The sequence below is a fragment of the Planctomycetaceae bacterium genome (assembly GCA_041398785.1).
Taxonomy (GTDB): Bacteria; Planctomycetota; Planctomycetia; order Planctomycetales; family Planctomycetaceae; genus JAWKUA01.
In genome coordinates this window covers 1-57,671 of record JAWKUA010000024.1, presented here as the reverse complement: position 1 = coordinate 57,671, position 57,671 = coordinate 1, and the positions used below count along the sequence as shown (strand labels likewise).

Sequence of the window (57,671 nt, the reverse complement as noted above, 5' to 3'; positions counted from 1 at the left end):
CGCCACAAGATCGAAGTGCCCGGCGTTCAAATCGAACGAATCCAGGCTGCCGTGATGAACGTTCAAACCGGCCGCGCGAGCAACGTCGACCGGTCCCGCTCCCGGTTCGACTCCCTGCACATCCCAGCCGGCGTCGCGCAGTTTCAGCAGATACGATCCTGTGGCACAGCCGACTTCCAGAGCCCTCGGTGCTGCGCCGACGGGTCGGCCGGACGGCACTGCGGCCACCGGCTGGCTGAGATCGTTCAGCAGCCATTCATAGAACGCCTTCAGCCCTGGAACATATTTCAGCGGCAGATACTTCAGGTACCACGGCCGAGCGGTGACGATTCCTGGAGGGTGCCGCAGTTCGCCGGATGCACGTGATTGTTCCGCATGTTGATGCCGGCGCCTGATGAGGTGCATAGTTGGTCGGATAGCACTTCGCCAGGTCGCTCAGCGCGCGGGCCGGGGATTCATGAATCGATGTTCGCAGCGACGGCAGCGTTCGACATGAAACTCACCGGCGATGCCCCAGCGAGGATCCCGCACGGATCACGGCGTCCATGTCGGTTCCGCCACACAACGGACAGGCAATCCGTTCGAGCACCAGCGGACACAAAGATTCAGACTCCGACACATTCATTCCAATGCAGTAATACCAAAACCACTCCCATGCCTCTCATCTCCGGCCTCTCATCTCCGGCCTCTCGTCTCTCAACTCTCAACTCTCAACTCTCAACTCTCAACTCTCGTCACCCACCCGTTCCCGCATTCTCCATCGTTCCCACCCCGTGCCAGTCGCGGCGAGTCACATGCCAGATGCTGAGCCACAGCGGAACCTGCACAATGCTGACGCCAGCCAGATAGCCGAGAACGACTCCCGACATGCCATAGTTGGTTCCCAGCCAGAAAACCAGCGACGCGATTGCGATGTTGGAAACAATCGACGCCGCAAGAAACGGATCTCGCTTGTGGGCTCGAACATAGATGTTTGTGCATTGAGCCAGGTGCATCACCACCATCGCGAGCGAAAGGATCGCGGCAACTTTTACATCGGGCAATCGTGCGGCGATGCGGTCGAAGAACCAGTTCGACCAGTTTCCAACGACCCAGACTCCCGTCGAAAACGCGGCTCCACCGGCAGCCATCAGCAGAATGGAAATTCGACTTAATCGAAAGAAGCTGTCGTCGAGTTCGGCGAATCTGCGTTCGGCGATCAACGTTCCGAACAGCGGGCGCCGAGTTTCCACCCACGACAGCGAAGCCGCCTGCATGGCCGCGAGTATCGTCCACATCATGCCGTACTGAGCCGCTTCGGTTTCGCTGCGCCGAAACAGCACCAGTCCTGCCAGATGCGCCGCCAGCCACAGTAAGGCTCCCTGAATCGCGATCCGCCACTGCAACGGAAGCACTTCGCTCTTCCAGCTCAGCAACCCGGCTTCCGGAGCCCGGCGAAAGACTTCGAAGAAGCCGCGGTAACGCACAGCCACCAGATACAGTTCCCCCAGCAATCGCACTGCCGCCGAACCCGCCAAAGCCCACAGGCCGCAACCCGCAACAATCAGAATCCACACGACACACGATCCGGCAATTCCCTGCCAGAACCGGAGGCGATTCACTGTCGGCAACTGTCCGCATCCTTCCAGAATGGCCGTCAGAGGCAACAGCGCCAATTGCAGGCCCGTAAACACGACCAGCCCCAGCCACGGAGCGATCCAGTGAACGGCAGGCGCCGAGTCACCAGCCAATGTCGCGATCGGTGTTGCGGTTTCGCTGACTGGCTGAGCCTGAGTCTGTTCCAGATCCTGCACGCCGGTTCGCTGCGTCGCGGTGTCTTCGAAGAACCACACGCCGGCGACCGACACCGCGACGACGAAGACCAGCGCCGCGACCGAATACCACACCACCGCCGTTCGTCCCAGCGATACCAGCCGCGAGCGTTTTTCGACGTCACCGGCGATCTGTCCGGCTTCGAGTCGCAGGCCGGACCATTCGTGGCTGGCGACATTGATCAGCACCACGTGCAGGCCGAGTTCCACGAAAACCTGCATCGCCAGCAGATTCAGGAACGCGTAGTAGTAGCCCTGCTGGTTCACGCTGAAGCAGAACACGATCAGCAACTGAGTCACCGGACCGGTCAGCAGTTGCCACATCCGCGCCAGCACCGCGAACGCGACCGCTCGATCGACTCCCAGCCGCCGAGCCCATCGGATGACGCTGCTGTCCGTCGAACGGGCATTTGGCGAGTCGTTTGGAGTCATGCAGGAAGCGGCGGTCAATGTCGTGGTGAATCGCGGAACGCTGGAACATGCTACGCCGGAATCTCCGCCATTGACGGCATCGCTGCCCGTTTTTCTGCGATCCAACGACCAGAAAACGGGAAGTCCGGTGAATGGCAGAACACCATCCCCGTCATTCCCGCGCAGCCTGCACCCGCGCAGGCGGGAGGCGGGAACCCAGCCGCATCGCGCGCATCGCTGTTCCCGCGCACGACAACGTCATTTACACCTGCAGCTCCACCGGAAACGCGGGCGTCGCTCCTCGCTGAGTGCAGACAAACGCGGCGACTTTAACGGCGTGCTGCAGAATGTCATCGGCCGACCTTCCGGCCAGCAGCCCGAGCGTCGTTGCCGCGGTAAACGCGTCGCCGGCACCGACGGTGTCTACTACCGACACGGTGACTCCCGGCAGTTCGCGCAGTTCGCCATCGACCAGCAGCATGGCTCCTGCGGCTCCGGCAGTCACTGCGACGGCCCTCAGTCCGAACGTTTCCGAAAGCGTTCTGACGATCTGTGCGTCCGTCCCCGACACGCCGCACAACCGCGCGACAACGGGCAGTTCTTCGTCGTTCAGCTTCAGCACATTCGCCAGAGCCAGCGATTCAAGAATGACATCGCCGGTAAAAAACGGAGGCCGAAGGTTGATGTCCAGAATCCGCAGCGACGCGTTCGGCACCGACTTCACGAACTGCTGAATCGTCAGACGAGAAGCGTCGCTGCGCTGACCGAGCGTTCCAAAGCACACGGCGTCGGTGGCCGCGGCCAGGTCATTCAACACGGCTGACCACGTCAGACAGTCCCAGGCCGTGTTATCGGCGAATCGGTAGTCGGCGTGGCCGGCGTCATCCAGTTCCACGTGAACGGTTCCGGTAGGACGATCACTTTCGGCCAGATACGTCGTTTCAACGCTGCGGTCCTGAAGTTCGCGGCGAGCCTGACGGCCCAGTTCGTCGCGACCGACGCCGCTGACCATGGACACCTTCGCGGCAGGTGACAACCCGGCGCTCGCGCAGGCGAAGTTTGCGGGAGCACCGCCGAATCGCGGACCGGTGGGGAACACGTCCCACAGCACTTCTCCCAGGCCGACAATCACCGGCGGGTGGGTGGGTGATTTCGCAGTGCTCACAATTTCGCTCCGCGCCGCATCGCAGTTCTCACAATTCCAATCCGCGCCGCTTCACGGTGTCCAGCAGAACGGCTGTCAGCAGTACGGCTCCCAGCACGATCTTCTGGTTGAACGGATCAACATTGGTCAGGTTCATTCCGTTCTTGATGACGGCGATAATGAAGGCTCCGATCAATGTGCCGAAGATTTTCCCTTCGCCGCCCATCAGCGACGTGCCGCCGACGACAACGGCCGCGATGACTTCCAGTTCGTACATTTCGCCGAACTTCGGGTCCCCGGCACCCAATTGCGACGACAGCACAATTCCGCCCAGCCCCGCCAGCAGCGCGCTAAGCGTGTACACGGTCAGCAGCACTCGCTTCACGGGAACTCCGGACAGTCGAGCGGCCTCTTCGTTGCCGCCGATCGCGTACACGTAACGACCGAAAACCGTGTGAGACATCACGACATGAGCGATCAGATACAGCGCCAGCATCAGCAGAATCGGGTTCGGCACGCCACACGTCTGTCCGCCTCCCAGCCACAGAAATGACGGCGGCACTTCCGGGATCGACTTGCCGTCGGAGATGCGTTTCGCGAGTCCGTTCGCCGCCATCATCATGCTGAGCGTTACGATGAAGGCCGGTACGCGGAAGACGGTGATGATGCCTCCGACGAACGCCCCAAGGATGCCGCAGACCTGCAGGGCAAACAGATAACCCAGCACGACAAACTCCGGCCCCGCGGATTTTCCGCCGCCGAGGTTGCGGACCACGATGGCTGCCGCGACCGATGACAACGCGACCAGCGATCCGACGCTCAGGTCGATCCCCGCCGTGATGATGACCATCGTCATGCCGATTGCGATGATCGCGATGATCGCGGTCTGATGCGCGACTCCCAGCAGATTGGTCAGCTTCAGAAAGTCGGGCCATCGATAGGCGTCCGGAATGACGCACTTTTCTCTGCCGACCTGTTCGAACTGGTCGTAGACGGTCCACTTGGCCGCCGCGTCGTTGGCCGCGATCGCATCGATGTTGCCTCCGTCGGCCAGAGCGTTTTGAATGGCGGCCCTGACGTCTCCCGGACTGCCGTTCACATTCGCCAGCACCGTCGCGCCTTCAGCGGTGAGTGTCTGTTCCACCGCCGCCGCGAAACCGCGGTCCTCGGACGTGTCGCGGGTCGCAATGATCACGCGGGCGGAACTGCCGTACCGGGCCAGAATCGTGCGGGCCAATTCCGTTCCCGCTTCCGTCCCGCCGGGATTCTGGTCATTCAGCGTCAATCCCGTGAACAGCGCGCACAGCAACAGCAGGACAAACACCATGCCGTAGTCGCGGACAAACCGCTGAAACCAGTCACCGGGAGAATCACTGACGCTCATCCCCGAAGCTTATTGAACGTCCGGCGCCACCGCGAGCCATGCACGAGGCCCGCGGCAGACGAGAATACACCCTCCCGTCAAAACGAGAGGGTGAAGCAATTGCCGTTCTGCAATGGTCCATTCGCATCTGCCGATGGTCTGAACTCGTCCCTGCCGCCTGAACGCGGCTTCGTTCTGACGGGCGGCGTTCACGCGTCGTCGTCGCTTCTTTCCCCGCGCGGCGTGAACACCGGTCGGGAGAAGATCATTCGGCCGGCACTGCTTTGAAGCACGCTGGTGACGATGCAGTTCGTTTCCTTGCCGATCAGATTGGCAGCGCCTTCGCAGACGACCATCGTCCCGTCGTCCAGATAGCCGACGCCCTGGCCCTGAGATTCGCCTTCCTTGATGATCTTGATGCGGACTCGTTCACCGGGAATAAACCTGGGGCGAAGTGCATTCGCGACGTCGTTCAGATTGATCACAGGGATGCCCTGAACGCTGGCCACTTTGTTCAGGTTGAAGTCGTTGGTGATCACGCCGCCGCGTATCTGCTTGGCGAGTTCCACCAGCTTCTGATCAACCGTCATGGAACGGAATTCGTTGCGGTGAGTCTCGTGGACTCGCACTTCCGTATGCGGACTTTGCTGCATCTTTGCCAGCACTTCCAGACCGCGGCGGCCCCGCTGCCGGCGATTCTTGTCGTTGCTGTCGGCGATATCCTGAACTTCCGCCAGGACGAAATCCGGCACGATGAGCTGAGATTCCATGATCTGCGTCTCGACAACATCGGCGATGCGACCGTCAATCAGAGAACTGCTGTCGACGACCAGCGGCCGACCACCCTTCAAATCTCGCGCGAATTCCACGTATGGAATGATGAACCGGAAATCGTCCTTCGTCTGCAGCAGCAGCGATACGCAGATGTACGGAAACACCAGCAGCGTCATCAGCAGCGCCAGATCGTCAAACGGCGGAGCGACAACGGGCGTCAGAGCCTGGCTCATCAGATATGCCAGCAACACACCGATCAGAACACCGAAGTAGATCGCGGAAATCACTTCGATGCGCTTTCGCCGAATCAGCATGTCCCCCATCGTCACGGTCTGGCTGACGCCCAGCAGGACGAAGAATGCGATGAACTTGTGATTGCTGATGATCGCGGGCAGGTAGGCGGGCGAATCCAGCGCTTCATCGGGATTGATGTACGCCAGAATCGCACCGATGCAGATCACCAGGTAGACGACCCGCAATATGATCAAAGACATCAGGGAAGGTCCGGGAGTGGGAAATGACGTTATGTCTGAGGATCTGCGACTTTCCCTGGCATTCTTGCAAAAACGACCGCTGACACAACCGGTTTCGGCCGTGAGAATCCGGATTCCTTCGGGGCGACTTCGTGTCCGGATTACGGGAATGCCACGAAATCGCAGCGCTGTCCTGCACGGCGGTCGGGACTCGGTTCTCAGGAAGATTCGCCGAAAGACAACGGTTCCTGGAATCGTTTCGGTTGTCGACGCCGTGCGGGCGAAGATGCCTTGCCAACCGTTGCTCGGCGTCGAAATACCGCCCGGCCGGGATCGGTGCCGCAGCGTTGCAGGCCGCAAAGTAATGGCGTGGAACCTGGGACGCGTGCAGGAATCTGACGGCCGCGTTTTCCGGCCGCGCATGAAAGAAGCGGTGACGATTGGCTGATTTCTCAGCGTCGTCACCGCTTCTGACGTTTTCCACCAACAGATCCACCCATGCTGATCACCGGTGGAACCGCGGTGCGGGAGTCAATCCCGTTGGCGTGTTCCCCCGTGAGGATATCTCACGTTCCTCTTCCAGCGATTGGGCGGAAGGATGGGTTTTTAACCGTGAAGGTCAGACCTGTGCGGCCGCTCCTTCAGAACTTTTCAGTCCGCACTAGAAACACTCTGCGAGCCGGAACGGGCGGACTCACGACTTTCCACCCGACTCACCGACAGGCCCGAACTTCACGAAGGCTAATCACCTAACCTTACGCCGCTTCCCGCTTAGTTGCAGCCGCCACAGACGGGAGCACAGCAGGATGGCTCACAGGCCGGTGCACAGCAGGTCGGTTCGCAGGCAGCCGGAGCACAGCAGCTGGCGGCAACGCCGCATCCGCCGCAGGAGCTTCCGCAACCACCACAGCTACCGCAGCCACCGTGGAACAGCTTCGGCATTTTGCACTTCTTGAACTTGGGCAGGCGAATCTTGGGGCAACGCAGCTTGGGCATACGGAACTTGTGTCCGCATCCGGAGCTGCATCCACAGCCTGAACCGCAACCGTCATTGCAACCACCGCAGGCAGCCGGAGCACAGCAGCTTGGAGCCGGTGCACAGCAGGTTGGCTCGCAGCATGGTGCAGGAGCCGGAGCACAGCAGGCCGGAGCTGCAGGAGCGCAGCAGGTCGGCTCGCAGCAGGCAGCCGGTGCACAGCAGCTTGGATCGTACGACGGTGCACAGCAAGACGGTTCCGGAGCACAGCCACAACCACTGTTGCAGCCGCCACCAAACATGCCGAACAAGCCGGCGTTTGCGCTGCCTGCGATCGAAAAGACCACGAGAGCAGCCGAGAGGGTAATCCCTTTCATTGTTTCACTTCTCCTGAATTTCTGAACTGAGGGAACGGAAGGAACTCTGAGCGACACACGTTGCCGAACACATTCCAATATCCGAAGTTGGGTAACACCGCCTGTTTTTTCGGACTGGAAAAGTTCAGCAATGTAAGCAAAAGGCAGAGACTGCCGGTTTAGAGTTAAACACGTTGCGAAGGTAACGATCGTTCCGAATCTATCGGGCGCCCTTGACGATCGCCGGACCTCGCCTCACCAATGACCCGCGACGATCGCTGGTCTTTCCGAGTTACCGGCAATCACTGCCGGTCTCCCGCTGGCTCCCTTTACATCGGCAGGGTATGCTGGTCTTCGGAACACCAGGTTCGTAAATTTCAGGTCCGCAAGAACCACTCAATTTACAAACAACCCAAGTTAGCCAGTTTCACATTGCCTGGAGTTCGTTCCGCACGGAGGCGGTCGTGACTCACCGTCCTGAGATTGCCGATTCGCGAGGTCGCTTCCGATCAGGCGAGCTGTGCGGTCCGAAACCACGGCTTCGGGGTTTCACACCGGTTATCAGGACCACCACTGATCGTCGCGCCGTGTTGTCGCTCTTCAATCCCCGAAGTGCGTAACGTGTCGCTCGCCCGAATCACCGCAACCGATCCACCTCCGGCCGAATCGCATGAACGACAGGACTTCCGCTCAAGACGGTCGCGACGAATGCAGCGAAGATGTGCCCTTTGAAGTGCGGTTCACTCACCGACTGCGATTCACGCACGACGTCTTCGGGGCCGAACAGCAGGTGCTGCTCGATCTGCTGGAATCGTCAGAGAACCGCGTTCCTCGAGTTCAGTTCTGGATCGATGAACAGGTGGCCATCGCAAACCCGGAACTCCGGCACCTGATCGGAACCTTTTGTCGACGCCACTCGGATCGTCTGACCGTCACGGGAAACGTCCAGGTCGTGGCCGGCGGCGAAGACGTCAAAAACGATGTCCACATCGTCGAACGGATGCTGAAGTGCTTTCACCATGCCGACCTGGACCGTCGCAGCTACGTCGTGGTCATCGGCGGTGGAGCCGTGCTGGACGCCGTCGGATTCGCCGCTGCAATTGCTCACCGCGGAATCCGGCTGATTCGCATTCCCACCACAACCCTGGCTCAGGCCGATTCCGGAATCGGCGTTAAGAACAGCATCAACCTTTTCGGCAGGAAAAACTGGATCGGGACGTTCGCCGTTCCGTGGGGCGTCATCAACGACCGGCAGTTGATCGAAACGCTCAGCGACCGCGACTTCCTGTGCGGGTTTTCCGAAGCCGTCAAGGTTTCACTTCTGAAGGATGCGGCATTCTTTGACCGCATCTGCCGCGACGCCGAAGCGATTCGTCATCGGCAGGACGAATGCTGGCCGGTGATTGCCGAATCCGCTCGCTGGCACCTGCGCCACATCACCGAAAACGGCGATCCCTTCGAAATGCTGGAAGCACGGCCGCTGGATTACGGCCACTGGTCGGCTCACAAACTGGAGACCATGACCAACTTCAGTCTGCGTCACGGGGAAGCCGTCGCGATCGGAGTCGCCGTGGACACGATCTACAGCAGCCTGGTCCACGGCCTGCCCGCCGTCGACGCCGATCGCGTCGTCGATTGTCTGGAGCACCTTGGCCTGCTGGTCGACCACCCCGCTCTGGAAGACACCGAAGAACTGTTCCACGGCCTGGAAGAATTCCGTCAGCATCTGGGAGGCCGCCTGACCATCACCATGCTCGCCGGCATCGGCAACCCCATCAACGTTCACGAAATCGACCGCGACCGGATGCGGCAGGCGATTGACATGGTCATTGAACGTGTGCACACAAGTGAAGCTGCTGACTGAGTCGCGATGCGCTGGGTTCGCGTTAAAATTCACGACATGTCGCAATTGACGTATCCCGATGTCTGGATCTGCAGTCGCCGGCAGATACGCTGACACCCATTGTGCGGTCCGTCGGTGGGCCTTTCATTGGGCGCGATGACGGACAATGGCCTCTATGTGCTCGGTCTATCGATGGACTACGCACTGCCCGCTGGAACAAGCGATACGCCATCATTCCGGCCGGAATCCACAGCTCTGGCCGTGGCTGTCGCCCGAGAAACCACCAGCAGTTGATCAATCCCGTCGCCATGTGGCTTCTGCTGGCATCGATCCCGGTTGCCGTGGGATGCCTGTCTGATTGCCACATTCATCCAATGGTTCCATCAGAATTCCTGCATCTCAAACTTTCCAGCAGTTACCCGATGCGTGGTGGTTTCGACGTCGCTGTACGATCTTTCGCCATTCTTGAGTTTCTGAATCCGCTCTACGTCGAAGCTCTGATATCAGCAAACGACCCGCGAAACGTGTCTTGCAATGAACGCTCGTTTGAAGGCAAAGAAATCGTTTTCAAAACGTCACCATGCTCGCCCGAACATGATTAGTGAGAGTCGCGTCAACTTGTGGCGAATTTGCCAGCCGCTCGCGGCCGAAATCCGAGAATGCACTTCCTGGAAGTCCTGTTCAAAACTCTACCGCACCGTGAGATGGCGGATCGCAGAAGCGTTGCAGCATGAACGCGATCTTGGAATTGCAGCAGCCGAGAGCACTCAGGCTACTAATACCCGTCAACCACATACCCGGGGGCAGCGGCAATCGGTTCCAGACCCAGCCGTTGCCGGGCCGCGTCCAGCATTCTTTCGTCGCGCTGGGCGCACCGACGCGTGACACGCCCAGTTCGCGGACGGCCAGCAGAGCGTCCAGATCGCGAACTCCGCCAGCCGCCTTGACCTGAACGTGATCCGGCGAATGCATCCGCATCAACTTCAGATCCTCGTGAGTTGCTCCGCCCGTGCCGTAACCGGTCGACGTCTTGACCCAGTCAGCCTTCAGTTCACCACAAATTTCGCACAGGCGAATCTTGTGGTTGTCTTCCAGATAGCAGTTCTCAAAGATCACCTTCACCCTGCGCCCTGCCGCGTGAGCGACATCGATGACCGCGGCGATATCCGTTCGCACATAATCCCAGTTGCCGCTCAGTACCTGCGAAATGTTCACGACCATGTCCAATTCCTGACAACCATCCGCGACGGCTCGCTCCGCTTCGGCCGCTTTGACGGCTGTCGTGTGGCCACCGTGAGGAAACCCGATCGTGGTACTCGGCTGAACGGTGCTTCCCGCCAGAATCTCCGCACACCGCTTCAGGTAGTACGGCATGATGCACACGCTCGCCACGTCATAGGCCACGGCCAACTGACATCCCGCCTCAAGCTCATTCACCGTCATCGTCGGCTTCAGCAGCGAGTGATCGATCATCTTCGAAAGGTCGGTGTAACGAAAATCCATTCGTTCAGATCCTGTCTTTGTTGCTGTGAGTACGGCGAACGTTTGTCAGGCGATTCACGGGACGTCCGTCCGCCATGCGAAACCGCAGGCTTGTAGGTGCCGACGGCCCGGCGGAACCACGACGGCCGACCAGCGGCGAAAGTGGACTCACGTCGCGCTGCTCGCCGAATAATGTTGGCCGATCAACGTGACCCTGGCCGGAATTGTCCTACTTCTTCGGCACGTAATTCCTCAGGAACGTGTGGCTCTGTTTCAGCGCCAGTTTGCGGGATTCCAGTGAACCTTCGTAGGCTCGGTCTTCGACTTCCACGCACACTGGTCCGTCGTAGCCGACGTCGCCCAGCACCGAGAAGAACCGGCCCCAGTCGACTTCTCCCATGCCGGGCAGTTTGGGTGTGTGGTATTCCAGCGGGTGAGCCAGGATGCCGACGTCGTTCAGGCGATGCCGGTCGACTCGCACGTCTTTGGCGTGAACGTGGAACAGCTTTTCGCTGAAGTCACGCAGCGGCTGAATGCAGTCCATCTGCATCCATGCCGGATGCGACGGGTCGTAGTTCAGCCCGAAATGGTCGCTGGGAATATCGTCGAACATCCGTCGCCAGATTTTCGGGCTGATCGCCAGATTCTTGCCTCCCGGCCATTCATCCGAACTGAACAGCATGGGGCAGTTTTCGATGCCGATCCGCACTCCCTTCTGTTCCGCGAATTCAATGATTGGCTTCCAGGTGTTGAAGAATCGCAGCCAGTTGTCCTCGACCGACTTTGTCCAGTCGCGGCCGATGAAGGTGTTCATCTGATTCAGGCCGAGAACCGGACAGGCGGCGATGACTTTCCTGATGTGCTCCACCGCGGCGCCGGCTTCGGCCTCATCCGGAGACAGCGGGTTGGGATAGTAGCCCAGGCCGCTGATCGACACGCCGTATTTCTCGGTCAGTTCTTTGATGCGAAACGCATTGGCTTCGGAAAATGTGTCCACGTTGATGTGAGTAATTCCGGCGTAGCGTCGTTCGGCTTTTCCCTCAGGCCAGCACATGACTTCAACGCAGTCGTAACCGATCTCCGCGGCGGTGGCGAGCACTTCTTCCAGCGATAGTTCCGGCAGAATGGCAGTGACGAATCCAAGTTGCATCAGGAAGCTCCAAATTTCAAATTCAAAATCTCAAATCGCAAAGTCAAAACTTGTTCCGGGGCTCCTTCGCTGTTCCTCCGGCGAGCGGCTGGATGTGAGTCCGCCATCGTGCCGGGGACCGCGCCGCCAACTTGCAAGCAGCCGTGAAAGCGGACTGACGTCGCGCTGCTCGCCAACACGGGTGACTCGCCAACACGGCGGCTTGCCAAAACCCGGGAGCGCCACTTCAAGCTTCCACCCACTTTCGTTCTCGGTGACTTTGCAGAATCGCTTCGCACAGCACAATTTCGCGGTGACCGTCGCGAAAGGTGGCGAATGGCGGGTCAGCTGAAAAGTCCGCCGCTTCGATGTAGTTGTAAAAACTTCGGAAACACTGCTTGAACGAGTCGTCGTAGCCTTCGTTGTGGCCGCCGGGGTAGCTCGCACAGGCTTTGGCGGCATCGGTCAGCAGCGACGGATCGCGAGGCAGCACTTCGTTTGCTCGATCGCGGTGGCCGATCCACAGTTCGTTCAGCTGTTCGCTGTTCCATGCCAGAGCCTGCTGTTGAGCGGAGATCTCAAACCGCAGGCAGTTCTTTCGACCGGCTGTCACCTGCGACACATGCAGAACGCCGTGAGCACCGCCCGCGAATCGCAGCATGACGCAGCCGTAATCGTCGGTTGAGATGCCAACCGGCTCCGTTTCGCCCGCGGAACCGGATGAAAACGTCTGCACTTCACCTTTTGGCCGGCGACGCACCGGATGCACCGTCTGCAGATCCGCGCACACGGACTCAATTTTCAGACCCGTGATAAACTGCACCAGGTCCAGCCAGTGAGTACCAATGTCCGCGACGGCTCGCAGTTCGCCGCCTGCTTCGGCAAGGACTCGCCAGTTGTAATCTGTGTCGTGCAGCAGCCAGTCCTGAACATAGCTGCCGGTGACGTTGAACAACCTCCCGGAATCTCCGCGCCGAATGCGTTCGCGAGCTTCCATGCACATGGGATAAAACCGGATGTTGTAGTTGACCGCTGCGGCCTGTCTCGGATGGCGATCGGCGATCTGTACCAGCGCCGCGGATTCGGCGGACGTCATCGCCAGCGGCTTTTCGCACAGCACATGCCTGCCGGCTTCCAGCGCGGCTTTTGCCATTTCGAAGTGAGTGCGGTTGGGCGTGTTGATATGAACGGTGGTGACATTGTCGTCGGCGAGAACTTCGTCGAATGACGCATACGCCCGAGGCACACCCAGGCACGCGGCGAAGTCCTCGGACTTCTGTTGTCCCGACCCCAGCACCCCGACAACAGGCACACCGATTCGCCGCAGAGCTTCCAGATGCACCCAGCCCATAAAGCCGGTGCCGATAATTGCCGTGCCGGATGAAGTCATGGGGGCGAGTTGAGAGCTAAGCGTTGAGAGTTGAGAGCGGTGCGGTCATGTGCAGCGAACGATACCTGACAATCGAAGTCCCCGCGAGCGGCGCGACGTCAGTCCGCCATCGCGCGGGCGCCGTGGTGCCGTCTCGCGTCAACCGCGAAAGCGGACTCACGTCTCGCTGTTTGCCGGCGATGCATGGAACGCACGTTGTCGCGCTGTGGGATAATCTCGTATGCTGAACACGACATTGCGGTCCTGACTGTTCTCGTCTGGAGCACTTCATGCGTTGTCCTTTTCCCGGCATGGACCCGTATCTGGAACAACCGGAAATCTGGCCGGATTTCCACGACAGCCTGATAGCCTGCATTCGAGGCCAGCTTCAGCCGATGCTGCGTCCTCGCTATGCGGCGCTGACACAGGATCGGTTGTACGTGGTTGAAGCGGAACGGCCGATTCGCCCCGACGTCGCCGTCATTGAAACTCGCCAATCGCGGATTCACGGCGAAAGCGGCGGAACTGCGACTGCGGTGGAACAAGCCGAAGCGGATGCTCCTTCTGCCGTATTTGACCTGCGACGCGACGAAGTGCGGGAGCCGGTCATTCACATCATCGAACCGGCGCAGGGCAATCGCATTGTCACGGCCATCGAAGTGCTCAGTCCCCACAACAAGCGACCCGGTATTGGTCGTCAGTCGTATTTGAAGAAGCGGGACGAATACTGGGATGGCGGAGTCAATCTGGTGGAGATCGAGCCACCGTGCGAGTCTCCGCAGAGAAGCTGGCATCGGTCGCCCCGTATCATTATCTGACGGCCGTGACACGTTATGTTGCCGGCCAGGAACTGGTGTATGCGATTCAACTTCGGCAGCGACTGCCTCGAATCGCGATTCCGCTGGACGAAACCGACGTCACTCTGGACCTGCAGGCCGCCTTTGAACGCTGCTGGGACGAAGGCCCATATCCCGAGCTTCTGCACTATGACGGGAACCCGCCCGGTGAATTGTCCCACGACGACACCACGTGGGCTCGCGAAACAGCGGCGAAATACAACCCGGCCGAGCCTGCCAACTGACATCGAACGGCCCGAACAAAGCCCGGCGAGCAGACGGCCTGTCAATTTCCAAACCGTCGTCGGTTGCCAATTGCAGCGATAGGGAATATCGAGCACGCGAATTCATCGCATGCAAGCGACAAGTTGGCGTGAAACCAGTTACCGCCCGACAGGATTACTTCGGAATGAGTCGATCCAGGATAACCGGTCTTGTGGCAACTGGCCTCACGCTTCTACTACTTGCACCTACCGTGAGTCGACATTTGGCCGATCGCGGCACGAACCACTTGAAGAACCGAGCGGAGGTCTGCGTCGCAAGAGCCGTCCTGAATTGCGGAATTCGTTCCGAGTGGGCGACGATGGTTATCATGATCGATGCCGTTCGCGGGCGAATCAGGCCCGCCAGTAGTGGAGCGATCTGTGTTGTTCAACGCGACGTCAGTCCGCCATCACGCGCGACAAACTCGGATGAGGGCGAACTGACGTCGCGCTGCTCGTCAGCGCGTGGCTCGGCCCGGGAATGCGTGTGCGGGGGCGAGTCAGGCGATGACGCGGCGCTGGTTCATCAGCCGGGGCCAGGCCGCGGGAGGCATGTACTTCAACAGCAGGATCATTGTGACCACCGCCGAAACGTTCAGGCTGCCGACTGCGGAGAATTGGCGGACAAAAACACTGTCGATCACGAATAAGCCGATCGAGACAACAACGGCATAGTAGACCGCGTAGCCTCGCCAGAGCAGGATCCCCGCCATCGATGCTGCAAGTGCCAGGTGGCCGATTCCGAGAACGATTCCGCCCGCAAGAACCCTGAACCATGTCGTCGTCAGCTTCTCGCGAGTCGTTCCCAGTTCGGCAATTTCCTCGTCGGACAGATCATCAATCGACTGGCTCATCACCGAATGAATGCTCATCGAAAACGGGGCGTAGATCAGAAAATCAAGTGCCTTCCATCCGTTCAGAAACAGCAGCCCCGCAATCAGGATGACCAGCAGAGGATGCATTTCCGCTTGTCGGGAGTCGGAATACTTCCGGCCGTCGGGATTGGCCTTCGACAGCTTCGGCTTGACGGGACCTTCCTGCCTTCGAGTGACTTTCCGCGGAGGCAGGCCCGCTTCGACAGGCTGTCCGGTGGCGTATGGCACTGTGAGCTGAGCCAGGCAACTGGAACAGCGAGCCTTCCTGCCGGCTCGTTCGCGAGCCACGTTGAATTGTGTTCCACAAACGCAATCGAATTGAATGGTCACTCGGCAGACTCAACGGAAGTGACGGAGTCGGCACCGGACCGAAAGAATTCGACTCGTCCGGCGCGTCCCAGGTCACAACGCGGATCCTGATCGCACGGATCAAAGCAAAATCACAAAAACTCCGCCGCAGATGCATTCAGATGACTTGTGTTCGCAGCGCCGCGTGCGCGGACGGAAACAATCAGCGTCATCTGAGAAATCTGAGGACAACTCTCCGAGCCACGTCGCGGAGTGCATGTCGCGGAGTCCACGGCCTGACCAACGCCGCCGCTAGATTTTTCGCAGATGCTGCATGCTCTGGCCGATACTGGCGATCGGGTCGGGGGACTGGTCCTGTTCGACATGGCACAGCGCGGCGCCGGTTTCGGCGGCGACTTTGATGACTTCCGCCATGTCGATTGTGCCGGCGCCGAGTTCCCGGAAGGCGTCATGAGGCACCTGGCCTTCGTCGTGCAGAACTTCCGTGCCGGCTTTCAGATCCTTCAGATGGACCTGAGCCACACGTCCGTTGAGCCGTTTCATTGTGGCGATCGGATCCCAGCCGCCGATCTTCACCCAAAACACATCGACTTCGAATTTCACCAGTTCCCGATCGAATTCGTCCATCAATACATCGAAGCCGGTTTTGCTGTCCTGCAGCTCGGTGAATTCAAACGAGTGGTTGTGATAGCAGAGCTGAATTCCGGCGTCGCGGCACTTTTGTCCGGCGGCGTTGGCTCGTTCTGCATGACCTTTGAAGTGGTCCACGGTTTCGCGATGACCCTTGCCGATGTAGCCGAAGACCAGGTACTTCAGGTTCTTCGCTTTGGCCTTCTCCAGAATCGTGTCGAATGACGGAGCGTCCGCGGCGTTCGGGTTGCCGACCGACTGCCAGTCGACGAAAGCGGATTCCACATCCAGTCCGGCGTCGTGAGCTGCCCTGATGATGTCGTCCGATTGCAGCACATTCATGAGTTCCGCCTGCCGGTATCCGGCCGTCGCGACGGCCTTCAGAGTCCCCGGCACATCCTTTTCAAGCTGATTGCGAACGGTCCACAACTGCAGGCCGATGGTTTTCATGTACCGGCTGTCGGGCGGCAGAGCAAACAACGGTCTTGCCAATCGAGCGGAAAGAACAGCGGCGGCGGATGCGGACAGAAAAGTTCTTCGGCGCATGATCGGCTCCTGACTGCAGGTTGGAAGATTCGGGAACGCACGAATCGGCTGCCCGCAGCATGTATCGTGGCGCCCGGCGGGAACTTTGGGAAGCGGCTGCCGCGAAATTTGCCCGCTCCCCCGGTTCCTCGGGCAAGCCGCGCAATAGCGAGAATCTGGCAAAACATCGTTGGTTCCTTCCAGCCGCGCAGATAGTTCCGAACGGTTGAGAATGCGACGCCGCGAGTGCGCGCGGATAGATTTTTTCACCTGCCGAATGCCGGCCGAAGTCGGTACCCAAACAATCCGCGCAACTTCCGATCGAGCGATGTTTGATTCCGCTGCGTCTGAATGCAAAGTGCTCCGGTGAGTCCGGCAAAGGTAATGCTGGCCATGGTGAAAAAAGAACAGCGCGGCCGCCTGAGGCCGAAACCGCGTGCGAAGGCTGTGTCGTAATTGTTCGTCCGGATTGTTCGTCGAGGGGCGGGAGATTCGCACGACAGCGACGTCTGTATGAAATAGGCGGACGATGCGAAATCGGTCCGGATTGGTGCTTCCTTATGGATCGCCGCTGATCCTGGTGGTAAAGTCCGGTGCGGAGCGATCGCCCCTGGCGAGCCACCTGTGGGGTGTCACTGCTCCCGCGGCCACTGCGTGCAAATGACTTTCGAAGACGACTATTCGGGGGCCGGAAATGTCAATAATCATCGTTGACTGTGGATCCTGCGGAAAACGATTTGGCGTGGCCGACGAACACGCGGGCAAACTGATTCGCTGTCCGGATTGCGGCGAACCGGTGCGTGTCGCCGGTGCCCGCGGAGAACGCCCGCCTTCCGGGTCATCCACTGCACGAAGCCGGTCCGGCCAGCAGCAGACCACCGCTCAGCCGGATTCACGATCCGTCGCGTCCGGACGCCGGTCAACTCGCGAATCGCCGCGACAAGCCGGACGGCCGGAACGATCGGGTGAACGCGACCTTTCGGCTCGCCGCGCTGCCCGCCGCGTGCGGCAGCGTGCCGATGCATGTCCGTCATCCGGCAACAAAGCTCTGATCTACGTCGGAGCGGCCGCCGCCGCCCTGGTACTGCTGGGAGTGACGGCGTTTCTGGCGGCGGAGTTCTTGCAGGTCGGTGGGAATTCCGGGTCGTCGATTGTCGCAATCGACCAGCGACCGGAGGATTCGGGCGCGTCAAATTCCAGCCCGACGAACTCACCCGGCGACTGGATCGTTGGTGACAATCCAACAAACGCCGCGAACGTAACTCCCGCGGACGTAACTCCCGCGGGCAACAAGTCCTCTGAGTCGACCAGTCCGGCGATCGCCGCGACCGCGCCTGCCCCGACTTCATCGATGGCAGATGCTTCCAGCAACGCAACTCCGGCCCCAACTCCGGCGCCAGCGCAGGGAACGGGAACGCGCGCAGCGGTGATGAGTCGAGCGGATGCACCGACGGGCGACAGTTCGGGCAGCGGCCGTTCGTCGCTCATTTCTCCTGCGGTGAACCCGAACGCTGTCAGCGGGGATCGAGTCGCATGGCTACAGGCGTCCGGCAACGGCTATGCCAGACGCGACAAAAACTGGTTCTTCGGCGGCCAGGCTTCGGATGCGCCTTACCATGCTGCCCCAGCAGGCGGACATGTGCAGTTTCCGCTGATTGAAACCATGCGGACGAACGACATGATCGAGTTGTTCGATCCGTCCAGCAGCACGCGAATCCGACTGATGTCCGACAAGGCCGTCGCGCATCCGCCGCAGGCGTCAGGCGAATTCATTCTGACAGACGGTACCTGGAAAGATTCGACTCACACCGCCGGCTGGCTGGCCGGTACTCCGACCGCCGACATGTCCCGGTTCGACCGCTTGCAACTCTCGGACAGCGGCCGTCTGGTCGATCTGATCGCAGCCGTGGAACCGAACGTCGTTCGCGTCGACGTCAAAACTGAAGAAGGTGAAGGCAACGGCAGTGGATTTCTGCTGGACGGCAGTGGTCGAGTCGTCACGAACTATCATGTGATCGAAGGTGCTCAGGAAGCGTCCGTTGTCTTTAAGGGTGACAACGGAACAGATTCCGTGCGCATGCCGGTGTCCGGTTTTCTGCATCTGGATTCAAAACGCGACATCGCCATTCTGCAGATTGACCTGCCAGCCGGCTTTCAACGTCCGGGTCTGAAACTGGCCGACGAGCTGCCGCCGAAGGGCACCAGCGTCACAGCGTTCGGTGCTCCGCTGGGACTGGACTTCACGGCGTCCGAAGGCATCGTCAGCGGATTTCGATCGGCCAAAGAACTGGAAGAAACGCTGAACCTGCAGGATCACGCCGGCCAGTGGGTGCAGACCACCGCACCGATTTCTCCGGGAAACAGCGGAGGCCCGCTCGTTGACAAGCTGGGTAACGTCGTCGCCATAAACACGATGACGCTTCGCATCGGCCAGTCACTGAATTTTGGTATTTCCTGCGACGACATTCGCAACGCGTTAAACACAGGCCAGATGTATGCCACCGCATTGAATCCCGGGACCGCTCCGGTGCGGATCGCCTCGCACGGTGACGAATCCGGTGGTCCGGGACGCGGCGAACCCATCAAAGTGGAAATCCTGCCCGGCGGTTTGCAGATCTTCGCCATCGAAGACACGACGATGGCAAAACCGATGCTGAAGGATCTCGACGAAGTCAAGGTTGTCGTCATCGGAGCAGAACGTGAAGGCAGCGGCGAAGTCCTGGAAGACGTCATCAACGACTACGTGAAGAAAGCACTGCTGCCCAACGGAGTGCAAATTGTTCGCGACGAAGGTCCGCTGCTGCTGGTGGTCGCCATCGTCAGCGGCGAGGACCTGGAACTGGTCGGGCACCTGATGGTTCAGGACAAACATTCGCGGGTGCCGCGTCTGATGCGTGTCTGGCGAAAAGCGGGCATCATGGGGACGCTTACTGACACCATGTCTCGCCGAAAGCGTTTTCTGGGCAGCGTACACCGCAACGTTCAGGAATTCTTCGACGATCTCCGCGACTCGATCGCCGCCGCGAAAGCTGATCCGGACTCCGATTCCGACGACAAAGAAGACGACAACAAACCGGACGACGCGAACACACAATAGCAAGTGCTCGTCACCGCCGAAGGGCAACAGACGCCGGTTCGCAGCCGCACGCCGCGGCGATCGCCGTGCAGGAGCCATCCCGGCAGGCGCGCCGGCAAACGCCGGAATTCGAATCCCCGGCTCGCACCCTGTCGGCGGGATTGGCAGTCACTTGTCGACGGGACGTCCATTGCATAAACGTGCTGTTGCCGTCACTGAAGATTCGCAAGTTGTGGGCGATTCTGAAACCGACACGATGGGCCAAACCAGCCGAACCGCTTTTGTCTCCCATCTGCGGATCTCATAGGTTTTGTCAGGGGTTCTGCGATCGCGGTCGATTTGTGGCCCTGATTGCCGACACGGAGGTCTCCGGAGCAATGATCAAGACCTGCTTCTTTGATATGGGCAATGTTCTGATGTATTTCTGCCATCAGACGATGTGCCGAAACGTGGCTGCCGTCTGCGGAATTTCCGTTCATCAGGCCACGGACCTGCTGCTGCAGCGCGGGCTGCAGTGGCAACTGGAACGCGGAGAAATCTCGGAAGAAGAATTTCACGAGGGCTTTCAGCGCGAAACCGGTAACACGTTTTCCATTGACGACCTGCGTCATGCCGTCGCGGATATCTTTCATCTGAACGAACCGATGGTGCCGCTGGTTGACGAACTGAAATCCGCGGGAATCCGGCTGGTGCTGCTGTCCAACACCTGCGTCACTCATCTGAATTACATCGAACGCAACTACGACCTGTTGCAGAGATTCGATGCGCTGACGACGTCGTTTCAGGCGAAAGCTCTGAAACCTCACGCCGCCATCTACGAAGCCGCGCTCAGCATGGCCGATGCCGAGCCTGAAGAATGCTTCTATACCGACGACATCGAAGCGTATGTCGTGCAGGCGCGCACGTATGGCATCAACGCCGAAGTCTACACCGATACCGGAAAGACTCGCGCGGCGCTGAGGAGCCTTGGTGTCGCGGTCAGCGAATGACGCGGTGCTGCTTTTCGCGGGAATGACCGGGAAGCACCTGTGTGCATCTGTGAAATCGGTGGATTCAATCTCGCGGGTCCAGAAGCGCGGTGGCTGCTGGGGACGGGTTCCGTCGGGCCGCCGGAACCTACATCCCCGTCATTCCCGCGAAGGCGGGAATCCGGTGCGCACGACTGGGTTACCGCCACCCGCCTGCGCGCGGGCAGGCTTCGCGGGAATGACCGCGCAGCATCTGTGTGCATCTGTGAAATCGGTGGATCCAATCTCGCGGGACCAGAAGCGCGGCGGCTGCTGCGGACGGGCGCCCGAAACTCCTTGTGCTCTGTCCGATTCGCCGGGCGACTGCGGAACGGCGATCGTCGTTCTTGCGCGAACTCGCACAAAACGCCTGAGACCGTGTGCCACGTGTGCACACGATCGACAGACAAATCCGGAGCCCGTGATTCCTGAGACCGACAGCGGCGTGAGCTGTGCCGCTCTGTTTGATTGGCACGGTTTGTGCTTTTTGACCGTGAGCCGATGTCGATCTGGCGGTCAGCCGGTGTCGGTTGACACGATCGATGTGGAATTCACTTCAACAGGAGGAAAGACCATGACAACGTCACTCACCCCGCGCCGACCATCTGCGTTGACACCGTGGTTTAGTCGAGGTCCGCTGGCTTCGCTGCATGAAGAACTGGATGACGCGTTCCGGCGAGTTTGGTCGGACTGGGAAGGCGAGACGAACGGCGGCTTGTCACGAATCGCGGCTCCGTCGATGGACATCTCGGAAACCGATCAGAACATTGAAATCAAGGTCGACGTTCCGGGAATGAAGGCGAACGAACTGGATATCGAAGTTCGCGGCGACATTGTTCGCATCAGCGGCGAACACAAGGAAGAGAAGGAGGAAAAGGGCCGCACGTTTCATCGTGTTGAGCGGCGTTCGGGCACGTTTGAACGAACCGTGCAGATGCCCTGCGCAGTGAACCAGGATGACGTGAAGGCGGAGTATCAGGACGGCGTCCTGACCGTCACGCTGGCCAAGACGGAACCCGCGAAGGCTCGCAAGATTCGCGTCAAAGGATGAGCAACGCACCGATACGGGCTGCGGAAACAAACGAACCGCGGCAAATGCGTCTCGATCGATAAGGCCTGCGGCAGATGAGGATTTACCAATGCAGAGCAACAACTGCTTCACCCTCCCGGTTCAGCGGGAGGGTCGCCAGACGCATGCCGTTCAGGCGTTCGACCGCAGGTGGGCGACGCACGGGAAACTCCCGTTGCGCGGACGCCCTCCCCTCGTGTGATCGCCTGCACGGCGATCAAACTTCGACCCTCCCGTTGAAACGGGAGGGTATGTTCTCATCTGCCGATCGATAACGACGGCGCTGTCCGATTCCCGGTGGCGCAGAGTTCGACAGTTCGATGCCGGCCACGCATCGATACATCGAGCACCTGCGCCGGACCGGGATTTTTCATGCGCCGTGTGGCAGAACTGCCGCGCACCGTGAGCCCCCGATCACCGCTTGTGCCGACAGCCCGCGAGCGGCGAAAGTCGACGTTCGCTGCGGCAGGTACGGAATGGCAGATTCCGGAGCCGCCACGATGGCGACCGGCCGTGGCGGTGCAATTGCCGGTTCGTCCCGTTTGAATTCGTTGCCGTCTGAAAATAGAAACTGTCGACCGGATGTTTCCTTTCGCCGAACAGCCATATGCCGTTGCACAATCCGACAGCTCTGATGTGGATCGCTCTCGGCGTGCCGATCGTGATCTTTTATCTGCTGAAAGTGAAGCGGCGGAAGGTTGCCGTATCGACGGTGATGTTCTGGGAAGAAGTGTTCTCGGAAAAGCAGCCGCGAGCGATCTGGCGGCAGCTTCGACACTGGCTCTCGCTGCTGCTGCAACTGACGTTTCTCGGGCTGCTGGCGGTTGCTCTGGCCGATCCGTACTTCAGCAGCGATGTCCTGAACGAACGCCGAATCGTGGTGGTCCTTGATTGCTCCGCCAGCATGCAGGCGGCGGATGGCACGGTCAGTCGCTTTGAAGCATCCCGCGGGCGGCTTGAGCAGTTGATTCGTTCTCTGCGGCAGAATGATCAGATGGCGATCATCGCAGCCGGCAGTTCCGTTCAGGTCGCCTGCGGTCTCACGGAAAATCACCGGACCCTTCGAAACGCAGCGCTGTCGCTGAACGTGACGGACGCCCCGGCCAGTCTGGATTCCGCCATCGCTGCGGGAGACCGGCTCTTGTCCGGTCAGGAAGGCGGCGAACTGGTCGTGCTGACGGACTTGCCACCGGACGACAATCAGAAACTCCAATCCGGCAACGTGCTGAAATGGGAGCAAACGGGACGTCCGGCCAATAACGTCGGCATCACTCAGTTTCAGGTGCGGCGAAGCCTGGTCGATCCGGTCGGATTTCAGACTCTGGTCGAAGTCAGCAACTTCAGCGATCAGCCGATCAGCCTGCGACTTCAATTGAAGCTGAATGATGATCTGCTGAACGTCATTCCGCTGTCCCTGCACCCGGGGGAAATTCGTGAAAGCGCGATTGACGACACGCTTGCGTCGGGCGGGATTCTGACAGCGTCGATTGATTCCGAAGATGCGTTCGCCGTCGATAACACGGCGTTCGCGGTTCTGCCGGAGCGGACTCGCCGACCCGTCACACTGGTTACGGACGGCAACTGGTTTCTGCATCAGGTTCTGGAATCCAGTGAACTGGTCGATCTGACTGTCACAGCCTCAGCGCCGGCCGCGGCTCCGGATGGCGGAGTTCTGGTGCTGCATCGGCCGCTGGCAGGCAACATTCCGCCGGGACATGTGATCGTTGTGACTCCCGTGGAATCGTCGGACCTGTGGCAAATCGCCGGTACCATCCCGCAGCCGCTGGTCGCGACGCAGAAGGACGATTCCGCTTTGATGAGACACGTGACGCTGCAGAATGTGCTGCTGCCGTCGGCCGAACACATCGAACCCGTCGGCGACTTTGAAGCACTGGTGGAGACCGCCGAGGGATTTCCTCTGTATGCCCGCATCCCGCGAGAATCGGGCGACGTTTTGGTGTTGTGCATCGATCTGGATCAGACGGACCTGCCGCTGCGAACGGCGTTTCCGATTCTGATGACGAATGCTGTGTCATGGTTCTCCGATGATCGTGGTGAACTGATCGAATCTCTGGCGACCGGCCAGGTCGCTCGACGACTGCTGTCCGCTTCCATGCGAGCCGCCGCGGAAGCGAACGGCGGACGGCTGCCGCTTATCGATCCCGGCGGCCACCAGGTTCCGGGCGGCGCGGGCGTGACCGGGCAAACGGCAGTGATCGGTCCGCTATCACGGACGGGGATCTGGACTCTAAGATCCGAGTTCGCCGGCGGGCCGGAATCCGGTTCGGTGGCGTCGAACGAAATGAAGATCGCCTGTAACCTGTCGAACCGCACGGAAAGCGATCTGCGCATTGCCGGTGACTCGGCAGTCGTTCCAGCTTCGTCGCAGCGCAGTTCCGGCGGGCACCCGATCTGGTTTTCACTGGTGCTGGTCGCCGGATGCCTGCTGGTATCCGAGTGGTTCCTGTTTCAACGACGACGAATTGCGTAGAACTGTCCGCTGCGTAACCGGGCCGGCGTGTGTGAAGTTCTGATTGACGTCCCGTGACGATCGACGTCCCGGGCACTGCCGCGTGTTTGTCGCTTCGGCGCTGATCCTTCCCTGTCCATCAAAGTCAGGCATTCCATGAAAGCCGCGTATATCAACTCCACCGGTCCGGCGTCCGTCATTGAATACGGCGAGCTGCAGTCCCCGACGCCGCAGCCGGGACAGGTGCTGGTGCGAATGGAAGCCGTTGCTGTGAATCCGATTGACACGTACATCCGCGCGGGGCTGGTGAAGATGCAGTTGCCGATGCCGTACGTGATCGGCTGCGACATCGCCGGAACAGTCGAACAGCTCGGCGACGGAGTCACAGCGATGGCCGTCGGCGACCGCGTGTGGGGCAGCAATCAGGGCCTGTTCGGAAGGCAGGGAACGTTCTGTGAACTGGCGGCCGTTGATGCTCAGTGGCTGTATGGCGCGCCGGATAATGTGACAGCCAAAGCCGCCGCCGCGGGAGCACTCACCGGAATCACCGCGCATCTGGGACTGCACCTGCACGGCGGACTGAAGAAGGCGGAAAACGTTTTCGTCAACGGAGGAACGGGAGGCGTCGGTTCGGCGGTTGTGCAACTGGCAAAGGCCGCCGGAGCCACCGTGCTGACAACTGTCGGCAGCGACGAAAAAGCATCCATCGCCGGCGATCTTGGAGCGGACGTCGTCATCAACTACAGGCAGGATGACGTCGTTTCGAAACTGGCGGCCTTCGTTGAACAGAATGGCCGCATCGATCTGTGGTTTGAAACACTTCGCAACCCGGATCTGGACCGCACGGTGCCGCTGATGGCTCGCCGCGGGCGGATCGTGTTGATGGCGGGTCGCGACGCACGGCCCGAGTTTCCCGTCGGTCCGTTTTATGTCAACGATCTGCGCGCCATCGGTTTCGCCATGTTCAACGCATCGGCCGAAGAACAACAGGCCGCGGCGCGGGAACTCAACACCTTGATGGAAACCGGACGGTTCCAGCCGCTGATTGGTCAGGAGTTTTCACTCGCCGACGCCGCGGAAGCTCACCGGATGCAGGAAGCGAACACGCTGGAAGGCGCCGGTTCGCTGACCGGAAAAATCATCCTGACGCCTTAGCCAAAGCCGCGCAATAAGGCGCGCGGCAGATGAGAATCTACCTGCCAGCCGCAGGGCGCTAGCGCCTAGTCCATCGTGTTTTGATGTGTGGCACTGGCTGTGCCGGTGTGTTCAATGTTGCAGAGCACTGGCACGGCCAGTGGCACACGATCCATCGACTCATGCCTGACAAAACACTAGCCCCGGTTCTCTGGGAACACAACCGCGTCTAGCGGGCAGGTAAAAGCTCATCTGCCGCTCGCCATCTGAAAACAGACGATCGGGCCGCTGCGGTCTCTGCAGTACAGCCGTCCGGCCGCGAGCACCACGTGCGGCCAGGCGTCGGCTCGGCCGACTCCCTTCCGAGAGGCAAGTTCGGTGAACTGATCGGGTGAACGAACGGCCGTTTCCGTAAGTGTCAGGTCGCCGTTTCCGGTCCACATAATCAAACGGTCATCGGACGTCACCACGCACGAACCGGCGTCTCCGCAGCGACCGCCCTGCCATTTGATGTCGCCGGTTTCATAGTCCAGACACATCAGATTCTGCCACGCCCAGTAAACATGGCCCTTGTGAATCACGGGAGTGCAGATCTTTGACGCGGCCTGCTGCTGCCAGACTTCGACCGCTCCGTTCAGAGTAATTCGCAGCCTGGAAATTCTGTTCTGGTTGTAAGCGGATGTCAGCAAAACACAGTCATCATGCACGGCGACCGACGCGATATTGTTGGCGAAGGATGTGATCCACGGATATGTGGCGACGGTTTCCCCTTCGTGGCCGCTGTCCATTCGAACGACCTGCAGACCATCGAAGTTGTGGACCGCGACGCAGGGTACGTTTTCGACGGTGATGGGCACCGGACCGCCGTTGTGTCCGGGCGGCGACGTCGCCTGCGAAGCCCAGACCTTTCGTCCGGTTTGTCTGTCGAACGCCATCAGGTTTCCCTGCTTCGCTCCGACTTCGACAATCACCCACTGGCCGTGAATCAGCGGCGACGACGTGTAGCCGTAGTCTCGCAGACCGCTGCGTTCCACCTGCGGACGCTGTGGAATGTCGAATTCGTCGTGCAGATTCAGGCCCCAGATTCGCCGACCCTGTTCCCTGGTGTTCCAGCACAGCAGGTCGCCGTCAGTGCTGAGTGTGTAGAGCCAGCCGGTTTGCGCGTCGTATTCCGGTGTCGACGACGGCCCGGAATACAGTCCTTCGTCACCTGTCGCCAGCCGGCCATATTTCGGACACGGATAGCTCTGCCGCCACAGTTCGGTTCCGGTTGCGGCGTCCAGGCATACGACGTGGTCATTGCCGTCATGCCAGCCCATCGTGAACAGCCGGTCGCCGACGATCAGCGGCGATGATGCTCCTTCGCCGATGCCGGCCTTCCAGAGTTCACGAATCGGCCAGTCGCCGCCGTTCCAGCCGGATGATTCGTCGACGATGTCATTCCGGTTCGAACCGCGCCAGTGCGGCCAGTCGTCCGCGTGCGAACGAAAACCCGGCACGCAGCAAAACGCAGCTGTGCAGATGAAAAATGTCCTGCGAAAGATGATCCCGAACATGTGCTCCCCGTTGGTCCGTCGGCGTCAATAATGTGGCATGTCGGCAGCAGGCGTTGCGGCTTCGTGAACGCACACGGCGCAGTGTGGTCACTCAGAGCGGCAACGGCAATCGCTCGCGCGTACCGAACGGCGGACACGCTCCAGCCTGCGTTATTTTGACGCGGCGGCAGCCACCGGTTCGACGACGGATTCGTGATGCGGAGTCCGGAACGACTGGATCATCAGCATGATGGCTCCCGTCACCAGGCACATGTCGGCGACGTTGAAGATGGCCCAGTCGAGCAACGGATCGTTCACCGTACCGCCGAACTGAAAGTGCAGGAAATCTCGCACAGCCGCAGACGAGTTCCGCTTCCCCCGGAATCATGACCCCCAGCCGGTCGTACAGGTTGCCCAGACTTCCGCCGGCCACAAACGCCAGAGAGACGGTCAGCCACAGACTGTGCGCGGCGCCGCGAATGAACAGCCAGTAAATGATGCCGACGAAAGCGGCCACGCTTAGCAGGGCGAAAACGGAAGACAGCCCCTGACCCATTCCCCACAGTGCGCCGAAGTTCAGGCTTGTGTGGAGACGGAAGCGAACCCAGCCGTCCAGAATCCAGTCGGTTCCCGCGTTAAGGCCGAACCGGGAAAACACGGCGTCTTTTGACCAGAGATCGGTGACCACGCACAGGGCGGTCAGCGTACCGAAGGTAACCATCCGATTCCGGGGCACTCCATGCATCAGTGCTCTTCTTCCCTTTTTCGCTCGCAGTTGACGCAGTTACGAGCGTAGGGTATCGCGCGCAGGCGGGCTTTGGGAATGCCGGCTTTTGATTCCACGGCTCCCTTTTCCAGACACATTTCGCACAGGCCGAAGGTGCCCTGATCGATCTTCTTCAGCGCGGCCGCGATTTCCGACAGGACTTCCTGGTCGTTTTCGACGATTCGCAGGGAAAAATCCAGGTCCCACGCATCGGTGCCCATTTCCGCCATGTGATTGGACGACCCGTGCGATCCGTTGGCTGCGGCCGAAAACGCTTCTTCTTCGATCTGTTCAACGTCGCCCTGCAGGCGAGCCTGCATCAGCCGGAGCATTTTTCGAAACTCTTTCAAATCTTCTGATTTCATGGTTTCTGCTCCAACTGCTGACAGATCAAGGAATTACGTCAAATTGCACAATCATCAGGCTGCGGGATTATGGGGGTGTTCCTGACCGGAATCAAGGAACTTGTTACTGCCGCTGAGAACTGGTGCGAGGTTTGCCACATCGCTTCCGGAAAACCGCGCAAGGCGTCAGGGAACATCGCGGTCAGCGTTCGAACGCCTTTTCAAGCTGGCGGAATCTCGGATCCGCTCGCAGGCCGGAAAACGCCGGGTGAACCAGCAAATTTGCCGTCAGCGCCGGAGATTGTTGCACCAACGCGTCGTTCAGGATCGTGAACGCGGCGTCCAGGTGTTCCGGTCCGCCCAAATGAGCGTGAATTCCCGCCAGGAATACGGTTGAAACCGGGTGCAGCCGTCCGAGTTCCTCCGCGTGATCCAGCCGAGCCTGCCAGTATCCGGCAGCCCCGCGAATCCGGAGCGATTCCTTCAAAATGTCCGTAATGCGGTCGCCGCGGGCGAGAATCTGCCATTGCTGCAGAGCCCCGTCGAAGTCGCCGGTCTCCTCGAACGCTTCGATCAGGTAGCCACGGGCTCGATCAAAGTCCGGGTACCGAGAAATGGTTGACCGCAACTGTTCGATGGACTCGCCGAACCGCCCGGCCTTGAACAGATTCCGTCCCAGAACCGCCGATGCGATGGCGGATTGCGGAGCCAGTCGGCACGCCAGCCGTGCCTGTTCAATCGCCGGCTCGTGCTGACCGGTGGCCGACAGCAGTTCCGAATACCACTGGTGTCCGGTGACATGGTTCGGCATCAGTGCCTGCGCAGAAAGAAAGCCCTGTTCGGCAGCTGCAAAGTCCCGACGAAACTCAAACGCGATCATGGCTCGCGTGATGATCGCATCGACGCAGGCCGGATCGACGGCAAGCGCTTCGGAAATCGCCGACTCCGCCTTTTCCAGCGCTTCCTGCCTGGGAGCAAGATCGCGCTCCGCCTGGACGATGCAGCACTGAGCGATTCCGGCCCACGCAGCGGCGAAGTGCGGATCGCGTTCGACAGCGCGGCGGAAGTGATCGTCGGCCGCGGCGACGGCAGCCGGAGTCCGCTGATTCCACTCCACCTGTCCCAGAATGTATTCCCGGTAGGCATCCAGACTGGTCGTCGGTGCCTGGCCGGCAGACGAAATCAGCGCTGACCGCGGGCCTGCCGACAACTGCCAGGCAAGCTGATCGGCAAGCTGCGACTGAATCGTCAGCAGTTTGCTTCGCGATGTCTGAATCTGGTGACTCCACAACGCGCTGTTCTTTTCCGCGTCGATCAGTTCGATGACGATGACAATATTCTCGCCGACAAATTCCAGCGTGCCGGTCACCAGCTTCGCAACCTGCAACTGCCGGGCAGCGTCCTGATGATTCAACCGGGATCCATCGGAAGATTCCGCCAACACGGCGGACGAGCCATACGGCCTGACTTCCAGTTCGGGAAACTGCGACAGGTCATTTGTCAGGGTAATCGTGATGCCCTGCGCGAAGAGTTCGCTGCTGTCATCGCCGGTTGTCGTGAACGGCAGCACCGCCAGTGAGTGCGGCGAAATGACCCCGGCGGCCGACGACACGGTCGCCGTTTCCGTTTCCGCCGCGTGCGCCGTCGCTGTCGAACCTGGTGCCGCGGCAACGGCCGGCGAAGTTTGTCCCGGCTCTTCTCGGCGGCTGACCCCGTAGCCGGCGGCGACCAGCACAGACACCGCGGCGATCATCGTGCCCGCTTTCTTCCATTGCGAACTGCTTCGGGATTGAGCCGCCAGCGCCGCTCGCGCTGTTCGTCCGGTGTCCCATTCGTCCGGTAATTCCTTCAGCCGCCTGCCAAATTCCGTTGCCGAAGCAAGCCGGCGAGCGGGATCCTTCCGAAAACCGTGCTCCAGCAGTTCCAGCAGCGGATCAGGAAGGCGGTCCAGAACAGCGGCGACATGAGGTCGCGGGTTCTGAACTGCCAGCGGATCGTCACGCAGCGTTGCCGACGCGATGTCCGTCTGCGTGCGACCGACAAACGCGGCAACACCCGTCAGCAGTTCAAACAGGACGCACGTGAGAGCAAAGATGTCGCTGGCGGCCGTGGCTGGTGTGCCCACGATTTGTTCCGGAGCCATGTAACCGTACGTGCCGAGAATGCGTCCCTGCTGTGTCGAAAGCTGCGCCGGGGCTGTGGCGTCGACGGTATCCGGTTCGGCCGTGACATCGGAAACCGTCTTCGCCAGTCCGAAGTCCAGCACCTTGACGAGCGTGCCGCTCACCAGAAACACGTTTTCCGGTTTGATGTCCCGGTGAATGATTCCTCGCTGATGGGCGGCGGCCAGAGCATCCGCGATCTGCAGGCTGAAGCTGATCGCGTCGCGCACGGCCACGGGTTTGGACAAACGTGAACGCAGACTTTCGCCTTCCAGCAGTTCCATAACCGCAAACGGAAACACGCCGACTCCGGCAATTTCCTGGCAGCCGATGTCGTGCAGCACAACAATGTTGGGATGCGACAGACGAGCCACCGAACTGGCTTCGTGCTGAAACCGGTTGATCAGGTCCCGATTGTCCAGACACCGTCGGGACATAATCTTGATGGCGACATCGCGTCCCAGCCGAGTATCCCGGCCTCGATAGATGACGCCCATGCCGCCGCGGCCGATGCAGGGTCCGCGTTCGTAGACGCCGATCATTTTCGGCAGCAGGTGCTCCGTCCCGCTGGCGGCCGCGGCCATGGATGGAAATCCGCTTCGGCGATGAGCCGCGTGTTCGACGTCGAATTCCCGAAACGCGGCATCGACGTGTTCGGCCAGTTCCGGAAACCGTCCGATGTACGACTGGCGGCCAACGGTTAGTCCGCGCCGCTGCCGCTGTTCCAGATCGGCCAGCAGCAGTTCCCGAAACAGTCTCAGCCGGATTTGTTCCTGACGGTCCGGAGCTGCGCCGGCGGCGGTTTCGTTCGTGGCGAGAAACCGGGACAGGTCCGGCGGCGAATCCTGATCCCAGGCAGATTCGAATCGAGCGCACACCGCATCGATTCTCTTCAGCTCCGCCGTCGGAAGGTCAGCCTGATCGGACACCGTGCGGGACATGACAAATCATCCGTCAGTTGGGAACACCGGCCGACTCGCGCCACGTCTGACGAATCAGCGCCAGCCGCCGCTGAACGGCTCGCTGAGTCATACCGGCTTCCGCGGCGATTTCCGCGACGGAAAAGCCGTCCAGTTTCAGTAGCGCGATTGTGCGCAGGTCGTCGTCTTTCAGTGCCGCCAGCAGGTTGTCCACTTCGTCGACGAACTCGACAACCGTTGCCGGAGAATGATCGCCGCCGTCCACCTGTTCGATTCCGCGGACCGAACGTTCCTCCGTCGGCGCGAACGCGGATTCCCCTCGCAGCGCACTTCCACCGCGTTTCTTTCGACCGTGAAACCTGACGTACGACTGAGCCTTGCGTCCGGCGATCACAGCCAGCAGGTTCCATAGATTGTCCGGTTCCGTCAGATCCGGAAACCGGTCGGCGGCAAGGCCGTCAAAGAAGCTCATGAACGCACTGGCGGCGACATCGTCCTCGTCGAACGCGCGCCGGTGATGAGCCGGCAGCCGCTTCCGCAGCAACCGCAGAACCGCCGGGTGATACAGGTTCCACAACGACTGCGCCGCCGTGGCGTCACCGGCCTTCACGCGGTCCATCAACTGGTTGAACGGTTCGGCCGCGTCCATTTCAGCATCGGTTCCGAAGGAAAAAACGGGCACAAAGAAGAATTTCGAAATTCCGGGGGCGCGACGTCACGCGACTTGAACATCTCACCACAGGCGGCCGGCGGCGATGCTTCTCGCCGAATCCGAAATCGCCTGCATCTGGCCAATTGTACACGCTCAGCTCACATCAGCGAATCCACACGCAAACCCACGGAGATACCAGCCATGACGAAGTTTCTTGTTCGCACATTCGACGACGTTTCGGTCACGCTTGGAAAGCGTACACAGCCGACGGTGGTCAGGGACGTTGTCATCCGGGAAATCAACTGCCCCAACGGCAAGCTGCCGCGAATGACGAAGGGCTACAAAAGCATCGGCGAATACCAGAACGGCAACAGCTTCGTTCCGTGGGCGATCACCAGCGCCGGCCGAGTCGTTTATGCTCAGACGGGCGGCCACTCCGGAACGAACGACCGCAACTTCGGGCAGAACTCCCGGTACAAGCTTCGCAAATACGACTCGATACTCAGCCATGAACGCCGCCGGCTGTGCGAATCGGAACTCGGCATGATCGCCTTGAACAACATGTCGCTGACCCGGGATGCCGTGCAGAAAGTCAGCAGGGCCATGATCGAATGGCTTGAGGGAATCGCGAGCCGTCAGCGTTTCCAGGCTGCGAAAAGTGTCTTTCAACAGAGCACAGCAGCGCCTTCAAAATCGATCCAGCAGGTGCTGTTCGATGAATTCGGCCATTACATGCACACTTACGACGACAATCGGAAACAGGCCCTAATGGGCTTCGGCCGGTTCTCCGAAAAATCGAAGAACGACGTCGGACCGGAACGCTTCTGGCGCGAAGTGATCCAGGCTCTCCGTACCGGAAGGCTGGACCAGATCATGTCGATCCATGACGCCATCGGCCGCAAAGTCCTGCCGAAGTTTGGCGGACCTCAGCAGGTCCCGTATGACAACATCGGCGGAATCGTTCGCAAGCCGTGGTTTGATGATCCCCAACAGCGAGGCCGCACCAACGCTTCGACAAAGGCGACACCGACAACCGTCGGCGGTACTGTTCCGACAACTCAGGGAGCACAGGTTCCGGCCACGGCAGTGAACCGCAACCGCGGTGTTGACATGTTCGCGCGAGATCTCAACCGGACTCGCCACGACGAGGCCGATGATACTACGACGATGTCGATGCGCGTCACCTGCTGTTCGGCGCGGGCATTTCCGGAACCACCGGGACTCTGCTGCAGGCGGCGATCGCGTTCAGTTCGAACCTGAACCTGGAAGAAAAGAAGCAGTACGTGCTGGCGATCATCGGTTATCTCGTTGGCGGCGGCATGCACAGCTACCACGAATCGATGGCGGTTGCTCAGAAAATCGGTGTGCCGTATTCACCCGGAAAATTCATCCCGTCGCTGCCGCAGAAATTCCTGAACTCCCCATTCTTCAAGACGTGGCACGAGAAGTACTACGACATCGTGGAACTGGGAGCCATCCACTGGATGTACAACGTCACGTCGCTGCCTTCGCACATGAACAAGCAACTGACGTGTGCCACCTGCCACCAACAGCAGGCCAAATGCAACTGTCGTCGCTGAATTGACGCGGCACGGTTGCGCTGAACACCGAATCGCTGTCCGCCGGGCTGGCCGTCCGACGCTCCGCCGTTTGCCATCACCTGAGCGGATTCCGCGGACCTTCGTTCAATCGTTCCCGGCATGCCCGCGGCGTTCAAAGTCGAGCCCTTCGGGAGCCCTCACAGCCTTTGAAAACAGAAAGGATCATTCCATGACCGCTGTCACCTATATCGAAGCACGAGACGAATTGCGGACCAACTTCAATTCCTGGAAGGATCAGGGAGAACCGGCCCAGTTGGGGAATTCCGCCAGCGGCTGCACGGAGATTACCCACTCGACGTATCGATCCCTGCTGCAGTACTTCTTTCCCGGTGTCAACATCGGCAACAAAACGACGTTCGTGCAGGAGTACAAGCGCAACAAGTCCGACTACCACGTCCGGTATGCCAACAACACGTCGCTGTCCGGCGGCAAGGGAGTCGTCCATTTCAACGCCCGCTGGGGACTCAGCAACTACGCCAAGAACTTTGTCTGGCACTTCCGGGTCGTGCAGGAAACCTCCTGAGATTCGATCTGCCGTGACCTGCCTTGACTTTCCTTGTCGAACAGACGCAGGTCGACGAAAGTTGGCACCGCAACCTATTCTGTTCATCCAGGAAATGGCGGTGCCCTTCAGTGTTGAGCACGGGCACTTCAGCGAGAAGTGATGTCGCAATTTCCTGCTGCTCATGATCTCCGGTCCCGCCGGAACGAAAGAGCATGGCTTCAGGTCGCGGCTTCGACTGCTGACAGCCGGATTGCGGCGGCGTTTGTTCCGACCGGCGCCGACGGCTTCTGCATGACGACGCCGATCGCCAGAACGCCCAGAATTCCCGCCAGCAGCAGGAATGACACCAGGGAACCGATTGCCGCCAGCACTCGGGGCCGGTCCGGCAGGAACAGTCCGACGGCACACAATGTCAGGCCGATGATGTTGACGACTCCGGCGGCACTGGCCAGGACTACCAGACGAACCTGCACGGCGGTCGTCACGCTGGCGCCGAATTCTTCCGGGTCGCCCGGAAGCGAGCCCACGGCGGCGAATAACAGGACGTACAGTCCGGCGGCGACCACTGTCAGGACGAGTCCCGTCACCGCGACCGTGTTGGAGATCCGAGCCTCACCGACAGCCGCCGCTGATCGCGATGCGGAGGCGGGCTGCGAATGGTCGGATTCCGCGTTGCTCATCAATCGAACCTTAGCCCTGCGCGCCGCTGAGTGCGCCGATCAGCAGAACAAATGTCACGGTGGCTCCCACGAAAAACGACAGGCACAGTCCAATAATCGCCGGAGTCTTCGGGACGCCGCGAATTGCACCGTACAGCGACAAAAACAGCGCCACCGCCGTCGTCAGCATACCGGCCAGCAACAGCACGACAACGGTCCACGACTCCGCGGAATGCTCATTCAGTTCCTCCGCGCGGCCGGAACTGACCAGATGCGACATCAGTCCGAACATGCCCGCGTAGATGGCAAGCTGCAGAATGCTGAGCAGAAAGCCAACGCTTCCTGCGCGGTTCTGCCACATCAACTTCACACATGCGCGAAGGCCGCGTTCGGCAGTGCTGTAACGGACATCGCTTATGCCGCCGGGCCGGCCAGCAGCCGTTCGCGTTCGATGTTTCTTCGCTATTCCGCAGGACTCTATCCGGACACCGTCGGGATACAAAAAGCAGGTGCCCGCAGGAACCGCCACGGTTATCGGACCGACACCGTCGTTCGGGCATGCGAGCGAACCGGCATGCGACGTCAGATTCCCAGCATCTCGTCGACGCGCAGTTCCAGATCAGGAAACGCCAGTGGACGCACCAGATCGCCGGAAGCCAGCGACTGTTCGGACGCGTACGATCCATCGGGCTGCGGATCACGATGCACTTCCAGCACGGAACTGACCAGGTTGACGATCCAGAAATCCGCGATATGCGCCTGAGCGTACAGCGGTCGCTTGACGTCGCGATCGTATTCCAGAGACGCGTCGGCAACTTCGATCAGTAACGCGACATCTTCGGCTCGCGGCTTCCCGGAAGCATAGAAGTCATCCCGCCACGCCAGCACCGAAATATCCGGTTCCGGCTCACTGTCTTCGAAGACCACGGGATTCTGAGTGCTGACCTGTGCCCGTGAATCGAGCCGGTTGACGAGCAGTTGTGTCAGGCGATTAACGGTTGCGAGATGTCGCTTTCCGATGGGCATTTTCCGGACGATCTCCCCGTTAATCAGTTCCACTGGTTCGTCTTCGGCAATGATGCCCGCGTCGATCATCCGGTCGTATTGCACGACGGAGAAACGCTGATGAATGACCGACGCCATGAGATGCCTCACGTAATTTACCTGGAAAGACCGCACCGCATTCTACATCGGCCGGGGACTGAGTTGAACGGCGGACTGGTCATTCCGTCCCGCTGACTTCCTTCATTTCCAGCTGTTTCATCTTGCGATACAGGTTGGACCGGTGCAGGCCCAGCAGCTTCGCGGCGTCGGTCATGTTTTCGTTGACCTGACGAATGCAGCGGCGAATGAAGTCCCGCTGAAAAACGCGCGTGGCGGTTTCCAGTCCCATGTCCAGCGACGGCTGATCGCCGCTCTTCTGTCCGGGGCTCAGAATGAAGGCCAGATCGTCGACGTCCACGCGATCGTGCGGACACAGAAACGCGACTCGTTCCATCAGATTTCGCAGTTCGCGAATGTTGCCCGGCCACGTGTGAGCCTGCAGCCGGCGGCGCGCTTCCGACGTGAACTGCAGCGCCGGGCGCCGCGCCTGAGTCGCAAAGTGCTTCAGGAAATGCTCCGCCAGCGGAAGGATGTCTTCCGGCCGGTCGCGCAGAGCGGGCAGGTCCAGAGTCACAACGCTCAGCCGATAGTACAGGTCTTCGCGGAATTTCTTTTCCCGCACCGATTCCGCAAGGTTGGCGTTGGTGGCGGCGACGATCCGCACATCGATCGGAATCGCCTGAGACCCGCCGACTCGCGTGATGACTTTCTGTTCCAGCACACGCAGCAGTTTTGCCTGGCCGCCGGGACTCATGTCGCCGATTTCGTCAAGGAACAGCGTCCCGCCGTCCGCCAGTTCGAATTTGCCCTGCCGCGCTTCGCGAGCGTCCGTGAAGGCACCCTGTTCGTGGCCGAATAGTTCGCTTTCCAGCAGCGTTTCCGTCAGCGCCGCACAGTTGACGGCGACGAACGGCGAGTTCGCTCGCTGACCGTTGTAGTGCAGCGACTGAGCGGCCACTTCCTTGCCTGTGCCGCTTTCGCCAAGGACCAGCACCGGAAGGTCGGTCATCGACAGCCGGCGAATCGTGTCTCGCAGCGCCGCGATGGCCGAACTTTCGCCGATGATCTGCACTTTGCTCGTGACCTGAGCCGCCAACTGGTCGCGACTGCGGTGCAGCAGGCTGCGTTCCTTCAGATTGCGAACGGCCACCGCCGCCTGAGTTCCCAGTTGCTGCAGGCACTCGACGTCTTCATCCGTGAACGGAAGATCGTTGTGCCGGTTCATGCATTCAAAAGCGCCGACGATGGTGCCGTCCGAATCCTTCAGCGGGACGCAGACCAGATTGCGCGTTCGATAACCGCTTTTGCGATCGACGTCCTGGTTGAACCGCGGGTCGTCGTAGGCGTCGGCGACGATGACCGCCTGCCCGGTTCGCAGCGTATCGCCGACAATCCCTTCGTTCGCGGGCAGCCGCAGCGAACCGCCGGGGACTCCCAGCGCCGGCCGGGCTTCGACTTCGCCGCGATCCCGATCCCACAGAAATATGCTGGCTCGGTCGCAGTCCAGCAGGCGAGTCGCTTCGCTGGCGATGAGTTCCAGCAGAGGAGCCTTTTCCTCCGCCAATGACAACTTGGACGCAATGTCCAGCGTCGATTTCAGCCGGTCCAGACGTCGCAGGTTCTGAACATTCTGATCCGCCAGCCGGGCCGACAGACTTAACGCCTGAGCCGCCAGAAAACCGGCCGACGCAAGCTGGCCGTCAGGACTTCGAGTCGCTCCCACCAACAGGTCCGCGACCGCATTGTCGCGGTCCAGCGGAAACGCAAAAACGCTCCAGCCGCCGCTGACGTCCTGAATTGTGGCGGATTCCCGTTCGAGCGATTCGTCCCAGATTCGAACCGGCTTTTCGGACAGCGAGTGACGCCCGTGTTCGGCCAGAGTCTGCCAGGCCGGCCCGGGTATTCGCTTCAGCACCGCGACCCACTGTGCCGCCAATTCCGACGCCAGCTCCGCCAACTGACGGTGCAGGAACTCCCCCAAATCGTCCGCTTCGACGGCGTCCGCCAACTGGCGTCCGCACAATTGAATCAGAGACCCGAACGCGTCGTTTCCCTGATTCTGCAGCATTTCGTTCCGTTCAATCCACTTTGCAGCAGCCAAGAGCGACTCCTTCCGTGACATCAAAACTACTCACCACCGCGCCATCCAGATGATGGCAGAGCAGATTACGAAGCTGTTCCGGAAAGTCAAATGGCGGGGGAGGAGGAGTCCAGAGTTGAGAGTCCGGAGTTGAGAGTTGGGCGGCGTGTCAGGACACGAGATCCGGCCCTGTTTGTGGTCCGGCGAAGATGATCCGGCCGCCGGACTTTCCTGCGCCGGGGCCAAGTTCGATGATGTAGTCCGCGTGAGCAATCAGTGACTGATCGTGTTCGATCACAAGGATGGAATGCCCGATCTCAACAAGGTGGTTCAAACACTGCATCAACTGATCGATGTCGTGCAAATGCAGTCCGGTAGACGGTTCGTCCAGAATGAACAGTGTCCCCAGCGCCGCGGATTCGGCGGACGACGCTTTTCCGGCCGTTCGGGGGGACTCGGCGGACGCGTCCGTTCCCGCAAGCAGCGACGCGATTCGCAGACGCTGGCATTCTCCTCCTGACAGAGTCGAAATCGGCTGGCCGAGTCGCACGTAGCCCAGCCCCGCCTGCCGCAGCGAATTCAGCCGCTGCTGGATGCGTCGATGCCCGTTGAAGAACGTGAATGCGTCATCGGAGGTCATGTCCAGAATGTCGCACACAGACCGATCGCGATAACGCACTTCCAGCACGTCCGCTCGAAACCGTTTTCCGCCGCAGACGTCGCAGGTGGTTTCGATGTCGGCCAGAAACTGCATTTCGATCGTCACACTACCCAGCCCGCTGCAGTTTTCGCACCGGCCTCCCTTTGCCGAATTGAAGCTGAACATGCCGGCTTTGTAATTTCGCTTTCGTGCTTCGTGAGTATCCGCCAGCACCCCGCGGATATCGTCGAAAGCTCCCACATACGTCGCGGGAACGCTGCGGCTGGACGTCTTCAGCGACGACTGGTCCAGCATCTCGATACCGCCGATCTGCGACACGCCGTCAATCGATGCGACCGACGCGTCCGACGGAGGATCGCAGACCTGTCCCAGCATTCGAGCCACATGCGGATACAGAGCGTCGGCAATCAGCGAACTCTTCCCGCTGCCGCTCACGCCCGTCACCGCGCAGATCGTCCCGAGCGGGATGTCGACGTCCAGCCCGCGTATGTTGTGGCAGTTCACGTTGCGAAGTTTCAGCCAGCGAGTTTCCGAACGCTCCTTCTTCTGCGGAACCTTCGCTGTCGGCGGTTCAGTGTCAACGGGCCGCGAAGGAGTCCCGTTCGCGCGCCGCTGCATCTCGCGAGCCGCGGCCAGCGAACGTCCGGTGACGGTGTTTGATCGAAGCAGTTCGGCGGGCGTTCCCTGAAAGACAACGGTACCGCCGTCCTGACCGGCGGCCGGGCCGATTTCGATGACTTCGTCCGCCGCTTCGATGAAGTCCGGATCGTGTTCAACCACGACAACCGTATTGCCCGGTTCCTGCAGACGTCTGGCCGCCGCAATGATCTTCTGCGTATCGGAGTGATGCAGACCGGACGTCGGTTCGTCCAGAACATACAGCGTGTGAATCAGGCCGGAACCAAACGCCGCCGTCAGCGCGACTCGCTGAGCTTCACCGCCGGACAGCGTTGGCAGCGTCCGGTCCGGCGACAGATATCCGACTCCGCTGTCCCGCAGAAACGTCAGCCACGGCGTTCAAGCCGACGAACGACGTCCAGCGGATCGGCATCGCGAGTATCGTTGGAGTCACTGCTTTCGAAGGCGCCCAATTTGGTCGGCCAGGTCAACCCAGTTCACACGCCTCCATCGCCACGGCGTCAGTGATCGTTTTTCACCGTGCAGCCTTATGGATGCGGCATCGTGATTCAGCCGCGTTCGAGACAATCCGGGCATGGCAGCCACGTTCGCCACCGGTTCAGAAACACGGCCACTCCCTTCTTATACCGATGCCGAACCAGCCAGCGATGAAATCCATTCAGTCCGCCGAAGCTTCGTTCCGGAACTCCTTCCACGATCAACCGGCAGTGTTCGTCCGACAGTTTCGAAAACGGCATCCACGGAAGACTGTACTCATCGGCCAGCGCCCAGCAGTTCGTCCATTCGTGCCGATATGCGGGAGTGTCCACGGCTGGATGGCTCCGTCCCGCAGCGACACGGACGAATCCGGCACGACCTTTTGCAGCGTCATTCCCGACACGCTGCCGGAACCTTCGCACGTCGAACACGCACCGCTGACGGATTGCGGATTCAGAAGCTCGGCACTTGGTTCCGGAAACGAACGGCCGCAGGATTCACACGTGCGCTGGTTCGACAACACGCTCTTCCGCCAGAGCTTTCCGTCAATACGAACCAGCGGCGGCGAAGCTCCTACCTTCCAGGAAGTCTTCTTCCGCAGCTTCCGTTTCAACAAACGCCACACAGGCGTGCGTAACCCAACGCATAGGTCGATTCCACGGTTCCGAGATCCGCAGCAGGTTATCCGGCGTCGATCCGGATTCGGTCCGCAACGATGTGCAGCTCGTCGACGGTGATGCGGTTTGCGTCGAGTTCTTCGATACGAGCAGTCTCGCCGCCGCGGATCGCTCGCGCGAAGCCCTGCTGAACCAGGTGTTCGATGACATCCGCCGTGGACGTGCCGTCCGTGAATCCGGTCGGACGAAAGCACAACATCGCTCGAGCGCCGCCGGCGACCGTCAGCAGATGCCGCGACGCACTTTCCGCCGTGAACGAACGCACGGAAAGTCCGCAGTCGGGACAGACGACGTCACCGGTCCGTGCGAACAGAATTCGCAAATAGTCCAGAATCTCCGTGCGGCTGCCGACGGTGCTGCGATGACCGGTTCCGCGAGCGTTCTGGCGAATGGCAATCGCCGGCGGAATTCCGTCGATGCGGTCGGCGTCCGGCCGTTCAATGCGGTCCAGAAACTGTCGAGCGTACGGCGAGAACGTTTCGATGTATCGCCTCTGACCTTCGGCATACAGCGTATCAAACGCCAGACTGCTCTTCCCGGACCCGCTGACTCCACAGATGACCGTCAGAGCGTTGTGGCGAATCTTCAGGTCGATGTTCTTCAGGTTGTGGACGCGAACTCCGGCAAGTTCGATGAAAGCGTGGTCGATGACAGATTCCTTCTCTTTTCTTCATCCAGGAAATGGCAGCGTTGCAGCCACACTCCGGTCACGGAGATTCTCAGATAACCCCTCAACGCCGTGTCGTTCATGATCTGCGGGCGTGACGCATGGTCCCCTCGCCCGCAACGCGGGAGAGGAGATTTTCTGCGTGTCGTCAAGCGGAAAAATCGGGGTGAGGGCCGGCCGCGAAGGCGCGCTGGCGTGTTGGGTGGACGTCCTCCGCATCAATGCCGATGAACGCCGCTGCATGACGACTCTCCATTGCACCGAAGCGTGTTGTAGTCGAACAGGACATGAAAAATTGAACGGTACTCGGATCGACGGACGGTAACACGGCGACGCCCGGCAGGCATTCAACAGCCCGCCACGGCGCAGGCGTGATTCGATGAGGAATGCAGATGTGGGGCTGACGTAGCCATGGCGAGCTCCTGCCGAAAACGGCCGCTGCCGTTGGGAGGCAGGCCTCCGCCGAGCCGCGTATGCCCAGACCCGTCCGCTGCCGTTGGGAGGGCGAGGCTCCCGCCGAGCCGCGTGTGCCCAGACCCGTCCGCTGCGACGTCGGCCGTCCGGTCCGTCAATAATCGGCCGACAAAGCAGTCGTCTACCATGGCCAGTCGTAGCCCAGATCCAGCGCGGGAGCCGAATGAGTCATGCCGCCGATGCTGATCCGGTCGACTCCCGTTCCCGCGATGCAGCCGACGGTTTCCAGATTCACGCCGCCGGATGCTTCCAGCAGCGTTGACGGCGAAAGTTCATTTCTGATCGCCACCGCCTGCTGCAACTGAGCGGCGTTCATGTTGTCCAGCAAGACAATCTGCGGAACAACCTGCAGAACGTTCCGCAACTGTTCCAGCGTATCGACTTCAACTTCCACCGGCAGCGACAGCGAGTGATCGTTCAGATATCGTCGTGCGTCAGAAACGGCGTCGGATACGGACCGGTTGCTTCGAGCGGCCAGGTGGTTGTCCTTGATCAGAATCCCGTCGAACAAACCGATCCGGTGATTGGTGCCGCCGCCGCAGCGCACCGCGTATTTGTGCAGCAGCCGATAGCCGGGCAGCGTCTTTCGAGTATCCAGAATCACGGCGTCGCTGCCTTCAACCCGGCGGACGAATTCAGCCGTTCGGCTGGCAATGCCGCTCAGGTGAATCAGAAAGTTCAGCGCCACACGTTCGCCGGTCAGCAGCAGTTGAGTCGGGCCGGACACGGTCGCCACGTGCGCCCCCGGTTGCAGCGGCGCACCGTCCGGAAGGTGAATCTGCACGGAAACGGAATCTGTTGGAACTTCGAGTCGTTCGCACAGAGCCTCGTAGACGCCGGCGATCAGAACTCCGCCGCTCAGCACGCCGTCTTCCCTGGCAACAACGTTCACGCTGGCTCGATGTTCGGCCGGAACGGTGGCCAGCGATGTCAGGTCGCCGAGGTCCCGCAGGTCTTCATCCAGAGCCAGCAGAATCAGCGTGCGACCTGACTGCAGCGCGGCGTCGTCGATCGGCGGTGGGTCGTCAATTGCGCGGGAAGTCATAGAATCTCCGGCGGTGCGGCATTCCGTTGTCTCGTCCGGTATTCCAGCCGGATTCCGCGCCGCAGCACTGGCAACAGTCCGACGGAAATCCGGACCGAAGTGCGGAACGTGAGAAAAATCAAACAAGGACCATCGGCATGATTGTAGGCGTTCCTCGGGAAATCAAACCGGACGAATATCGAGTCGCCATGCTGCCCAGCGGTGTGGAAGACCTGACCGCCGGCGGACATCGTGTGCTGATTCAGCGCGACGCGGGAATCGGCAGCGGCATTTTCAATCAGCAATACGAAGCCGCCGGTGCGGAAATCGTCGACGCCGCATCCGATGTGTTCGCGCAGGCCGAACTTGTCGTCAAGGTCAAGGAACCGCAGGAATCGGAATGGCCGATGCTGCGACCCGATCAGGCTCTGTTCACGTATTTTCACTTCGCCGCGGATGAGACGCTGACTCGGAATGTGTTGCAAACGAATGTCACCGCCGTCGCCTACGAAACTCTGCGAGGACGCAGCGCAGACCTGCCGCTGCTGACTCCGATGAGCGAAGTGGCGGGACGCATGAGCATTCAGGAAGGAGCCAAATATCTGGAACGCCCGCAGGAAGGCCGCGGAATTCTGCTCGGCGGAGTGCCCGGCGTCGAACCCGCTCACATCGTGATTCTCGGCGGCGGAGTCGTCGGCAAGAACGCCGCTCAGATCGCCGCCGGGTTCCAGGCCGACGTCGTCATTCTGGACATCAACGTCGATCGGCTGCGCTATCTGGAAGACATCATGCCCGCCAACGTGAACACCGTCTTCAGCGATCGCCACAGCATTCGCGATCAGTTAAAGCTGGCCGATCTGGTGATCGGAGCCGTCCTGATTCCCGGTGCCCGCGCTCCGGAACTCGTCACGGCCGCCGACCTGAAACTGATGAAACCGGGTGCCGTCATCATCGACGTGTGCATCGATCAGGGCGGCTGCACCGAAACGTCGCGCCCGACGACTCACGGCGATCCGACATACATCGTCGACGGCATCGTTCATTACTGCGTGACCAACATGCCGGGAGCCGTCGGCCGCACCAGCACATACGCCCTGTGCAACGTGACGTTTCCGTACGTGAAACGAATCGCCCGTCTCGGCCTGAAAGCCGCCTGTGAACAGGATCCCGGACTGGCGGCCGCTGTGAACATGCACCGCGGTCGGGTCACCAACCAGGCCGTCGCCGAAACGTTCCAACTGCCGCTGGCGACGAACTTTCACTCCTGAATTGAACCGGCGTGTCCGCGTTGAGTGAAGCCCGCGCAGGTGCATGTCGGAAGTGATCGCTCGCATGTCCAGCGGTGCGAATGCACGGGCCGGTTTTGGGAGGGCCGCTTCAAGACTCCGGTGTTGCCCGACGAAGAAGCCATCGCCGCGTGCATGGTCAACGTCGACCTGAACCCGGTGCGAGCCAGCCTGGCGGAGACTCCGGAAGACGCGACTTCACCAGCGTGCAGAACGCGTATTCGATCTGAAGTCGGCGGAGGAGTTTTCCGGTAACAGCGTTCAGTTTTCAGCGCAAGGCAGCGAATTCGGCAGTCGAACAGGCCTTCATCCGCCCTCCGGGCACCTTCTCCCCCCGCGGGGGAGAAGGGATGTTGTGGACGTCCGCATCGAGTACGGCTCGCGGCCGGCTGGCTGGCTCCCGTGGTATTGGATCTGAAGCGGAGGTCCGCGAAAAATCAATCCACGACGAGCCACCAACAAAGGCTGTCTGCCGATGACGCTGACCGAATACCTGCAGCTCGCCGATTGGACCGGCCGCCAGCTTCACCCCGGCAAGCGAGGTGTCATTTCCGAAAGCGCCCCGCCGATCCTCGAGCGGCTGGGAACCTCCAGAGAGCTGTGGCTGCACACTGTCAGGAAGTTTGGCAAGCGGCGGGCGGTGGCGTCCGTCGCCGCTAAAAGCCCCGCTCGTCAGCATCCGCCATTCGAATCCAGCTCCTCCCAGCCGGCATTGCCTGATCCCCGCCCGCCAGCTCCCTGTCAGATGCCAGGACTTCGCAAGACGTCGCCGGCCAAAGCAGTTACAATGGATGGCCCCGACATCCGTCGGCCCCGACATCCGTCCACAACAGTGAACGATGCCTTTATGGCTCATTCTGCATCGTTTTGAAATCTGTTCGGACCTCGACACCACTAACATAAGTAATAAGTCTGTGCGCTCGTTTCGTTTTTACCTCAACTTCTCACTCTCTGCCTTACAGCACTACTTTTCCAGGCAACTTCGCCAGTCATTTCAATTCACTGATCGCGCGTATATGTCGTCGTGCTCGATAATAGGCCGTTTACCGTGGTCTGCAAAGAAGACAGTTGCGGATAGCGCCCATTTTCGAACGAGATGCGTCATTTGATGTCGGCTCGCCGACGTCTTGGGATTGCAGCGTGTCGAGTCGTTCGGCAGAGACAAAGTACTGGCACTCACTCACGAGGGTAAGATAGTTATTGTTGATGCTCGAACTCACGAGATCGCGACCTATGAAGGCAGCAATTGCAGGGTCGTTCTGTGTAGCAGGTGATCGAATTCTTTTCATGGGCAGATAGTAATACTAGAGAAGCGTCAGATGATTTTGACACGCGGATTTGCAGCGTGGTGATTCCATCTGACCTCCATTGATGCTGAAGTGAGGAAAGCAGTCACCAGAACATCGTGGCCTGTCGTCGCGGACGAGCATATTCGCAGTCGCTGCCTCGCAGGATCACACGGCAAGAATTTGCTGTGCGGCGTGTCACCGTCCTGCCATCGTCACATTTTTCGATCCGTATAGCGGGCGAGTTCTGCACTCAATTGAAACCCTGGCGAGTTCTGGGACTGCTGGAGTTGTGACATCTCGTCGGATTCCACCGTGCTTGTCTCATCTCTCGACAGTGATCTCGGAATCTTTCACACTGAGATCAACCCTGTGGCGGGATTTCGGGTCACTTCAAATTACATTGTAAACGGTACATTTCGCGGTGCCGCATTCGTTCAGAACGATTCATTGATTGTAGCGATCGACAGTGACGGCGTTCTCCACGGTATCGGCAGTACCGACGTCACGAAAGTGGACGTTGGGGGCCATTTCCAGAGACGATCAACGAGCCGTTGGATGAGAAACGCTTCTCGTTTGCTTCAATCGGCGAGAGGCTGTTTATAGGTTCCAGCAAGGGCCATGAACTGGAATTGACGTTGGCGATGGAAACACCGACTGACTGTGTGGGTTCAGAAGTAACTGAAGGAATGCGGAAATCGAATCTTGGGGCCAGGCTGGGCCAGCGGCTGCGCTTAAACAGGTCAACTCACAAAGATGCGGTCGTTCTGTGAAATGTCGTCGGAGGATGGAACGTCGGGTGCAGCTGGTGGATTTTCTGAGGCAAGGCGACGTGTTCGCGAGACTGGTTGAAAGTGTCGCTGCCGAACAGTCGCTCGGCAGGGAGTGCGGGGAGCAACCGGTCGTGGCCGGCATATTCGCGTTGTCGCCTCTCCGGGGCTTAGCTGACGATTCGCTGCCAATCCGGTGACACGCCACCGGCCTAATGTGTCGGCCCGCCGGGCCTCAGGAAAAATGAGCCGATACTGCCAGTCCCAGAAGGAACCGACTCTTCAGGCAGGTCGTCAAGGTGGGGGCCTTGGCTCACGTTTCGGCTCCGCGTCAGCTTCACGCCAGTTGCCGGATGGACTCCGGCGGTGGATGGTGCCGGTCAGAATGTTCGCGGCGGTATCGGGAGAAGCATCGTGGATCATGGATCGGTGACATTGCCAGGCCTTCTCACCGGACGGAAATTGCCGGCGATGCGCGCTGTACCGTGCGTGCCGGATCTGCGGTACAATGGCCGGCGGGATTTCTCGCCTCCTTATCTGAGCCGCTCCTTGAACAGAATCGTTACAGCAGTCATTCGGCGGGAGAAGTTGCCGGGTATGTGGCACCTGTGCCCGGACCTTGACATCGCCAGCCAGGGCGACAGCGTCGAATCAGCTCACGCCGAAAACCTGCGCGAAGCCGTCGAGCTTTTCTTTGAGTGCGCGTCAGAGCGGGAAATCGAATCTCGGACAGGCGGCGATGTGTTTGTCACGCACGTCGAGGTGTCCATTGGGTAGGCTGCGGGTGCTTTCCGGAAATGATGTCTGCGGCATCCTCCGGCGGCATGGCTTTGAACAGGTTCGGCAACGCGGCAGTCATATTGTGATGCAGCGGCAGGATGATGACGGCACCACGACCGTCCCGATACCCGGCCACGCCGAACTTCGGCGCCGGTATGTTGCGATCGATCATTCGCCAGTCCGGCGATCGATGGCCGGTGACGAAGAAGGCAACGCTGCCTTTGCCGGAAGGCCCGAGCAAGCCGTTGCCCTGCGATTCCGTTCCCGTCAATTTACTCATACCGGTTATGATGCAACCGGCAACCGCTGCTCGCGAAATGGCGGCCGGGCGTTCGTGCTTGATTGGCTGGCTCATCGCGGAGGAGCGGCAGCTCGGATCAACCGTCAATGACGGCTGATGGCCAATGCCACGGGGCGGTACACGTCTTCCTACGACGGCATCAGGCCAGGCCACGGTGGCGGCGCGCCGAACAGCAAGCGAATTAGTTACGCCTTCGATCCGGTCGGCAACCGGGCGTCGATGGACTGCCGGGTTCCGGACGGTTCATCCCTTACAATGCTGCCAATCAGCTCACGAAGCTGCTCAATCCGTTCAGTGAAATCACGACGTTCGGCTACGACAACGCCGGCCGACGCACGGTGCAGCGGCAGTCGAACGGCACGCGGACGTCACTGACCTACGACAACGCCGGTCAGACGACGCAGGTGTTCCACCGCAAGTCGGCGGGAACCTCCATTCTGCAGCTCGATTACCGCTACGACAACGCGGGCAACCGCACGGTGCAGATTGAAGGGCGGGCGGCTCGCGTACGACGTGGTCGTACGATGCTGCCAATCAGTTGCTGGATGAGCACCGCACGGGAACGAACGCGTATCAGCAGACGTTCGTGTTCGACCCGGCCGGCAACCGCACGCTGAAGAACGCCGACGGCACGCGGACGACGTTCGCCTATGACAACGCCAATCAGTTGAAGTATGCTCCAGGCGGCAGCCGACCGCACGACGTATGTGTACATTCCGACGGCAACCAGAAGATTGAACAGCCGCCGACGGGCAATCGCGGCGACGGCATGCGGATTACGAAAGTCAGCCGGTGCAGTACCGTCTGCCGACGGGTGCTCCGGTGACAATGACCTAACGCCGACAACCGCCGGGTGACGAAGCAGCAGAGCACCGCCGTCACGAAGTTCGTGTGGGACAGGGAACACGGACGCTTATCTGGCCGAACTGAACTCGGCGAACGCTCTGCAGGCGACGTACACGGCGGAACCGGTTCAGTACGGCCGGGTCGTCAGTCAGCGCCGCAGCACGACCAGCCACTGGCGTCACGCCGACGCTCTGGGATCCACCGGATTCGCGACCAGTTCCACACAGGCCAGCGCCAGCACGTATCTCTACGACGCACGGGGGCAACACCGTCACCAGCACCGGCACCACCGTCAGCCCCCTTCCGCTGGGTCGGTGGGCCGGGAACAGCCTGAGCTCTCAGGAAACAGGACTGCTGTACGTCCGGGCGGATGTATCAGCCGACTACGGCACGGTGGTGCAGTGTGGATCCTCTGGAGGCTACTTCGATCGGATGGCTGCCTGTATCGCTATTCGCTAGACTCACCAGTTGCAATGGTAGATCCCAGTGGGTTAGAGTATTTTGCTGCGAATGCGTTTCGATCGAAGTTGGGGTGAAGATGCCTCCGAAAGCGAGTTCTTCAGAAGGTTATATGCTTGGACGGTTCCCCACGGGATTGCTGCGAGAAGGAATGCGGATGTTGGATGTTTGATAGGTACTGAAAAGTACATAGATTGCACCTTTAGTAGCAACACAGCCCCGACAATCTGAGCACCCAAACCGCCGACCAAAGCGGGTTACAGGCACTATTGTGGGCTTGGCCGGAAATGAAATTGCTTAGAAAACAAATGCGAAAAGCCGACATCATGCTTCACTCGATGGGTTCCCAACTATGCCTTCAACCCGCAGCCAATCGACGAGGTCGATGCAATCTGCGAACTGCACGATTGTTGTCTGGCTGAGTATGATCGAGCTTCGCAGTGCTGGGCGGACTGCCACAAGATACTCTGTCCTCGAATGAAAGCGGTCGACTGCCGCTCAATCTATCGCAGTGAGGCAGATGCCACTCAATGTGAAATTATGCAGGAACAGTTCCTGTCGACATTCAATTGTTCAGCATATACTAATGGGACCGAGCAGTGAGTGCTGGGACCTCAGGATCTATCGCCGCTTCTCGAGACGATCTCTACGGGAGGCTTCTAACTCAGCTTTTGCAATGAAAACTCTTTGGTGCAATCCTGCTGTGCTTGCTGACTTGCTACTCTCCTTGCTATTCGTCGTGTTGCCAGGTTGCGAACAATCTGCTAAGCACGTGATCCGCAAGAACCACATTGAGCAGGCCTAGAATCCAGCCATCGACAAGTTTTTGAACCAACACGGAAGTCTCGTCGCTCAGCTGGAGTCACTGGGTGGGCAGGTAAATGTGGGAGAGACGCCTCAATCCTCCTTTTGGCTGCTGGTAGTGTTCGATGAGACATCACGTATTTCGGATTCGGACTTCAAGAACATACAGATTGATGCGCCGACTAAACTCTTTCTAAGGACGCCTCGCGTTTCCGACGACGCAGTTCATCAGCTGAGTGGCAATACTGCGATTCGATATTTAAGCCTTGAAGGCAGTTCCGTGACGAATGCTGCGATGCGGACAATAGGTACATTATCTTCGCTTCAAGGACTCTCCCTAAGCCGCACTGCGGTCTCAGATGACGGGATCCGGTGGCTTGCCGGCCTAGCTGAGTTAAAATCGCTCCGCTTGGATGAGTGCAATATCTCTGACGATAGTGCTGCTGATCGCATTGCGTCCATGCGTTTACTGCTGACTTTCCCTTTCTGAGACACGCATTTCAAATGCGGGCGTTCACGCACTCAGCAATCTCATGAGTCTTGAGTGGTTATCATTGGCCGGAACCAATGTAACCGATGAGGCGGTGGCATCGCTTGGAAGACTCGATAAGCTCAGAAGACTAGAGCTAAGCCGGACGCAGTTGTCGAGTACTGGCGCGTCCAGCTCCGCCAAATGCTACCGGCCTGCGACATTGTCAGGTAGTCCGGCCATTGAAAGACGGAAGTCGAAGGAAAACAATTATTCGAAACACGTGCGAAACACGGGGCCAGCGACTGTCTTAAACGGAATCAACTCATAAGATGACATATTTCTGAACAATGTCGTTGGCGGATGGTGCAACAGTGCAGCTGATGGATTTTCTGAGGCATGGCGACGAGTTCGCTGAGACTGGCTGAAAAGTGTCCCGCGAACAGTCGCTCGGCGGGGAGTGCTCACCGAACGCGTCGGTTCAGATATTCCTTGTGCGGTTGCACTCCCGGCGAGCCTCACTCGGCTTCTCCGAACGCTTGGAGTCTGAATCTGTCTCCGGGGCGGATCAAGTTAGGATCGCCGGCTGAACAACCGGATGGCGAGATCGAGGGCTGATTGTTTCGAATCATGCAGTTGAGGATGGTCAGCAGGTTTCTCAGGAGGGGGAACCGTCATCTATCGAACCATGGTCGACTTTCTTGCCTTTCTTCAGCCGGCATAGTAGGGCTGCACAACGCTGAAGGAGTAATCCGGTTCGATTCCAATTGGCGTTTGGCAGCCGACTGTGTCGGCCGCGGTTCCCGTAAGCGGTTGGGCGTGTGAGTCGCATGAAACTGCCTTCAGAGCGTAAACTCAATATGTCGCTTCAGGATCGTGTGCGAAGCGGGATTTGGGCAATGGCGGGATGAATTCGTCTCCGCGGCGACAGGAAGGTCTTATTTCTGAGCGTGATTTGCGCGATACGCGTGAATTCCGGGAACAGCTTGCCGACGCTTTCGACACGATTCACCAAGAGATTCACTGCGAGCATGTGCCGGGAGAACCGTTCATCGTGGCCGACGCGATTCTGCGGCTCGACGTGCCCGGTGTAGTCGTGGAGATGCGGCTGTTTTCTCGGCATGGCTTTTCCGCAAAGCTGAGCCTTGTGTGTTCGGCGGTCGGTCGACGGCTCATCATCTTCGACGTTCCGGGGACTGCCGATACCCGCGGCGACGGCCGCTATCAGTTTTATTGCGAACGGCGACGTGCATGAGCAGTTTGGCGGCGAGATGCAACAGTTCCGCTCTGGAGATTACAGTGCGTCGCTGGAGACCGTGACAAAGAACATTCGTGACTGGGGGAGCATTGAATGTTGCGAGTTCGTTCCCGGATGGTTCGCGGAGACGCTCCCGACGTTCGGGGAGCCTGTGGTGCTGGCCATGCTCGACGTCGACCTGGTCAGAGTCGGCCTGATTGCCTGAGACACCTGTGGCCGCTGCTGACAGGCCCGCAGATATTCACGCACAAACGATCAATCAGACTTATGTGGAAGGCATCGTGAACGAAGAATGGTGGCAGGTGACTTTCGGCTGCGCGTACCTGGTGTTGGAGTCGCCACCGGATTGCGGCCGACGGCCGATTGTCTGGCAGCATTGATCCGGCCTGTGGATTCTCCTGCGGCAAGCCGGGCACTTTGACGAATCATCTGAAACTGATAGATCATTCTCACCAACCAGACGGACGGCGTTCATGCGGCGCGTGAGCTTCTGATTATCGGAGCCGGTCCGACAGGACTAGAGGCCGCGCTTCGATGGATCGAACGCTGGCAACAGTGACGTCATGATTCTGGAGGCCGGCGACCGCCCCGGCGGACTGGCGTCGTCATTTTATCGATGACAGCGGTTTCACGTGGGATCTGGGTAGTCATCTGCAGTTTTCTCATTACGAAAAGTACAGCTCCGGTATGGCGGAAGCAATGCCGGCGTCCGCCTGGTACAGTACGAACGATCGACCTGGATTCAAATCGATGGAATCAGTGTTCCCTACCCGTTTCAGCACAATCTCCAGCGGCACCGCCACAACGGAAATGGGAATGTGTGAGCGGACTTCTTGAAGCATTTGAGTCAAAGAGCGATTCGCCGCCGGAAGATTTTCGCAGCTGGATCTACGCTACGTTCAGAGGAATCGCCGAGGGCTTTCTTTTGTCCCTACAACAGCAAGATCTGGGCGTGGCCGCTGGAGGACATGAGTTACTCCTGGATCCACGAGCGAGTCCCGCGTCTCGATATGAAGAACGTGCTTCGCGGGATTTGTCTCGATGAGGACAATACGTCCTGGGGGCCGAATGTGCGGTTTCGTTATCCCCGAACCGGCGGCACCGGGAGCAATCACAACGCTTTGTTGCTTCACTTCTCCCGGACCCGAGATCATCCACTATGGCCAGCGCGTGGCTGCCGTCAGCAGCTTGCTGCTCGACTAAACGACGGGCAGATTATCGGCTGGAGAACCTGGTGTCGACGATGCCGGTCAGCCAGCTTGCTCAGATCCTGGAACCTCAGGGGCCGAAGCGGGCAGCCGAACTCCGCCATACGAGAACTCACGTTGTTGGCATCGGAGTGCGGGGAACACTGCCGCCGCTGTTGCGTGACCGGTTCTGGTTCTACACCTCCCTGATCCGAGTATTCCCTGTTACCGCGTGACGTGCCTGAGCAATCTGAGTCCGGCCGGCATGGCTCCGGCAGGCTGCTGGTCACTGATGGCTGAAGTTGCCGGAAGCCAATACGTTTCTCACCGCCTCCGCAATCCGGTGAGCGAGTGTCTGGACGGACTGCTGCGATGTGGCCTGCTGCCGTCGAACGCCGATGTCGTTGATCGCTGGCACACGGTTCTGGACCACGGCTACCCGATCCCCACACTCGACCGCGACGGGATTCTTGCCGAGTCCTGCCTGAAGGAGCTGGAACAGTACGGAATTTACTCGCGAGGACGGTTTGGTGCCTGGAAGTACGAGGTCAGCAATCAGGATCACTCCTTCATGCAGGGCGTGGAGGCAGTCGATCGCATTCTCTTCGATCTCCACGGAAATCACGCTCACACGACCGAACTTCGTCAATTCGCGACGGAATCCGTTTCCCGGCAGCAAAGCCGAGCTGCCGCTGCATCCGGCGGCAGGAAGACGACGAGTGCATTGTCGACTGATCAGAGATCGTGACAGAGGTGACTTCTCGCTGCCTGCCCTGTCACGGGTCGGCCAAACCCTGACGAACGTGGAAGTCGACAAGTTTAAGGGACTGGATTCGGTGCGAGTAACCGGCGCCGGTGTTGATGCTGGCGGGAACTCTGAAGTGACCGCTCATCCTTTGTCTGCCACCTATCGATCAGGGACCGACATCCTTGGCACTCCTGTCTGCACGCATCCGCTGGTGTTTGCTAAGCGGCAAGGAAATCACCCGCGCGCGGTCTGTCGGACCTGCGGCTATCGTTCGCAGCCCGCTCCGGTTGAATTTCGATCACTTCCCAATCTTTCCCGCTGCCGATCGCGGCGACCAAAACTGGAACTGGTGTCTCTAGGTACAGGAGCAGACGGTTGGCTCGACGCCTTTCGATCGCTCCCCATCACGATCTATAACAAGGGAACTTCCCATCCGCCGAGAACAGCCTTCCCAACGTCGGGCGCGAGGCTGACACCTATCTGCATCATATCATTACGCGATACGACGACCTCGCCGATGTCACAGTATTCGTGCAGGGCGACCCATTTGACCACGTACCTGATCTTTTCGAAAAGATCTGGAATCTCGACGATGAGGTTCAGTTCAGGATCTTTGTTGACAACGTTCTGTGTGAAGACACCGAAGGTAATCCGGCACAGCACGGAATTTACCGCTTGGCCGAATGCACGAGCGCTCTTTAGCGGTGATTCACCGGGTTGGTTCTACTGCCAGGCGGCCGCATGTTTCGCCGTTTCGCCGAGGTAATTCGCCGTCGATGTGGAGACGAAGGTATCGCGCTCCGCCGGCTGGTGGTGGATGATGAATGGGGCCATGGACGATTGAACGACTCTGGAGACGCGTGTTTCGCGTCGCTCGGAACCGAGGGGAATTGTCACAGCTGCGGATTCCGAGCAGTTCAACAACCTGCAACTCCTGATTCAGGCGATCCGTCAGCATAATAGCCAGGAAATTGCGTCTTTGACTGCCGGACGACAACCGATCAACGCAGATGGTGCCGCGACGAGTACGACGTTCATCTGCTGCCGGTCCCGAAGATGTTGCCACGAATGCCGGGCCCGGACAGGATCAAGTCCCTCAATTCGAAGCCGAACTTCCTGTTCAAATCGCCTTTTGATCAAATACTGTGGATCAACGTCGAGTGCACCGTGCTGAGAGACCTCAGCCGGGCCTTCGGTGATTTCCGACGGGGGCGGGGCCATCCGACGGGGGCGGGGCCATCCGCCGTTGACGCGTCGCAGTTTGGCGGTTACGTTCCCGTGCCGTCAAGCTCAGTCGATTCTGTTTCATTGAATTTCCAGTTGTTCGAGAGGCTTTCGTCATGGCACGCGTAAACCGTCGGGAAGTGTTGTCGGAAGTTGAGATTCAGGTGGTTCACTGCGTCAACCGCTGTGTGAGGCAGGGGATTCTTGTGTGGGGTGGATCCGGTGTCGGGCCGGGACTACGAGCATCGACCGACGGGGGCGGGGCCATCCATGGTTGACGCGTCGCAGTTTGGCGGTTACGTTCCATGCCGTCAAGCTCGGTCGATTCTGTTTTCATTGAATTTCCAGTTGTTCGAGGCTTTCGTCATGGCACGCGCTAAACCGTCGGGAAGTGTTGTCGGAAGTTGAGATTCAGGTGGTTCACTGCGTCCGCCGCTGTGTGAGGCGGGGAGTTCTTGTGTGGGGTGGATCCGGTGTCAGGCCGGGACTACGAGCATCGACGGCAGTGGATTCGTAACCGGCTGGAATTCCTGGCCGGGGTGTTCGGCGTCGAGAAGTCATGGGGTTCGCTGTGATGAGCAACCACTTTCATGTCGTGTTGAGAGACTCGGCCAGATGTGGTGGCGGGGTGGTCGGTGAAGAAGTGGCTCGGCGGTGGTGAGCTTTATTCCCGCAACGAGCGCAATCAGGACGGGTCGGCCGCGGAACCGGCCGAGACGGACCTTAACGCGATCACCAGCGATGCCGCGACGCTGGAAGAACGCCGCAAGCGGCTGTCGAGCGTGTCGTGGTTCATGCGGTGCATGTCGGAGGTCATCGCCCGCATGGCCAACGCCGAAGACGAATGCACAGGTCGGTTTTGGGAGGGACACGCTTCAGGCTGAGGGTGTACCCAATGAAGAAGCGATTGCCGCGTGCATGGTGTACATCGACCTGAACGTGCGACCGGCACGGCAGAGACTCCCGAAGAAAGCGAGTTCACCAGCGTGCAGGGAACGCGCAGCCGATCTGAAGTCGGCCGATGAAGTCTCGACGCCTGACGCGCAGGACGTTCGCGTGGAACGCGGTCCGAAAGCCGGCTGGCTGGCTCCGGTGGAATTGGATCCGAAGCGAAAGAAGGTCCGCGAAAAATCCAATTCTCGCCGAGCCACCAACAAAACGCCTGCCGATGACTTTGGCCAGTACCTGCAACTCGTCGACTGGACCGGTCGCCAGCTTCGCCCCGGCAAGCGGCGTGATTTCGGAGAACGCTCCGCCGGTTCTGGATCGGCTGGGAACGTCGGTGGAAATCTGGCTGCACACGGTGAAGAGGTTCGGAAGAGCCAGAGCCGTGACAACGATGAGGGAGCGATAAAGGGTGTCAGGAACGTTGTTCCTGAATTGCCGCTGGATTCAGTAAACGGTTCCTGACACCTTTTGCATTCGCCAGCACCTTTTTTGCATTCTTCAGCTCGCGGCGGCAAACCGTCAAATCCACGACCAGTTGCAGGCGCGAATTGAGGAACTGGAGGGGGCAAGAATCCGACCATGCGTCTGGAGGAATCGTATTCCGTGGCAGCGAGGAGCGAAAAAGGTGTCAGAGGAGCGATAAAGGTGGGGGAGGCGGTAAAGGTGTCAGGGGAGCGGTAAAGGTGTCAGGAACCGTTGTTCACAATTGCCGCTGGATTCAGTAAACGGTTTTACAACACCTTTTGCATTCTTGGATTCAGTAAACGGTTCCTGACACCTTTGGCATTCCTACAATGTGGTTCGGCACCTTTGCATTCTTGACACCTTTGCATTCTTCAGCTCGCGGCGGCAAACCGTCAAATCGACCAGTTGCAGGCGCGGGGGCGGTAAAGGTGTCAGGGAACCGTTGTTCACAATTTGCCCGCTGGATTCAGTAAACGGTTCCTGACACCTTTTGCATTCTTGGATTCAGTAAACGGTTCCTGACACCTTTGGCATTCCTACAGTAAACGGTTCCTGACACCTTTTGCATTCTTGACACCTTTTGCATTCTTCAGCTCGCGGCGGCAAACCGTCAAATCGACCAGTTGCAGGCGCGAGAATTGAGAACTGGAGGGCAGAATCCGACCATGCGTCTGGAGGAATCGTATTCCGTGGCAGCGAGGGAGCGAAAAAGGTGTCAGAGGAGCGATAAAGGTGGGGGAGCGGTAAAGGTGTCAGGGCAATAAGGTGTCAGGAACCGTTGTTCACAATTTGCCCGCTGGGTTCATTAAACGGTTTCTGACACCTTTTGCATTCTTGGATTCAGTAAACGGTTTCAACACCTTTGGCATTCCTACGAGAGTAGTCCGCAGTGAAAACTAAGCTTGGCATCACAGTTGTTGTTGTTCTCTTACTCTGGGTGTTGTGTTGCCACGACTCTGACTGCACGTTGCTGAAAGCAGTCATGGGCAGGCATGCCAACTACGATTTGACGTTGCCGTGGCGAAAACACTGCATACATTGGGGGATTCGAAATGCTTGGACGTCCAGAACGATCAACCTAGAACGTGCAAAGCGGCTACCATATACGATTGAGCCTATCAGAGGCGTTGTTTCAGTACGCAGGGAGACCGACGGGCGGCTTGCGACACTGCGATGTGAAATAGGTGACGACGTCAATCCGACAACTGGAAGGAAATAGTGTCTTCCGCAAGAATCTCTGGCGCGACGAACGATAGCGGAATACAGGGCCAGCGACTGTCTTAAACGGAATCAACTCATAAGATGACATCTTTCTAGAGAATGTGATTGGCGGATGGAACGGCAGGTGCGTGATGGATTTTCTGAGGCATGGCGACGAGTTCGCTGAGACTGGCTGAAAAAGTGTCTCTGCGGAACAGTCGCTCGGCAGGGAGTGCGGGAGCTGCCAGTCGTGGCTGGCTCACTCGCGTTGTGTCGCTTCTCCGGGGCTCATTGGACGATTTGCTGACGATCCGGTGGCTGACGCCACCGGCTTAGGTTGTGTCGGCCCGCCGGGCCTCAAGAACTATTCGATAAACTCTGCCATTCCCTGAAGGAACCGACTCTTCAAGCAGGTCGTCAAGGTGGAGACTTCCGACCGGAAGTCGGTGCCATCCAGTGGTGACGAGCGTATATTCTGCATCGAGCGGGACTGTTGCAAAGAGAACAAAGTGTTTGATCTCGAAGAACCGGAGGGCTCTAATGCTGCATGATGGGACAGATCGATGGTTTCCGAATCACAAATCGATTCTTCTCTGTGTAGCAGCTACTTCGGCAGCGCTCATCAGTGTGTTATCGATGTCGACGCCAAGCGTTGGTCCACTTTCCGTGGCTAGGGCGACTAAGATAGTTCGCAGCAAACACTCTTCGGCTGATACATTTCGGAGAGCAGCCGAATACTTGGGTTCGCTCGACAGGCTCGACGAAGATCTTGTCTTTGAGGAGATCAGTGATGATTCCAATGAGGCTGAGCGGCGGAAGAAGCTACTATTTGAATGGCTCAAGGCCCGTGTGACGGCACATTCATGGTTACAAGATCTACTCCGTCAAGGTGTAATACCACGAGCTTGGGAGCAATCTTCCAAACTGAGACGCAATTCCGGGTTAGGTTATCATCCGTTTCCATCGACATACATCGAACTTGAGATATCCAGACCGTTCCTTCAGTCCGCGGGAGCGCGCTGCTACATTTACTTTGACCCTCAGTACGGTATCGAGAAACATCGACTGGACTTTTCGCGACCCTTCGAAAGCGCAGCGCACCTCGGCCCGATCGTCGGTCTCGCTCTTCTTGATGCAGATGATTTCGTGGTCAGGCCACAAACGGTTAGCGACTGGGTTGCGGGTCGAGAGTCGTGGCCTCCTGTCGCGGACTTGGACTCAGTCAGTTTTCATTGGCCAATCCAAGGAGACTTTGTTGTAGAAGGAAAGGAATAGAAGCGTGCAGAGGTCGACGAGATATCGAAACACGGGGCCAGCGACTGTCTTAAACGGAATCAACTCATAAGATGACATCTTTCTGAAGAATGT

General features: G+C 59.4%; 46 protein-coding genes (1 of these 46 running past the window's edge). 21 read left to right on the top strand and 25 right to left on the bottom strand.

The genetic code is table 11. The annotated features are described in order from the left end of the window. From R3C19_22730 to R3C19_22710, 5 genes are all read right to left on the bottom strand, one after another. A protein-coding gene (locus tag R3C19_22730) for a class I SAM-dependent methyltransferase (protein ID MEZ6063171.1) crosses the window boundary here: on the bottom strand, positions 1–405 show its 5' portion. 555 nt of this gene lie to the left of the window's left edge; the window shows 405 of its 960 coding nt (coding positions 1–405); the start codon lies at positions 403–405; its stop codon lies off the left edge, out of view. 329 nt (positions 406–734) lie between these two features. Next, positions 735–2,243, bottom strand: coding sequence for a hypothetical protein (locus R3C19_22725; protein MEZ6063170.1), 1,509 nt, complete (start codon positions 2,241–2,243; stop codon positions 735–737). A gap of 241 nt (positions 2,244–2,484) precedes the next feature. Next, on the bottom strand, positions 2,485–3,387 hold the full coding sequence (locus R3C19_22720) for a PfkB family carbohydrate kinase (protein ID MEZ6063169.1): 903 nt from the start codon (positions 3,385–3,387) through the stop codon (positions 2,485–2,487). A gap of 28 nt (positions 3,388–3,415) precedes the next feature. Then, positions 3,416–4,750: an ABC transporter permease gene (locus R3C19_22715; GenBank protein ID MEZ6063168.1), complete on the bottom strand. Its 1,335-nt coding sequence runs from the start codon at positions 4,748–4,750 to the stop codon at positions 3,416–3,418. Positions 4,751–4,938: 188 nt separating this feature from the next. Then, positions 4,939–5,997, bottom strand: a complete 1,059-nt coding sequence (locus tag R3C19_22710; GenBank protein MEZ6063167.1) for a TRAM domain-containing protein — start codon at positions 5,995–5,997, stop codon at positions 4,939–4,941. 1,981 nt (positions 5,998–7,978) lie between these two features. On the opposite strand from R3C19_22710, the gene R3C19_22705 reads away from it, so the two are divergent. After that, entirely contained in the window at positions 7,979–9,172 is a 1,194-nt protein-coding gene (locus R3C19_22705; protein MEZ6063166.1) for a 3-dehydroquinate synthase, read from the top strand. A 660-nt stretch (positions 9,173–9,832) separates the two neighbouring features. On the opposite strand, the gene deoC is transcribed toward R3C19_22705, so the two are convergent. From deoC to R3C19_22690, 3 genes are all read right to left on the bottom strand, one after another. Then, entirely contained in the window at positions 9,833–10,654 is an 822-nt protein-coding gene (gene deoC / locus R3C19_22700; protein ID MEZ6063165.1) for a deoxyribose-phosphate aldolase, read from the bottom strand. A gap of 208 nt (positions 10,655–10,862) precedes the next feature. Beyond that, complete coding sequence (locus R3C19_22695; GenBank protein MEZ6063164.1) at positions 10,863–11,783, bottom strand: sugar phosphate isomerase/epimerase family protein; 921 nt, start codon at positions 11,781–11,783, stop codon at positions 10,863–10,865. Positions 11,784–12,009: 226 nt separating this feature from the next. Next, positions 12,010–13,152: a Gfo/Idh/MocA family oxidoreductase gene (locus tag R3C19_22690; protein ID MEZ6063163.1), complete on the bottom strand. Its 1,143-nt coding sequence runs from the start codon at positions 13,150–13,152 to the stop codon at positions 12,010–12,012. 269 nt (positions 13,153–13,421) lie between these two features. Between R3C19_22690 and R3C19_22685 the strand changes: the two genes are divergently transcribed. Together R3C19_22685 and R3C19_22680 are read left to right on the top strand one after the other, a co-directional pair. After that, entirely contained in the window at positions 13,422–13,949 is a 528-nt protein-coding gene (locus R3C19_22685) for a DUF4058 family protein (protein ID MEZ6063162.1), read from the top strand. Positions 13,950–13,954: 5 nt separating this feature from the next. After that, positions 13,955–14,212: a DUF4058 family protein gene (locus tag R3C19_22680; protein ID MEZ6063161.1), complete on the top strand. Its 258-nt coding sequence runs from the start codon at positions 13,955–13,957 to the stop codon at positions 14,210–14,212. 518 nt (positions 14,213–14,730) lie between these two features. Here R3C19_22680 and R3C19_22675 read toward each other — a convergent pair. Beyond that, a complete protein-coding gene (locus R3C19_22675) occupies positions 14,731–15,393 on the bottom strand; it encodes a hypothetical protein (protein ID MEZ6063160.1) in 663 nt (220 codons plus the stop codon). 312 nt (positions 15,394–15,705) lie between these two features. Next, positions 15,706–16,590, bottom strand: coding sequence for a TIM barrel protein (locus tag R3C19_22670; GenBank protein MEZ6063159.1), 885 nt, complete (start codon positions 16,588–16,590; stop codon positions 15,706–15,708). Between the two features lie 673 nt (positions 16,591–17,263). Between R3C19_22670 and R3C19_22665 the strand changes: the two genes are divergently transcribed. From R3C19_22665 to R3C19_22645, 5 genes are all read left to right on the top strand, one after another. Then, complete coding sequence (locus R3C19_22665; protein MEZ6063158.1) at positions 17,264–19,666, top strand: S1C family serine protease; 2,403 nt, start codon at positions 17,264–17,266, stop codon at positions 19,664–19,666. Between the two features lie 356 nt (positions 19,667–20,022). Beyond that, the gene (locus R3C19_22660; protein ID MEZ6063157.1) at positions 20,023–20,634 is read left to right on the top strand and encodes an HAD family phosphatase; all 612 of its coding nucleotides are present in this window, start codon (positions 20,023–20,025) and stop codon (positions 20,632–20,634) included. 592 nt (positions 20,635–21,226) lie between these two features. Then, on the top strand, positions 21,227–21,703 hold the full coding sequence (locus tag R3C19_22655) for an Hsp20/alpha crystallin family protein (protein ID MEZ6063156.1): 477 nt from the start codon (positions 21,227–21,229) through the stop codon (positions 21,701–21,703). Positions 21,704–22,328: 625 nt separating this feature from the next. Further along, on the top strand, positions 22,329–24,212 hold the full coding sequence (locus tag R3C19_22650; protein MEZ6063155.1) for a BatA and WFA domain-containing protein: 1,884 nt from the start codon (positions 22,329–22,331) through the stop codon (positions 24,210–24,212). A gap of 135 nt (positions 24,213–24,347) precedes the next feature. Then, on the top strand, positions 24,348–25,346 hold the full coding sequence (locus R3C19_22645) for an NADPH:quinone reductase (GenBank protein MEZ6063154.1): 999 nt from the start codon (positions 24,348–24,350) through the stop codon (positions 25,344–25,346). Between the two features lie 227 nt (positions 25,347–25,573). On the opposite strand, the gene R3C19_22640 is transcribed toward R3C19_22645, so the two are convergent. From R3C19_22640 to R3C19_22620, 5 genes are all read right to left on the bottom strand, one after another. Continuing rightward, a complete protein-coding gene (locus R3C19_22640; GenBank protein ID MEZ6063153.1) occupies positions 25,574–26,824 on the bottom strand; it encodes a PQQ-binding-like beta-propeller repeat protein in 1,251 nt (416 codons plus the stop codon). 148 nt (positions 26,825–26,972) lie between these two features. Continuing rightward, positions 26,973–27,605, bottom strand: coding sequence for a signal peptidase II (locus R3C19_22635; GenBank protein MEZ6063152.1), 633 nt, complete (start codon positions 27,603–27,605; stop codon positions 26,973–26,975). Continuing rightward, positions 27,605–27,991 (bottom strand): TraR/DksA C4-type zinc finger protein, encoded by a 387-nt coding sequence (locus R3C19_22630; GenBank protein MEZ6063151.1) that lies wholly within the window; start codon positions 27,989–27,991, stop codon positions 27,605–27,607. Before R3C19_22630 ends, R3C19_22635 begins: the two co-directional genes overlap by 1 nt. Positions 27,992–28,172: 181 nt before the next feature. Continuing rightward, positions 28,173–31,073: a protein kinase gene (locus R3C19_22625; GenBank protein ID MEZ6063150.1), complete on the bottom strand. Its 2,901-nt coding sequence runs from the start codon at positions 31,071–31,073 to the stop codon at positions 28,173–28,175. Between the two features lie 13 nt (positions 31,074–31,086). Then, positions 31,087–31,734 (bottom strand): ECF-type sigma factor, encoded by a 648-nt coding sequence (locus tag R3C19_22620; GenBank protein MEZ6063149.1) that lies wholly within the window; start codon positions 31,732–31,734, stop codon positions 31,087–31,089. A 171-nt stretch (positions 31,735–31,905) separates the two neighbouring features. Between R3C19_22620 and R3C19_22615 the strand changes: the two genes are divergently transcribed. The 3 genes from R3C19_22615 to R3C19_22605 all read left to right on the top strand — a co-directional run bounded on the left by R3C19_22615 (position 31,906) and on the right by R3C19_22605 (position 33,828). Next, complete coding sequence (locus R3C19_22615; protein MEZ6063148.1) at positions 31,906–32,964, top strand: hypothetical protein; 1,059 nt, start codon at positions 31,906–31,908, stop codon at positions 32,962–32,964. 23 nt (positions 32,965–32,987) lie between these two features. Beyond that, positions 32,988–33,284 carry a hypothetical protein gene (locus tag R3C19_22610; protein ID MEZ6063147.1) on the top strand — a complete coding sequence of 99 codons (297 nt, stop codon included), beginning with the start codon at positions 32,988–32,990 and terminating at the stop codon, positions 33,282–33,284. 190 nt (positions 33,285–33,474) lie between these two features. Next, positions 33,475–33,828, top strand: coding sequence for a hypothetical protein (locus tag R3C19_22605; protein ID MEZ6063146.1), 354 nt, complete (start codon positions 33,475–33,477; stop codon positions 33,826–33,828). 200 nt (positions 33,829–34,028) lie between these two features. Here the strand turns inward: R3C19_22605 and R3C19_22600 are convergent, their stop codons facing one another. From R3C19_22600 to nadC, 8 genes are all read right to left on the bottom strand, one after another. Continuing rightward, complete coding sequence (locus tag R3C19_22600) at positions 34,029–34,490, bottom strand: hypothetical protein (protein ID MEZ6063145.1); 462 nt, start codon at positions 34,488–34,490, stop codon at positions 34,029–34,031. Between the two features lie 10 nt (positions 34,491–34,500). Continuing rightward, a complete protein-coding gene (locus R3C19_22595) occupies positions 34,501–34,830 on the bottom strand; it encodes a hypothetical protein (GenBank protein MEZ6063144.1) in 330 nt (109 codons plus the stop codon). A 221-nt stretch (positions 34,831–35,051) separates the two neighbouring features. Further along, complete coding sequence (locus R3C19_22590; GenBank protein ID MEZ6063143.1) at positions 35,052–35,612, bottom strand: Uma2 family endonuclease; 561 nt, start codon at positions 35,610–35,612, stop codon at positions 35,052–35,054. Between the two features lie 79 nt (positions 35,613–35,691). Next, positions 35,692–37,674, bottom strand: a complete 1,983-nt coding sequence (locus R3C19_22585; GenBank protein MEZ6063142.1) for a sigma-54-dependent Fis family transcriptional regulator — start codon at positions 37,672–37,674, stop codon at positions 35,692–35,694. Between the two features lie 148 nt (positions 37,675–37,822). Beyond that, positions 37,823–39,094 (bottom strand): ATP-binding cassette domain-containing protein, encoded by a 1,272-nt coding sequence (locus R3C19_22580; GenBank protein MEZ6063141.1) that lies wholly within the window; start codon positions 39,092–39,094, stop codon positions 37,823–37,825. A 407-nt stretch (positions 39,095–39,501) separates the two neighbouring features. Beyond that, on the bottom strand, positions 39,502–39,762 hold the full coding sequence (locus tag R3C19_22575) for a hypothetical protein (GenBank protein MEZ6063140.1): 261 nt from the start codon (positions 39,760–39,762) through the stop codon (positions 39,502–39,504). Between the two features lie 349 nt (positions 39,763–40,111). Next, complete coding sequence (locus R3C19_22570) at positions 40,112–40,429, bottom strand: hypothetical protein (protein MEZ6063139.1); 318 nt, start codon at positions 40,427–40,429, stop codon at positions 40,112–40,114. A gap of 940 nt (positions 40,430–41,369) precedes the next feature. After that, entirely contained in the window at positions 41,370–42,293 is a 924-nt protein-coding gene (nadC, locus tag R3C19_22565; protein ID MEZ6063138.1) for a carboxylating nicotinate-nucleotide diphosphorylase, read from the bottom strand. A 137-nt stretch (positions 42,294–42,430) separates the two neighbouring features. Between nadC and ald the strand changes: the two genes are divergently transcribed. Both ald and R3C19_22555 read left to right on the top strand, forming a co-directional pair. Beyond that, positions 42,431–43,540 carry an alanine dehydrogenase gene (ald, locus tag R3C19_22560; GenBank protein MEZ6063137.1) on the top strand — a complete coding sequence of 370 codons (1,110 nt, stop codon included), beginning with the start codon at positions 42,431–42,433 and terminating at the stop codon, positions 43,538–43,540. 24 nt (positions 43,541–43,564) lie between these two features. Then, a complete protein-coding gene (locus R3C19_22555) occupies positions 43,565–43,813 on the top strand; it encodes a hypothetical protein (protein ID MEZ6063136.1) in 249 nt (82 codons plus the stop codon). Between the two features lie 2,549 nt (positions 43,814–46,362). Here R3C19_22555 and R3C19_22550 read toward each other — a convergent pair. Then, positions 46,363–46,674 (bottom strand): hypothetical protein, encoded by a 312-nt coding sequence (locus R3C19_22550; GenBank protein MEZ6063135.1) that lies wholly within the window; start codon positions 46,672–46,674, stop codon positions 46,363–46,365. Positions 46,675–47,233: 559 nt separating this feature from the next. On the opposite strand from R3C19_22550, the gene R3C19_22545 reads away from it, so the two are divergent. From R3C19_22545 to R3C19_22520, 6 genes are all read left to right on the top strand, one after another. Further along, on the top strand, positions 47,234–47,521 hold the full coding sequence (locus R3C19_22545) for a hypothetical protein (protein ID MEZ6063134.1): 288 nt from the start codon (positions 47,234–47,236) through the stop codon (positions 47,519–47,521). A gap of 2,659 nt (positions 47,522–50,180) precedes the next feature. After that, a complete protein-coding gene (locus tag R3C19_22540; protein ID MEZ6063133.1) occupies positions 50,181–50,528 on the top strand; it encodes a hypothetical protein in 348 nt (115 codons plus the stop codon). Then, entirely contained in the window at positions 50,521–50,736 is a 216-nt protein-coding gene (locus R3C19_22535; GenBank protein ID MEZ6063132.1) for a hypothetical protein, read from the top strand. The genes R3C19_22540 and R3C19_22535 overlap by 8 nt, the downstream gene beginning before the upstream one ends. Beyond that, on the top strand, positions 50,729–50,911 hold the full coding sequence (locus R3C19_22530; GenBank protein MEZ6063131.1) for a hypothetical protein: 183 nt from the start codon (positions 50,729–50,731) through the stop codon (positions 50,909–50,911). The genes R3C19_22535 and R3C19_22530 overlap by 8 nt, the downstream gene beginning before the upstream one ends. Positions 50,912–51,765: 854 nt before the next feature. Further along, a complete protein-coding gene (locus R3C19_22525) occupies positions 51,766–51,954 on the top strand; it encodes a hypothetical protein (GenBank protein ID MEZ6063130.1) in 189 nt (62 codons plus the stop codon). A gap of 56 nt (positions 51,955–52,010) precedes the next feature. Further along, on the top strand, positions 52,011–52,466 hold the full coding sequence (locus tag R3C19_22520; protein MEZ6063129.1) for a hypothetical protein: 456 nt from the start codon (positions 52,011–52,013) through the stop codon (positions 52,464–52,466). Positions 52,467–52,877: 411 nt separating this feature from the next. Here R3C19_22520 and R3C19_22515 read toward each other — a convergent pair whose 3' ends face one another. Beyond that, the gene (locus R3C19_22515; protein MEZ6063128.1) at positions 52,878–53,129 is read right to left on the bottom strand and encodes a hypothetical protein; all 252 of its coding nucleotides are present in this window, start codon (positions 53,127–53,129) and stop codon (positions 52,878–52,880) included. Positions 53,130–54,325: 1,196 nt separating this feature from the next. On the opposite strand from R3C19_22515, the gene R3C19_22510 reads away from it, so the two are divergent. Both R3C19_22510 and R3C19_22505 read left to right on the top strand, forming a co-directional pair. Further along, positions 54,326–54,574: a hypothetical protein gene (locus R3C19_22510; protein MEZ6063127.1), complete on the top strand. Its 249-nt coding sequence runs from the start codon at positions 54,326–54,328 to the stop codon at positions 54,572–54,574. A gap of 34 nt (positions 54,575–54,608) precedes the next feature. After that, positions 54,609–55,100: a hypothetical protein gene (locus tag R3C19_22505; protein MEZ6063126.1), complete on the top strand. Its 492-nt coding sequence runs from the start codon at positions 54,609–54,611 to the stop codon at positions 55,098–55,100. The last annotated feature ends 2,571 nt before the right edge of the window (positions 55,101–57,671 follow it).

Bases quoted from the DNA above. Each gene is read 5' to 3' on its own strand.
- R3C19_22710 (MEZ6063167.1), bottom strand. From the start codon at position 5,997: ATGTCTTTGATCATATTGCGGGTCGTCTACCTGGTGATCTGCATCGGT.
- R3C19_22625 (MEZ6063150.1), bottom strand. From the start codon at position 31,073: ATGTCCCGCACGGTGTCCGATCAGGCTGACCTTCCGACGGCGGAGCTG.
- R3C19_22695 (MEZ6063164.1), bottom strand. From the start codon at position 11,783: ATGCAACTTGGATTCGTCACTGCCATTCTGCCGGAACTATCGCTGGAA.
- R3C19_22600 (MEZ6063145.1), bottom strand. From the start codon at position 34,490: ATGAGCAACGCGGAATCCGACCATTCGCAGCCCGCCTCCGCATCGCGA.
- R3C19_22550 (MEZ6063135.1), bottom strand. From the start codon at position 46,674: ATGAGTAAATTGACGGGAACGGAATCGCAGGGCAACGGCTTGCTCGGG.
- R3C19_22645 (MEZ6063154.1), top strand. From the start codon at position 24,348: ATGAAAGCCGCGTATATCAACTCCACCGGTCCGGCGTCCGTCATTGAA.
- R3C19_22660 (MEZ6063157.1), top strand. From the start codon at position 20,023: ATGATCAAGACCTGCTTCTTTGATATGGGCAATGTTCTGATGTATTTC.
- R3C19_22520 (MEZ6063129.1), top strand. From the start codon at position 52,011: ATGGCTGAAGTTGCCGGAAGCCAATACGTTTCTCACCGCCTCCGCAAT.
- R3C19_22615 (MEZ6063148.1), top strand. From the start codon at position 31,906: ATGACGAAGTTTCTTGTTCGCACATTCGACGACGTTTCGGTCACGCTT.
- R3C19_22590 (MEZ6063143.1), bottom strand. From the start codon at position 35,612: ATGGCGTCGGTCATTCATCAGCGTTTCTCCGTCGTGCAATACGACCGG.
- R3C19_22630 (MEZ6063151.1), bottom strand. From the start codon at position 27,991: ATGAAATCAGAAGATTTGAAAGAGTTTCGAAAAATGCTCCGGCTGATG.
- R3C19_22505 (MEZ6063126.1), top strand. From the start codon at position 54,609: ATGGTGTACATCGACCTGAACGTGCGACCGGCACGGCAGAGACTCCCG.
- R3C19_22650 (MEZ6063155.1), top strand. From the start codon at position 22,329: ATGCCGTTGCACAATCCGACAGCTCTGATGTGGATCGCTCTCGGCGTG.
- R3C19_22685 (MEZ6063162.1), top strand. From the start codon at position 13,422: ATGCGTTGTCCTTTTCCCGGCATGGACCCGTATCTGGAACAACCGGAA.
- R3C19_22605 (MEZ6063146.1), top strand. From the start codon at position 33,475: ATGACCGCTGTCACCTATATCGAAGCACGAGACGAATTGCGGACCAAC.
- R3C19_22670 (MEZ6063159.1), bottom strand. From the start codon at position 16,590: ATGCGCCGAAGAACTTTTCTGTCCGCATCCGCCGCCGCTGTTCTTTCC.
- R3C19_22655 (MEZ6063156.1), top strand. From the start codon at position 21,227: ATGACAACGTCACTCACCCCGCGCCGACCATCTGCGTTGACACCGTGG.
- R3C19_22665 (MEZ6063158.1), top strand. From the start codon at position 17,264: ATGTCAATAATCATCGTTGACTGTGGATCCTGCGGAAAACGATTTGGC.
- R3C19_22715 (MEZ6063168.1), bottom strand. From the start codon at position 4,750: ATGAGCGTCAGTGATTCTCCCGGTGACTGGTTTCAGCGGTTTGTCCGC.
- R3C19_22635 (MEZ6063152.1), bottom strand. From the start codon at position 27,605: ATGCATGGAGTGCCCCGGAATCGGATGGTTACCTTCGGTACGCTGACC.
- R3C19_22540 (MEZ6063133.1), top strand. From the start codon at position 50,181: ATGAATTCGTCTCCGCGGCGACAGGAAGGTCTTATTTCTGAGCGTGAT.
- R3C19_22595 (MEZ6063144.1), bottom strand. From the start codon at position 34,830: ATGTGGCAGAACCGCGCAGGAAGCGTTGGCTTTCTGCTCAGCATTCTG.
- nadC (MEZ6063138.1), bottom strand. From the start codon at position 42,293: ATGACTTCCCGCGCAATTGACGACCCACCGCCGATCGACGACGCCGCG.
- ald (MEZ6063137.1), top strand. From the start codon at position 42,431: ATGATTGTAGGCGTTCCTCGGGAAATCAAACCGGACGAATATCGAGTC.
- R3C19_22690 (MEZ6063163.1), bottom strand. From the start codon at position 13,152: ATGACTTCATCCGGCACGGCAATTATCGGCACCGGCTTTATGGGCTGG.
- R3C19_22705 (MEZ6063166.1), top strand. From the start codon at position 7,979: ATGAACGACAGGACTTCCGCTCAAGACGGTCGCGACGAATGCAGCGAA.
- R3C19_22725 (MEZ6063170.1), bottom strand. From the start codon at position 2,243: ATGACTCCAAACGACTCGCCAAATGCCCGTTCGACGGACAGCAGCGTC.
- deoC (MEZ6063165.1), bottom strand. From the start codon at position 10,654: ATGGATTTTCGTTACACCGACCTTTCGAAGATGATCGATCACTCGCTG.